General features: G+C 71.0%; 57 protein-coding genes (1 of these 57 only partly in view). 42 read left to right on the forward strand and 15 right to left on the reverse strand.

Translation table 11 applies throughout. The features are described from left to right. Positions 1-123 precede the first annotated feature (123 nt). Positions 124-1707 (reverse strand): alpha/beta fold hydrolase, encoded by a 1584-nt coding sequence (locus BJ969_RS07860; protein WP_221315740.1) that lies wholly within the window; start codon positions 1705-1707, stop codon positions 124-126. Between the two features lie 160 nt (positions 1708-1867). Between BJ969_RS07860 and BJ969_RS07865 the strand changes: the two genes are divergently transcribed. Together BJ969_RS07865 and BJ969_RS07870 are read left to right on the forward strand one after the other, a co-directional pair. Beyond that, positions 1868-3031: a histidine kinase gene (locus BJ969_RS07865; RefSeq protein ID WP_184478158.1), complete on the forward strand. Its 1164-nt coding sequence runs from the start codon at positions 1868-1870 to the stop codon at positions 3029-3031. Continuing rightward, positions 2995-3708, forward strand: a complete 714-nt coding sequence (locus BJ969_RS07870; RefSeq protein ID WP_184478159.1) for a response regulator transcription factor — start codon at positions 2995-2997, stop codon at positions 3706-3708. Before BJ969_RS07865 ends, BJ969_RS07870 begins: the two co-directional genes overlap by 37 nt. 33 nt (positions 3709-3741) lie before the next feature. Here the strand turns inward: BJ969_RS07870 and BJ969_RS07875 are convergent, their stop codons facing one another. Beyond that, positions 3742-3954 (reverse strand): hypothetical protein, encoded by a 213-nt coding sequence (locus tag BJ969_RS07875; RefSeq protein ID WP_184478160.1) that lies wholly within the window; start codon positions 3952-3954, stop codon positions 3742-3744. A gap of 146 nt (positions 3955-4100) precedes the next feature. Between BJ969_RS07875 and BJ969_RS07880 the strand changes: the two genes are divergently transcribed. Genes BJ969_RS07880 through BJ969_RS07895 form a run of 4 tightly spaced genes read left to right on the forward strand, consistent with a single transcriptional unit; the run spans position 4101 to position 5793 of the window. Then, positions 4101-5021: a helix-turn-helix domain-containing protein gene (locus BJ969_RS07880; protein WP_184478161.1), complete on the forward strand. Its 921-nt coding sequence runs from the start codon at positions 4101-4103 to the stop codon at positions 5019-5021. After that, positions 4996-5274 (forward strand): DUF397 domain-containing protein, encoded by a 279-nt coding sequence (locus BJ969_RS07885; RefSeq protein ID WP_184478162.1) that lies wholly within the window; start codon positions 4996-4998, stop codon positions 5272-5274. Before BJ969_RS07880 ends, BJ969_RS07885 begins: the two co-directional genes overlap by 26 nt. Before the next feature lie 32 nt (positions 5275-5306). Further along, positions 5307-5492 (forward strand): DUF397 domain-containing protein, encoded by a 186-nt coding sequence (locus BJ969_RS07890; protein WP_221316289.1) that lies wholly within the window; start codon positions 5307-5309, stop codon positions 5490-5492. 31 nt (positions 5493-5523) lie between these two features. After that, positions 5524-5793 carry a DUF397 domain-containing protein gene (locus tag BJ969_RS07895; RefSeq protein WP_184478164.1) on the forward strand — a complete coding sequence of 90 codons (270 nt, stop codon included), beginning with the start codon at positions 5524-5526 and terminating at the stop codon, positions 5791-5793. Positions 5794-5807: 14 nt separating this feature from the next. Here the strand turns inward: BJ969_RS07895 and BJ969_RS07900 are convergent, their stop codons facing one another. Further along, complete coding sequence (locus BJ969_RS07900) at positions 5808-6755, reverse strand: AraC family transcriptional regulator (protein ID WP_184478165.1); 948 nt, start codon at positions 6753-6755, stop codon at positions 5808-5810. A gap of 73 nt (positions 6756-6828) precedes the next feature. Between BJ969_RS07900 and BJ969_RS07905 the strand changes: the two genes are divergently transcribed. Further along, on the forward strand, positions 6829-7833 hold the full coding sequence (locus tag BJ969_RS07905; protein ID WP_184478166.1) for an SDR family NAD(P)-dependent oxidoreductase: 1005 nt from the start codon (positions 6829-6831) through the stop codon (positions 7831-7833). A gap of 77 nt (positions 7834-7910) precedes the next feature. Here the strand turns inward: BJ969_RS07905 and BJ969_RS07910 are convergent, their stop codons facing one another. Both BJ969_RS07910 and BJ969_RS07915 read right to left on the reverse strand, forming a co-directional pair. Then, positions 7911-8870: a TIGR03564 family F420-dependent LLM class oxidoreductase gene (locus tag BJ969_RS07910; RefSeq protein ID WP_343071295.1), complete on the reverse strand. Its 960-nt coding sequence runs from the start codon at positions 8868-8870 to the stop codon at positions 7911-7913. A 228-nt stretch (positions 8871-9098) separates the two neighbouring features. Next, complete coding sequence (locus BJ969_RS07915; RefSeq protein WP_184478167.1) at positions 9099-9839, reverse strand: SDR family oxidoreductase; 741 nt, start codon at positions 9837-9839, stop codon at positions 9099-9101. Between the two features lie 95 nt (positions 9840-9934). On the opposite strand from BJ969_RS07915, the gene BJ969_RS07920 reads away from it, so the two are divergent. Further along, on the forward strand, positions 9935-10495 hold the full coding sequence (locus BJ969_RS07920; RefSeq protein WP_184478168.1) for an SbtR family transcriptional regulator: 561 nt from the start codon (positions 9935-9937) through the stop codon (positions 10493-10495). 10 nt (positions 10496-10505) lie between these two features. Here BJ969_RS07920 and BJ969_RS07925 read toward each other — a convergent pair whose 3' ends face one another. Genes BJ969_RS07925 through BJ969_RS07935 form a run of 3 tightly spaced genes read right to left on the reverse strand, consistent with a single transcriptional unit; the run spans position 10506 to position 12847 of the window. Further along, complete coding sequence (locus BJ969_RS07925; RefSeq protein WP_184478169.1) at positions 10506-10838, reverse strand: hypothetical protein; 333 nt, start codon at positions 10836-10838, stop codon at positions 10506-10508. Next, the gene (locus tag BJ969_RS29790; RefSeq protein WP_246456715.1) at positions 10838-12550 is read right to left on the reverse strand and encodes an alpha/beta hydrolase; all 1713 of its coding nucleotides are present in this window, start codon (positions 12548-12550) and stop codon (positions 10838-10840) included. Before BJ969_RS29790 ends, BJ969_RS07925 begins: the two co-directional genes overlap by 1 nt. Positions 12551-12571: 21 nt before the next feature. Beyond that, positions 12572-12847: a hypothetical protein gene (locus BJ969_RS07935; protein WP_343071296.1), complete on the reverse strand. Its 276-nt coding sequence runs from the start codon at positions 12845-12847 to the stop codon at positions 12572-12574. A gap of 284 nt (positions 12848-13131) precedes the next feature. Here BJ969_RS07935 and BJ969_RS07940 point away from each other — a divergent pair, with 284 nt between their 5' ends. The 3 genes from BJ969_RS07940 to BJ969_RS07950 all read left to right on the forward strand — a co-directional run bounded on the left by BJ969_RS07940 (position 13132) and on the right by BJ969_RS07950 (position 15665). Then, complete coding sequence (locus BJ969_RS07940; RefSeq protein WP_184478170.1) at positions 13132-14322, forward strand: glycosyltransferase; 1191 nt, start codon at positions 13132-13134, stop codon at positions 14320-14322. A gap of 258 nt (positions 14323-14580) precedes the next feature. Beyond that, positions 14581-14805 (forward strand): hypothetical protein, encoded by a 225-nt coding sequence (locus BJ969_RS07945; RefSeq protein ID WP_184478171.1) that lies wholly within the window; start codon positions 14581-14583, stop codon positions 14803-14805. A 113-nt stretch (positions 14806-14918) separates the two neighbouring features. Further along, positions 14919-15665 carry an alpha/beta fold hydrolase gene (locus tag BJ969_RS07950; protein ID WP_184478172.1) on the forward strand — a complete coding sequence of 249 codons (747 nt, stop codon included), beginning with the start codon at positions 14919-14921 and terminating at the stop codon, positions 15663-15665. A 511-nt stretch (positions 15666-16176) separates the two neighbouring features. On the opposite strand, the gene BJ969_RS07955 is transcribed toward BJ969_RS07950, so the two are convergent. After that, positions 16177-16515, reverse strand: coding sequence for a hypothetical protein (locus tag BJ969_RS07955; protein WP_184478173.1), 339 nt, complete (start codon positions 16513-16515; stop codon positions 16177-16179). A 194-nt stretch (positions 16516-16709) separates the two neighbouring features. Between BJ969_RS07955 and BJ969_RS07960 the strand changes: the two genes are divergently transcribed. From BJ969_RS07960 to metK, 11 genes are all read left to right on the forward strand, one after another. Beyond that, positions 16710-18788 carry an NACHT domain-containing protein gene (locus BJ969_RS07960; RefSeq protein WP_184478174.1) on the forward strand — a complete coding sequence of 693 codons (2079 nt, stop codon included), beginning with the start codon at positions 16710-16712 and terminating at the stop codon, positions 18786-18788. A gap of 221 nt (positions 18789-19009) precedes the next feature. Continuing rightward, entirely contained in the window at positions 19010-20293 is a 1284-nt protein-coding gene (locus BJ969_RS07965) for an aromatic acid exporter family protein (RefSeq protein WP_184478175.1), read from the forward strand. Between the two features lie 751 nt (positions 20294-21044). Continuing rightward, positions 21045-22376 (forward strand): amino acid permease, encoded by a 1332-nt coding sequence (locus BJ969_RS07970; protein WP_184484994.1) that lies wholly within the window; start codon positions 21045-21047, stop codon positions 22374-22376. Between the two features lie 140 nt (positions 22377-22516). Beyond that, positions 22517-23572, forward strand: coding sequence for a serine/threonine-protein kinase (locus BJ969_RS07975; protein ID WP_184478176.1), 1056 nt, complete (start codon positions 22517-22519; stop codon positions 23570-23572). Next, positions 23569-24177, forward strand: a complete 609-nt coding sequence (locus tag BJ969_RS07980) for a hypothetical protein (protein ID WP_184478177.1) — start codon at positions 23569-23571, stop codon at positions 24175-24177. The genes BJ969_RS07975 and BJ969_RS07980 overlap by 4 nt, the downstream gene beginning before the upstream one ends. 189 nt (positions 24178-24366) lie before the next feature. Then, complete coding sequence (locus BJ969_RS07985; RefSeq protein ID WP_184478178.1) at positions 24367-24675, forward strand: hypothetical protein; 309 nt, start codon at positions 24367-24369, stop codon at positions 24673-24675. A 587-nt stretch (positions 24676-25262) separates the two neighbouring features. Then, positions 25263-25580, forward strand: a complete 318-nt coding sequence (mihF, locus tag BJ969_RS07990; protein ID WP_184484996.1) for an integration host factor, actinobacterial type — start codon at positions 25263-25265, stop codon at positions 25578-25580. Beyond that, a complete protein-coding gene (gmk, locus tag BJ969_RS07995) occupies positions 25577-26179 on the forward strand; it encodes a guanylate kinase (protein ID WP_184478179.1) in 603 nt (200 codons plus the stop codon). The genes mihF and gmk overlap by 4 nt, the downstream gene beginning before the upstream one ends. 106 nt (positions 26180-26285) lie before the next feature. Continuing rightward, positions 26286-26579, forward strand: a complete 294-nt coding sequence (gene rpoZ, locus BJ969_RS08000) for a DNA-directed RNA polymerase subunit omega (RefSeq protein ID WP_184478180.1) — start codon at positions 26286-26288, stop codon at positions 26577-26579. Between the two features lie 13 nt (positions 26580-26592). Continuing rightward, entirely contained in the window at positions 26593-27846 is a 1254-nt protein-coding gene (coaBC, locus tag BJ969_RS08005; RefSeq protein ID WP_184478181.1) for a bifunctional phosphopantothenoylcysteine decarboxylase/phosphopantothenate--cysteine ligase CoaBC, read from the forward strand. A 45-nt stretch (positions 27847-27891) separates the two neighbouring features. After that, the gene (metK, locus tag BJ969_RS08010) at positions 27892-29064 is read left to right on the forward strand and encodes a methionine adenosyltransferase (RefSeq protein WP_184484998.1); all 1173 of its coding nucleotides are present in this window, start codon (positions 27892-27894) and stop codon (positions 29062-29064) included. 121 nt (positions 29065-29185) lie between these two features. On the opposite strand, the gene BJ969_RS08015 is transcribed toward metK, so the two are convergent. Beyond that, a complete protein-coding gene (locus tag BJ969_RS08015) occupies positions 29186-29617 on the reverse strand; it encodes an NUDIX hydrolase (protein ID WP_184478182.1) in 432 nt (143 codons plus the stop codon). A 516-nt stretch (positions 29618-30133) separates the two neighbouring features. Here BJ969_RS08015 and hisG point away from each other — a divergent pair. After that, positions 30134-30994: an ATP phosphoribosyltransferase gene (hisG, locus tag BJ969_RS08020; RefSeq protein WP_184478183.1), complete on the forward strand. Its 861-nt coding sequence runs from the start codon at positions 30134-30136 to the stop codon at positions 30992-30994. A gap of 51 nt (positions 30995-31045) precedes the next feature. Here hisG and BJ969_RS08025 read toward each other — a convergent pair whose 3' ends face one another. After that, positions 31046-31504: a TrmH family RNA methyltransferase gene (locus tag BJ969_RS08025; protein ID WP_184478184.1), complete on the reverse strand. Its 459-nt coding sequence runs from the start codon at positions 31502-31504 to the stop codon at positions 31046-31048. A gap of 104 nt (positions 31505-31608) precedes the next feature. Here BJ969_RS08025 and BJ969_RS08030 point away from each other — a divergent pair, with 104 nt between their 5' ends. Then, positions 31609-33630: a primosomal protein N' gene (locus BJ969_RS08030; RefSeq protein ID WP_184478185.1), complete on the forward strand. Its 2022-nt coding sequence runs from the start codon at positions 31609-31611 to the stop codon at positions 33628-33630. Positions 33631-33960: 330 nt separating this feature from the next. Here BJ969_RS08030 and BJ969_RS08035 read toward each other — a convergent pair whose 3' ends face one another. Next, positions 33961-34992 carry a polysaccharide deacetylase family protein gene (locus BJ969_RS08035; protein WP_184478186.1) on the reverse strand — a complete coding sequence of 344 codons (1032 nt, stop codon included), beginning with the start codon at positions 34990-34992 and terminating at the stop codon, positions 33961-33963. Between the two features lie 154 nt (positions 34993-35146). Between BJ969_RS08035 and BJ969_RS08040 the strand changes: the two genes are divergently transcribed. From BJ969_RS08040 to BJ969_RS08075, 8 genes are all read left to right on the forward strand, one after another. Continuing rightward, positions 35147-36772 (forward strand): putative glycoside hydrolase, encoded by a 1626-nt coding sequence (locus BJ969_RS08040; RefSeq protein WP_343071297.1) that lies wholly within the window; start codon positions 35147-35149, stop codon positions 36770-36772. Positions 36773-37146: 374 nt separating this feature from the next. Next, the gene (locus BJ969_RS08045; RefSeq protein WP_184478187.1) at positions 37147-38529 is read left to right on the forward strand and encodes a TrkH family potassium uptake protein; all 1383 of its coding nucleotides are present in this window, start codon (positions 37147-37149) and stop codon (positions 38527-38529) included. A gap of 25 nt (positions 38530-38554) precedes the next feature. Then, a complete protein-coding gene (locus BJ969_RS08050) occupies positions 38555-39193 on the forward strand; it encodes an NAD-binding protein (protein WP_184478188.1) in 639 nt (212 codons plus the stop codon). Between the two features lie 298 nt (positions 39194-39491). Then, positions 39492-41279, forward strand: coding sequence for a gamma-glutamyltransferase (gene ggt, locus BJ969_RS08055; RefSeq protein WP_184478189.1), 1788 nt, complete (start codon positions 39492-39494; stop codon positions 41277-41279). A gap of 279 nt (positions 41280-41558) precedes the next feature. Beyond that, entirely contained in the window at positions 41559-42104 is a 546-nt protein-coding gene (gene def, locus BJ969_RS08060) for a peptide deformylase (protein WP_184478190.1), read from the forward strand. 2 nt (positions 42105-42106) lie between these two features. Continuing rightward, entirely contained in the window at positions 42107-43033 is a 927-nt protein-coding gene (gene fmt, locus BJ969_RS08065) for a methionyl-tRNA formyltransferase (protein ID WP_184478191.1), read from the forward strand. Continuing rightward, entirely contained in the window at positions 43030-44454 is a 1425-nt protein-coding gene (locus BJ969_RS08070; protein WP_184478192.1) for a transcription antitermination factor NusB, read from the forward strand. Before fmt ends, BJ969_RS08070 begins: the two co-directional genes overlap by 4 nt. Positions 44455-44750: 296 nt before the next feature. Further along, entirely contained in the window at positions 44751-45203 is a 453-nt protein-coding gene (locus tag BJ969_RS08075; protein ID WP_425503599.1) for a nucleoside deaminase, read from the forward strand. A gap of 3 nt (positions 45204-45206) precedes the next feature. On the opposite strand, the gene BJ969_RS08080 is transcribed toward BJ969_RS08075, so the two are convergent. Further along, a complete protein-coding gene (locus tag BJ969_RS08080) occupies positions 45207-45923 on the reverse strand; it encodes a zf-HC2 domain-containing protein (RefSeq protein WP_184478194.1) in 717 nt (238 codons plus the stop codon). Between the two features lie 64 nt (positions 45924-45987). Here BJ969_RS08080 and BJ969_RS08085 point away from each other — a divergent pair, with 64 nt between their 5' ends. The 9 genes from BJ969_RS08085 to BJ969_RS08125 all read left to right on the forward strand — a co-directional run bounded on the left by BJ969_RS08085 (position 45988) and on the right by BJ969_RS08125 (position 53712). Further along, entirely contained in the window at positions 45988-46548 is a 561-nt protein-coding gene (locus tag BJ969_RS08085) for a sigma-70 family RNA polymerase sigma factor (protein WP_184478195.1), read from the forward strand. A gap of 39 nt (positions 46549-46587) precedes the next feature. Next, the gene (locus tag BJ969_RS08090) at positions 46588-47001 is read left to right on the forward strand and encodes an OsmC family protein (protein ID WP_184478196.1); all 414 of its coding nucleotides are present in this window, start codon (positions 46588-46590) and stop codon (positions 46999-47001) included. A 112-nt stretch (positions 47002-47113) separates the two neighbouring features. Next, on the forward strand, positions 47114-48514 hold the full coding sequence (locus BJ969_RS08095) for an amino acid permease (protein WP_343071298.1): 1401 nt from the start codon (positions 47114-47116) through the stop codon (positions 48512-48514). Positions 48515-48848: 334 nt separating this feature from the next. Further along, a complete protein-coding gene (gene rpe, locus BJ969_RS08100) occupies positions 48849-49514 on the forward strand; it encodes a ribulose-phosphate 3-epimerase (protein ID WP_184485004.1) in 666 nt (221 codons plus the stop codon). Positions 49515-49552: 38 nt separating this feature from the next. Continuing rightward, positions 49553-50548: a bifunctional diaminohydroxyphosphoribosylaminopyrimidine deaminase/5-amino-6-(5-phosphoribosylamino)uracil reductase RibD gene (ribD, locus tag BJ969_RS08105; RefSeq protein WP_184485006.1), complete on the forward strand. Its 996-nt coding sequence runs from the start codon at positions 49553-49555 to the stop codon at positions 50546-50548. Between the two features lie 11 nt (positions 50549-50559). Continuing rightward, positions 50560-51171 carry a riboflavin synthase gene (locus BJ969_RS08110; protein ID WP_184478197.1) on the forward strand — a complete coding sequence of 204 codons (612 nt, stop codon included), beginning with the start codon at positions 50560-50562 and terminating at the stop codon, positions 51169-51171. A 143-nt stretch (positions 51172-51314) separates the two neighbouring features. After that, positions 51315-52604, forward strand: coding sequence for a bifunctional 3,4-dihydroxy-2-butanone-4-phosphate synthase/GTP cyclohydrolase II (locus BJ969_RS08115; protein WP_343071299.1), 1290 nt, complete (start codon positions 51315-51317; stop codon positions 52602-52604). Beyond that, positions 52601-53077: a 6,7-dimethyl-8-ribityllumazine synthase gene (ribH, locus tag BJ969_RS08120; RefSeq protein WP_184478199.1), complete on the forward strand. Its 477-nt coding sequence runs from the start codon at positions 52601-52603 to the stop codon at positions 53075-53077. Before BJ969_RS08115 ends, ribH begins: the two co-directional genes overlap by 4 nt. 89 nt (positions 53078-53166) lie before the next feature. After that, a complete protein-coding gene (locus BJ969_RS08125) occupies positions 53167-53712 on the forward strand; it encodes a PH domain-containing protein (protein WP_184478200.1) in 546 nt (181 codons plus the stop codon). 311 nt (positions 53713-54023) lie between these two features. Here BJ969_RS08125 and BJ969_RS08130 read toward each other — a convergent pair whose 3' ends face one another. Continuing rightward, the gene (locus BJ969_RS08130; RefSeq protein WP_184478201.1) at positions 54024-54284 is read right to left on the reverse strand and encodes a GlsB/YeaQ/YmgE family stress response membrane protein; all 261 of its coding nucleotides are present in this window, start codon (positions 54282-54284) and stop codon (positions 54024-54026) included. A 156-nt stretch (positions 54285-54440) separates the two neighbouring features. Beyond that, entirely contained in the window at positions 54441-55637 is a 1197-nt protein-coding gene (locus BJ969_RS08135; RefSeq protein ID WP_343071300.1) for an MFS transporter, read from the reverse strand. 278 nt (positions 55638-55915) lie between these two features. Between BJ969_RS08135 and BJ969_RS08140 the strand changes: the two genes are divergently transcribed. Next, on the forward strand, positions 55916-56402 hold the start of the coding sequence (locus BJ969_RS08140; RefSeq protein WP_343071301.1) for a beta/alpha barrel domain-containing protein. 536 nt of this gene lie beyond the right edge of the window; the window shows 487 of its 1023 coding nt (coding positions 1-487); it begins with the start codon at positions 55916-55918; the stop codon falls past the right edge of the window.

Here is a 56402-nt window from a genome sequence, read left to right on the forward strand (position 1 = left end):
GCGGCGGTCCGCCGGGGCGCGCGACCTGCCCGGCTTTCGACGGCATGACGGCGCGGGCAACGATCCGCCGGATCGTCGCCCGCTTCAGCCCGTCGTCACGCTGCCGGTGCGGAGCTCAACCGCTCATCCGGCGCACCGCGCGCCCTCGGGCGGCGTGCGCGAGGTCTCCAGGTAGTCGGCGACGATGCCGTCGACGCAGGCGTTGCCGCCGAGCAGGACGGTGCCGTGGCGGGCGACGTCGACGGTCAGCAGGCTGCTGCCGAGCGTCTCGGCCAGGTTCACCCCGCCCTCGTACGGCGTCAGCGGATCGCCCGTCGCCGCCACCGCCAGGGTCGGCGGCAGGCCTTCGATCCCTTCGGCGTAGGGGATTCCGAGGGTCGGCCGCACCGGCCAGTCCTCGCACCCGTCGTGGGCGTCGACCACCGGACGACCCGGGTCGGTGAAGGGCGCGGCCGCGTAGACGGCGCGCTTCAGCGCGGTCTCCTCGGCCGGGGTCCGGCGGTCCTCGTCGAGGCAGTTGATCGCGAGGTTCGCTTCGAGCGCGTTGCTGTACTTCCCGTCGGGTGCACGGCTGGAGGCGGCGTCGCGCATCGCGAGCAGCATGTCGCCCCTGCCGCTGGTGAGTTCCGTGAGGCCTTGCACCAGGACCGGGTAGGCGGCTTCGTCGGCGAGACCGGTGATCGTGGCGTCGATGGCGTCGTTGAACGTGAGCCGCCGGCCGTCGAGTGCCGGGACCGGAGCGTCCAGCAGGGGCCGCACGATGTTCTGGAAGTTCTCGGTCGCCCGCGCGGGGTCGGTGCCCAGCGGGCATGCCGGGCCGGTGGCGCAGAACGCGGCCAGCTCGTCGAAGCTCCGCTGAGTCACCGTCATCTGCGCCTCGAACCGGTCGAGGGTCTTCGCCGCCGGGTCGAGCGGCCCGTCGAGGACCAACGCGCGGACGTTCTCCGGGAACATCTCGGCGTAGACGGCGCCCAGCCGGGTGCCGTAGCTCTGCCCGAGCAGGTTCAGCTTCTCGTCGCCGAGCACCTCGCGGATGATGTCCAGGTCCTGCGCGGCGTCTCGGGTGCCGACGTGCTCCAGCACGTCGGAGCCGCCCGATCGCTCGGCGCACTGATCGGCCAGGTCACGAGCCTGCTGCTCGGTCCAGTCCACGGCGCCGAACCGCAACAGCATCGTCAGCGCGCCGTCTTCGCGTTCGGCGTCGGTGAAGCAGTCCAGCGCCGGGGTGGACGCACCCGTTCCGCGCGGGTCGAATCCGATCAGGTCGAACTTCTCGCCGATCGGGCTGGTGGTCAGCGGATCGGCCAGCATGGTCGCCGCGACGCTCATCCCGGACTGGCCGGGCCCGCCCGGGTTGTACTGCAGGGAGCCGATCCGCTCGCCGCGAGCCGGGATGCGCAGCATCGCGATCTGCGCGGTCGGCCCCTCCGGCCGGTCGTAGTCCAGCGGCACCTCGACGCGGGCGCACTCGAACCCGGGGTTCGCGAACGCCTCCCGATCTCCGTCGGTGGTGGCGTAGTCGGCGCACGGGCCCCACGCGGGTTCCTGGTCGTAGAAGCGCGCCAGCTTCTCCGGTGCCACGGCCGCCTGGGGCAGGGAGGGCAGGGGCGGCTTGGCGGGCAAGGGCGGGTGATCGCACCCGGTCGCCAGCAGCAGCAGCGGTAAGGCCACCGCCGCCAACGACGATCGGGTCACACGTGACAACACTTGCTTCTCCTCTGCTCCAGGCCGGGTTCGACGTGGACGGTAGGGCGGCCTGCCGCGGGCGCGGATCGGTCGACGGCATCGGATCGCCCGACCAAAGTCGGAGCGGAGGGAGCCATGAGGGGGAGGTGGTCACGCGCGGCCGGTACCTACGCTCGGCACGGTGGACGGCACAGCAGGAGATCGGCGGGGGGCGCTCCGGAACCGGATCGTCGATGGCGGGCTGGTCGTGCTCACGGCCCTGGTCGGGTTCCTCCCGGCGGTGAACTGGTGGGAGGCCCCGCCGACGATGCCGCTCTGGGCGCTGCACCTGGACTACGCGATCGGCGCGCTCGGGTGCCTCGCGCTGTGGTGGCGGCGCCGCTTCCCGCTGGTGCTCGCGATCGTCCTGGTCCTGCTGAGCACCGTCTCGCTGTTCGTCTCGGCGGCGTCGCTGGCCGCGCTGTTCACCGTGGCCGTGCACCGTTCGGCGCGGGCGACAGCCGTGCTGGCGGTGGGCAATCTGCTGTCGTTCGGGGCTTTCCTGCTGGTGCGTCCCGAACCGACGACGTCGCTGTCGATGCTGATCGCGCTCCAGGTCACGATCATCATCTGCGTGGCCGTGTCCGGTCTGCTCGTGCGCAGCAGGCGGCAGCTCATCGCGTCGTTGCGGGAGCGGGCCGCCGCGGCGGAGGTGGCGGCGCGGCTGCGGGCCGAGCGATCCCAGCACGAGGCGCGGGAGGCCCTCGCGCGGGAGATGCACGACGTGCTCGGTCATCGGTTGTCGCTGCTCAGCGTGCACGCGGGCGCGTTGACCTACCACCGCGGCGCGTCGGACGAGGAGATCGCGCGGGCTTCGGAGGTGGTGCGCGAGAACGCGCACCGCGCGCTGCAGGACCTGCGCGAGGTGATCGGCGTGCTGCGCGCCCCGGTGGGCGAGCTCCCGCTGCCGAACGTGGCGGACGTCGTCGAGCTGATCGACGAGAGCGAGCGCGCCGGAACCCCGGTCGATGTGCAGGACGCCTGCGGTGCGACGACCGGTGGCCTCCCGCTGCCCGCGACGGTGGGCCGCACGCTCTACCGGTTCGTCCAGGAAGGCCTGACCAACGCCCGCAAGCACGCGCCCGGTGCGCCCCTCGTCCTCCGGATCACCGGCGAACTCGGCGACCACGTGGCCGCCGAGCTCATCAACGAGCCGCCGCCCGCACCCTCCACGCGGCCCCTCGGTTCCGGGGAAGGGCTGCGGGGGCTGGGCGAGCGGGCCGCGCTCGTCGGCGGGCGGCTCGACCACGGCCCGACCGCGTCCGGCGGATGGCGGGTCGGGGTGTGGCTACCGTGTCCGGCGTGAGCGATTCCGAACCGCGCATCGACGTGCTGGTCGCCGACGACGATCCGATCGTCCGCTTCGGCCTGGTCATGATGCTGCGAGGCGCCCCCGACGTGCGGGTGGTCGCCGAAGCGGGCGACGGCGCCGAGGCGGTGGAGCTGGCGGATCGCCACGCGCCGGACGTCGTGCTGATGGACATCCGGATGCCCGGCACCGACGGGCTCGAAGCGACCGAGACGCTGCGCCGCCGCCGGCGGGCACCGCAGGTCGTCGTGCTCACCACGTTCGACGCCGACGCGCACGTGCTGCGCGCCCTGCGGGCCGGGGCGGCCGGTTTCCTGCTCAAGGACACCCCGCCGGACGAGCTCGTCCTCGCCATCCGGCAGGTCGCGCAGGGGCGTCCCGTGCTCTCCCCGGAGGTGACCCGCCGGCTCATCGATCGCGTAGCCGGGGGCGAGCAGGACACCCGTCGCGACGCGGCACGCCGCAAGCTCGCTCCGCTCGCGGACCGCGAACGGACCGTGGCGATCGAGATCGGCGCCGGGCGCTCCAACGCGGAGATCGCCGCCCGCAACCACATCGGCCTGGCGACGGTCAAGACCCACGTGTCGGCGATCCTGACCAAGCTCGACCTCAACAACCGCGTGCAGATCGCCCTGCTCGTGCACGACGCGGGTCTGGACTCGCCGCAGTCGTGACGCGGCGAACCCCGGAAGGAGGCCCGGCACCGGTCAACGCGAGCAGAGGGCTTCGACGATGGTCTCCGCGTCGGCCTGGAACGCCATGTCGAGGTAGTAGAGCTTGTCGGCGAGCTCGCCGAGCTGCTCCTTCATGGCCTTGATCTCCACATCGCCTTGGGTGATCGCGATGCTCTGGCACCCGAGCGCGATCGTGATGCCACCCGTTCTCGCCGTCGCCGGAATTTCCCAAGTGGTGTCGGACATTGCGCCTCCCAAAACTCGAATCCTGTTGGTGTGCAGACCTTCGAGAGTTCCCGCGGTGGCACGCAATGAGTCTTTCGAGTGATCATGCTGGCTTGCCACGCCGGCAACTGGTGAAGCTGTCCCCGAGATCGACAGAAGGGGACACCATGAGTGCGGGAAACGCCGTTCCAGTCCGAACTCGCCGCGTCGCGAGCCGAATCCGCCAGCTCCGGGAACGCAGCGGACTGGGGGCTCAGGAAGTGTCGCAGGCGCTCGGGATTTCGATGAGCAAGATCAGCCGGATGGAGTCCGGCCATCGCGGCCTCAACGCCGACGACGTCGCCGCCATGCTGGGACTTTACCGCGTGCCCACGGCGGAGCGGGCAGAGGTCCTGGAGCTGGTGCGCCACGGCGGCGACCGGAACTGGTGGAGCGTTCGGCCAGGTGATCCGGAATCGGTCGTCAGCGCGTGGGGCACGATCAGAAACTTCGAGTATGAAGCTACTTCGTTGAGCGTCTACCAGACGATGTTCGTGCCGGGGTTGCTTCAAACGCCTGATTATGTGGCAGCGGTCGCTGACGCGGTGGCCTCGTTGAATCCATCTGTTGATCTCGACGCGCTGCTGAAGCAACGGGTTGAACGGCAAACTCTGCTGCTCAGCTCACGTCAGTTCGAGTTCTTGATCGAAGAAGCGGTGTTGCAACGCCCAGTTGGCGGTGCGGAGGTGATGTATCACCAGCTCCGGCGAATCGCTGCTGTCGCGGCGCGTCCGAACGTGAACGTGCAGGTGCTGAAGGTCGGAGTCGGTGCACATGCAGGAATCGATGGGCAGTTCTCCCACTTGGAGTTCGCTGATCACGCCGACCTTGTGCTGTGCGAGAACATCGGATCCTCGTCATACGTCGAGGAGGCCAATATCGTTGCTGACGCGGCGGAGGTTCTGCGTCGGCTCCGGAAGACCGCGCTACCCACGGACGAGTCGGTCGAGCTGATCAGGTACACCGCCGATCAGTGGTACCAGCACGCTGCCGTTGGAGGAAGCCTTGAAACGGAACAACTTGATGGCTCTGCGCTGGAAAAAGAGTAGCTACAGCAGCGCAACGCGCACCTGCGTCGAGATCGCACGCTCCGATCGCGCCGTCGCTGCGCGGGATTCGAAGAATCCGGACGGCGGTGTCCTGCTGTTCGGTGCGGCATCATGGACATCGTTCCTGAATGGCATCCGCACGGGCCGATTCGGTGGCGGAGATTGTGCTCCGGTTCCGCAAGACCGCGCTATCCCCGGAGGAGTCGGTCGAGTTGGCCAGACACACCGCCGATCGGTGGTATCAGCATGGTGAGGTTGGAGGAAGCCTTGAAGCGGAACGACTTGATGGCTCTGCACTGGCGAAAGAGTAGTTACAGCAACGGAACGCGCACCTGCGTTGAGGTCGCGTGCGCCGATCGCGCTGTCGCTGCGCGGGATTCGAAGAGCCCGGATGGCGGTGTCCTGCTGTTCGGTGCCACCTCTTGGTCTTCGTTCCTGCACGGCGTTCGTGCCGGTCGCTTCGACGGCTGATCTCGGATCGAGCGACGGGCAGGAGAAGACGATGGCCGCACTGGATCCATCCACCCTCCGGTGGCGGAGGAGCAGCCGAAGCGCGAACTACACGAACTGCGTCGAGAGCGCCCATCTGGATTGGCGGAAGAGCAGCCGGAGTACGAACTACACGAACTGTGTTGAGGTCGCTCACACTGGTCACGCCGTCGCGGCCCGCAACTCGAAGGCTCCGGACGGCGGAGTGCTGCTGGTGAGCGCCGACTCCTGGTCCTCGTTCCTAGGCGGTGTTCGTGCTGGTCGCTTCGAGGTTCGATCCTGATGGCGAGCAGTGCGTCATGCGCGCTGCCGGTCGGTGCGGGCGCGGGGTTCGTCGCGGATCCGCTGTCGGTACCGCAGTGGTGATTCGCCCACTTCTCGTTTGAACGCGGTGCTGAAGGCGCTCTCCGAGGCGTAGCCCAGTTCGGTCGCCAGTGAGCCGACTCGGGTGTCGCCGTCGCGGAGGGCGCGTTGTGCCAGCAGGATCCGCCAGCGGTGCAGGTAGGTCAGCGGCGGCGTGCCCGCCGCGGTGCGGAAGCGTTCGGCGAAGGTCGTGCGCGACATCGCTGCGGCCTGCGCCAATTCCTCCAGGCCCCAAGGCTTTCCGGGGTCGGCGTGCATGAGGTCCAGCGCGGGGCGCAAGCGTTCGTCGGCCAGCGCCTTGAGCCAGCCGGGAGGGAGTTCGGTCTGGTCGACGTAGGCGCGCAGCACCTCCAGCAGCAGGAGTTGGCAGTGCTGCCGGACGGCGAACGCGGACCCCATCCGGTCCTGGCGCACCTCCTCGAACAGCCGGTAGATGCCGCCCCGGAGGTTCGTCGCCGACACGCCCGATCCGCGCACGTGCGCCAGCGGCGGAAGTGCTTGCAGCAGCAGTGCGTCCCCGGTCGGGTTGAGGTCGATGCGCCCGCCGATGAGCACGTCGTCGGTGCCGAAGTCGGCGCCGCTGAGGTGCGGGGAGGGGAAGCCTTCCTCGGGTGAGATCTCGCGGGGCGGCCCGTCGCCGGTGCCGCCTTCGGCGTGCAGCCAGGAGCGGTTGTTCAGGATGGCGACGTCGCCGGGTTGGAGCTCGATCGGCTCGTCGACGCCGTCGGTGCGCACCCGGGCGCGGCCGGAGACCATCGCGAAGAACTTCAGCGGGGTCTCGACGGCTCCGCTCGCCACCCACGGGCCCCGCGTCGCGAACCCGCCCGAGAGCAGACCGCGGACCTCGACGAGTTCGAAGATCTCGGACAGCTGATCGACCATGCCCGTACTCTCGCGCAAATAGTCCGGACCTTCAATGATTCACAGTACGAGCACGCGTGCTTAGCGTGGTCGTATGACGCACAAGCAGCACCCCATCGGAACTGGTTTCACCGCCGCATCGACGGCGGACGAGGTCCTCGACGGCATCGACCTGTCGGGCAAGAACATCATCGTCACCGGCGGCCACGTCGGGCTCGGTTTGGAAACGACCCGGGCGTTGAGCAAGGCCGGCGCCTCCATCACCGTGGGTTCGCGGAACCCGGAGCGGGCCGCTCCCGCGCTCGCCGGGATCGAGCGCGTCGAGGTCGACCGGCTGGACCTCCTCGACCCGGCGTCGATCGAGGCTTTCGCCGCCCGCTACCGGGACTCCGGCCGCCCGCTGCACGCCCTGCTCAACAACGCGGGAATCATGGGCGGGCCGCTGGTGCGGGACGCGCGCGGCTACGAATCGCAGTTCGCCACCAACCACCTCGGCCACTTCCAGCTGACCCTCGGTCTGCTGCCCGCGCTGCGCGCCGCTCGTGGCGCCCGCGTCGTCAACATGACCTCCGGCGGCCACCGGATCTCCGGCATCCGGTGGGACGACCCGCACTTCGCCACCGGGTACGAGCCGATGCTCGGCTACGGCCAGTCGAAGACGGCCAACGTCCTGTTCGCCGTCGAACTCGACCGGAGGTGGGCCGCCGACGGGATCCGGGGCTACGCCGTGCATCCCGGAGTCATCATCGGCACGGACCTGGGCCCGTCCCGGCCCGAGGACGGCGAGGCCGTGCCGGAGGACCAGCTGCGGGCGATGGGACTCATCGACGACGCCGGTCGGCCGATCATCGCCCCGGAACGCGGGCGGAAGACCCCGCAGCAGGGCGCGAGCACCAGCGCCTTCGCCGCGACCAGTCCGCTGCTCGCCGACCTCGGAGGTGTCTACCTGCTGGACAACGACATCTCCGCGCTGGACGTGCCGCGGCCGATCGACTTCGGAACCGACCAGGAGATCACGGCCGAGGTCGTGCCGCACGCGGTCGACCCCGAGTCCGCGCGGCGGCTCTGGGAGCTCAGCGAGCAGCTGCTCACGGCGTAGTCGCCGGGGCGGGGCCGCCGCCGGGCGGGACCGGGATCGGGCGACGTCACGGGCGTTCGCGACGTCCAGGAGCCGCCTCACCAGGTCGCTGCGTCGTCCTTCAGCGCTCCCAGGAGTCGCCAGGTCCGGCGGCGGTCCTCGTCGCCCGTGAGGTCGGTCTGGGTGAGGGTGATCGCGGTGGCCCCGGCTTCGGCGTAGGCGCGGATCCCGGCGGCGACGGTGTCCTCGTCCCCGGCCAGCAGCAGGTCGGCGGCCTCGTTCGCGCCGGACTGCTCGATCGCTCGCCGGTAGGACGGCACCGAGTCGTAGAAGCTCATCTGCCGCTGCGCGCGGGCACGTGCCGCGGCCACGTCGTCGGTGACGACGGCGGGGATCGCGGCGACGATCTGCGGGGCCGGCCGGTCCGCTCGTCGCGCGGCCTCGTTGATCTGCGGCGCGATGTGCTCGGCGATGGCCTTCGGCCCGGCGAGGAAGGGCAGCGTGCCGTCGGCGAGCTCGCCGGTGACGCGCAGCGCCTGCGGGCCCATCGCGGCGACGATCACCGTGATCCGCGTTTCCGCACCGGGCACCGCCGTCGGCAAGGACGGGCGAGAGACCAGCGTCTCGCCCTCGAACGGATCGTCGCGGCCGTCGAGCAACGGGCGCAGCGCGCTCAGGTACTCGCGCAAATGCCTGATCGGCGGCGGATACGGCACGCCGTAGGCGGGTTCCAGCATGTTCTTCGCGCCGAGCCCGATGCCGAGCCGGAAACGCCCGCCGGTCGCCGCCTGCGCCGTGGTCGCGGCGGAAGCCAGCAGCAGCGGATGCCGCGGATAGACGGGCACGATCGAAGGGCCGACGCGGAGTCCGGGCACCTCCCGGCCCACCGTGGCGCTCACCGCGATCGCGTCGTAGCTGAACATCTGGCCGAACCACACCGCGTCGGCACCGGCGCCCGCCGCTTCGGCCGCGAGCCGCACGGCTTCGTCGATCACGTTGTCCGCGCCGGCCGCGAAGGTGGACAGCGACACCCCGAGTTCCATGCTCGCAACCAACACGGCCCCACCGACCGTTATTCCGCCCCGGCGGCGGAATCCGCGCTCCTACTCCGGACGGGTCACGTCCAGGCCGTGGCGGGTGAGGCGGGTCGTGAGCAGGCGCGCGAGGTAGTGCGCGCGGAGCGCCGCGCGTACCTCGATCAGCCGCCGGGAGCGCGTGGAGCGGGGACCGCACCGGAACTCCGCGCTCGGGAGGCCCGTTCCACGCCGACGGGCCTCCCGCCCGGACTAGCCCTGCTTGGTGGGGCGGATGGTCAGGTCGCCGATCTCGACGTCGTCGGGTTGCTCGACGGCGAACGCGATGGCGCGGGCCACGGCGTCGGGGCTGATGCCGAGCTCCGCCATCGTCTGCTGCGCCTGCTGCCGCTGCTCGGGGTCCTGCACGTGGTCGACGAGTTCGGTGCGCACGAACCCCGGCGAGATGGAGGTGGTGCGCAGGACGCCGTCGGTGGATTCCTGGCGCAGCGCTTCCAGCACGGTGCGGACTGCGTTCTTGGTGCCCGCGTAGACGGCCTGCGACGGGACGATCTTCAGCCCGGACGTCGACACGGTGGTGACGAGATGTCCGCGGCCCTGCTCGCGGAACACCGGCAGCGCGGCGGCGATGCCGTGCAGCACGCCGCGCACGTTGACGTCGATCATCTGGTCCCAGTCGTCGACGTCGAGATCGGCCACCGGCGCGATCCGGGCGACTCCGGCGTTGGCCACCAGCACGTCGAGACGCCCGAACCGGTCCACGGCCAGCGCCACCAGCCGGTCGAGGTCGGCGCGGTCGGTGACGTCGACGTCGAGCGGTTCCGCCCGGCCGCCTTCGGCGCGGATGCGCGCCACGAGCGCGTCGAGCCGGTCGGTGCGCCGGGCGCCGAGCACGACCGCCGCGCCGCGGTTCGCCAACTCCAGGGCGGTCGCCGCGCCGATGCCGCTGCTGGCTCCGGTGATGGCGATGATCTTGCTGTCCAGTCCGCTCATCGGGACCACTCCTCTAAACTGACAACTGTCCGGTTATGGCGTCGACTGTACCGGACAGTTGTCCGTTTGTTCGCGGGGAAGGTCGAGGAGGCGCTGTGCCAGGTCGGGAACGCAGGTCGGACGCGGTCGCCAACCGCGACCGCATCGTCGAGGTCGCACGGGCCGAGCTGAGCGAGTCCAACGGCGCCGTCGCCGACCTGAAGCTGCACCGCGTCGCGAAAGCGGCCGGCGTCGGGCAGGGCACGCTCTACCGGCACTTCCCGACGCGCGAACACCTGCTCGCGGAGGTGTACCGGCACGAGCTGACCCAGCTCGTCGACGCGGTCGCGCCACTGCTGGCCGAACACGCCCCGCTGCGCGCGTTGACCGGCTGGCTGCAGCGGCTGATCGAGTACGTCCGGGTCAAACGCGGTGTCATGGCGGCGATCGAAGCCTCGGCGTGGCACGACCTGCACGCCGACCAGGGCCACCGGCTCGACGAAGCGCTCGAAGCGCTGCTCGACGCGGGCCGGGCCTCCGGCGAACTGCGCGCCGAGGTCGACGCGGCCGACGTCCTGCTCCTGCTGGGCGCGCTGGCGCGCATCCCCGAAGCGGAGTGGGACGCGCGGGCGCACACCGCCGTGACCGTCATCGTCGACGGCCTCCGCCCCCGCTGACCGGTGGTCCTCAGGAAGAACCGATCGCGTAAGCGATCAGCGAGACGAGCAGCATGACCCCGGTCAGCGCGGCCAGCGTCCAGAGCACGCCGCGCAGCCATCCGGCGGCGGCCAGCAGCACCACGGCGAGCCCGAGCGACCACGGAACGAGCCACAACGCGAAGAACATCCCGATGAGCTGGTGGTTCGTCGCTCCCGGCCCGGTGTCGCCGGAGCCGGAGCCCGTCAGCGAAGCCCCGAGGTAGGGGAACCAGCCGGCCAGGCTGAACGCCATCATGAGACCGCCCGCGACGAGGCCCGCGATCCGCAGCGGTTTGAGCTCGACGCCGTTCGCGGTCGGCATCACGGTGCTCCTGTTCGTCCGCCGACGGTGCCCGTCATGATCCGAGCCATGCTCTCACGCGAAGGCGCCTCGTCCCAGTAATCGCTGTGGCCGCTGCTCGGCTCGGTCGGCATGATCCGCCCGCCGAAGCTCGGATCGGCCGGATCCACGCCGTACCGGGTGTGATCGGTGCCGCCGAACACGGTCGGCCCCCAATCGAGGGGGTTGGTCGACGGCGTCCAGTCGATGAGGTCGTGGTCCGATTTGGCGACCCACACGTGCTCGCCGGGAACTCCGAGCTCGCTCGCGGAGTCCACGCCTACCCCGGGACTGCCGAGGAAGACGACTTCGTCCGCATGAGCTCCGCCGTGCGCGGCGGCTTCACCCGCCACGACGGATCCGTAGCTGTGGCCGACCAGAGTGTTGTGCGAGGGCGTTTCTCCTTCGTGGGTGGCTCGGAGCCCTTCCTGGAACGTCGACAGGTCCCGGTGGGCGTTCTCCGCGTACCCACCCGAACCGGCATGGGGCAGCAGGTGATTCGGAGATTCGTAGTTCACCCAGGTGATCGCGGCGTTCTTGCCGTCCGAGAGCTCGTTCGCCCGAGCGAGGACCTTGTCGTTCTGCGCGACGTAGTCGCTGGCGTCGCCGAGGTCGCTGAAGGTTCCCGGGACGAGCGTCATGGTGTTGTCCGCGTGGTCCGGGTTGCCGTGCGCGATGATGGTCTGCCCGCGCTGGGCGGCCGTCGAATCGATGCCGAGCAGGTAGTGATCGCTGGCCGCCGCGGAAGCGCCGAGCCTGCCTTGCAGGGCGTCGAGCCCGCGGAGCGCTTCGGTGAGTTGCTTGATCTCCTTGCCCTTCGACGTGTCGCTGCGCCCGTGTCGTTCGAAGTCCGCGTGGATCCGGTTGCCGAGCACGTCGAGCTCGGCGGAGATCGCACGTCGCTGCGCACCGAGGATCGAACGGTTGGCCTGGTCCCGCGCCGCGACGGGCACCCCGTCGGTGTTGCCGACCAGCTGCGGGAACCGATCCGCCAGGTCGGCTCGTTGCGGGCCGGTCAGCGAGCCCCACAGTCCCCGGACGGCGGCGGGCCCGGTCGTCGCGGCTCTCTCGAAAGCACCCCTGGTCGCCTCCGCCGCGCGATCGTCCATCACGGCAGCGGACCCGGCCAAAGCCGCGGCGGGCGGCCAGGTCGCCGCTGCCGCCACTCGCGCCCACACCTCGGCCCGGCCGATGTTCCGCAGGCCATGGGCGTTGCTCCGGAGTGCGGCGATGAGGCGCTCATGAGCGACCTTCTCCCACGTCCTGGCTTGGGCGACGGTCTCCCGGGCCTCGTGGAACGCGCGTTGCTGGCGGCGCTGCTCGGCAGGCGGTAGCGGCATCGGGCCCGGTTCGAGGATGAGCGCGCTTCCCAGCATTCGGAGCCCGCCGCCGATCGCGACCTCCACGGCCTGCGCCATTCGCGCCTGGACCGTCGTCAACTCGTCCGCGAAAGCGGTCAGCGCCGAGGACAACCCGTCGAACAGGGCCGTGAGAGCGTCCGCGTCCTGACCGGTAGCGGTGGATTTCGAGCGGAAGGCATCTCCTGCCGTTCCCTCCCACACCGATTCCGAACCGGTAAGAGCGTGCTGCCAGCCGGAAGCGATGTCATCGACGCCTCGTGCCAATCGGCTGACCGCTTCGGCCGTTGTTCGGACTGAGCCGGGGTTGCCGGCGACGAACGTGTTCAGCGGCATGCTTGTTGCACCCCCAGGTGTTCAGCGCGGACTGATCTGGTGGAACTGGTCCGCGTTGTTCGCGTCGATGTCGGTGTAGGTCGCTTTTCCGGTGTGCAAGTCGTCGACCGTGCGCGACGTGTCCTCGGCGAGACCTGCGGCCGCACGTATGAGTTCGCCCAAGGTCGTGTGCACCGCCGGGCCTGATGGCCCGGCGTCCGCTTCCGGGGCGGTAGCGGAGTCTGCGAGCGCGGTCGTGGAGCGTTCGAGGTCCTGTGCCAGTGCACCGAGTGCTTCTGGTTCCACACGGATGTTCACGAGAATCCTCCCATGATCAATGCGCGTTGACCGGAGGAAACTGTATCGAATCGATTGGTGGGATGAAGGCGTAGAACTACGCGTCACACGGACGGCCGAAGATCGATTTTGAAAAGTGGTAATTGTGTCCGGGTGAAGATCTTCCTGCATATTCCAGTTCGAATGGCGGGAGGTGAATTCGATTAATCGAGTGCCTTCGCATTCGGTGGCCGAGTAGTGTGCGGAACTCGCTCGCAGGGATGGATGAACGCGCCGGGGAGTCGACGCCGGGAGGGGGGGCTCGGATGCGGGTGTTGCTGGCGACCATCGGGTCGCGGGGTGAGGTGCAGCCGGTGGTGGCGCTGGCGCTGCGGCTGCGGGCGCTCGGGCACGACGCCCGGGTGAGCGTGCCGCCGGATTTCCGAGACCGGATCGAGGAGCTGGGGATGCCGGTCGTCGACCTCGGGCCGCGGATGCGGGCGGCGGAGTCCTGGGACCTGTCGTCGCCCGACGGCAAGCGGCGCGCGGCGCGGGAAGCGGTGGCCGCGCAGTTCGGCACGCTCCGGGACGCCGCTCGGGGCTGCGACGTCCTGGTGGGGTGCGGGGCCGTGATGGTGGCCGCGCGTTCGGTGACGCAACTGCTGGGGATCGGCCACGTGCACGCGCACTTCTGCCCCGCCACCTTGCCGTCGCCGCACCACGCGCCGGCGCCGTGGCCCGGCTGGCCGCAGGACGAGGTCGGAGATCACCGCGACGCGTGGGCCGCCGACGCTCAGCGCTGGGAGGACACCTGGGGCGCCGCGCTCAACGCGCACCGCGTCGACGCCGGATTGGCTCCGGTCGAGGACGTGCGGGGCCACGTCCTGACGGATCGGCCTTGGCTGGCCGCCGATCCGGTGCTGGGGCCGTGGCCCGAACCCGGCGACCTCGGCGTGGTCCAGACGGGCGCTTGGCTCCTGCCCGGTGGCGGGCCGCTCCCCGTCGCGGTCGAGTCCTTTTTGGACGATGGTGCGCCGCCCGTCTACTTCGGACTGGGCAGCATGCCCGCTCCCGGTGGTGACGTAGGGCGGGTGGTGCTCGCGGCCGCGCGGGAGGCCGGACGCCGGGTGATCGTGTCGCGGGGATGGGCGGAACTCGACCTCGATCGCGGCGGCGACCTCCTGGTGGTCGGCGAGGTCGACCACCGGGTGTTGTTCCCGCGGGTCGCCGCCGTCGTGCACCACGGCGGGGCGGGCACGACCACCACCGCCGCGCGGGCCGGCGTGCCGCAGGTCCTGCTTCCCCAGGTCTACGACCAGCACTACTGGGCCGGGCGCGTCGAGGACCTCGGCATCGGGGCCGCGCACCCTGCGGGGATGCCGACTCCCGCGTCGCTGCTCGACGCGCTCGAACGCGCCTCGCGACCGGGCGTGCGAGCCCGCGCCCGTGCCGTCGCCGCCGAGGTGCGCACCGACGGCGCCCGGGTCGCGGCGGAGCGGTTGGTGGGCGGGAGCTGACGCCGCGTCCGGGGCGGACGAACGGGCACGCTGCGCGGTCGTTCGGGTAGTTCGCCGCCGCGCCTGGATCTCCCGCTGGTGTCCGGGATTCCTCGCGGTCGGCCCTTGGTAAGGGGAACCCCGCCGGAAATCGGCCGCCGCTTGCGTTTCCGGTGGGCACGGCCGTGGTTGCGCCATGTTCGAGGAGCACCGATGACGGTGCGGACGACGAGGCACCGGGTCGGACGATCCGGTGCGGTGATCGGAAGAAGGACGTCGATGAAGAAGTTCGCGACCGGCGCGCTGCTCGGTTTCGGGATGCTGGTGGCCACTGCCACGCCCGCCGCGGCCGTCGGCTGGTACTACACGGGTTACTGGTACCCCTCGGCCGCCGCGTGCGAGCAGGGCTACCAGGACCTCGTGAACAACCCCGGCGGCGCCGACCTACCGCACGAGTGCCGGCACACCGGCGTCGGCGTGTACGAGCTCTGGCGCGTCGGCTGACACTGCGGTGACCGCATGATTCGGCGAGGCCTCCGCCGCGAGGCTTCGCCGAACGCCATGGCCTCGAACAGCACCGTCAAGTGCTGATCCCAGCGAAACGTGAGGAGCGGTCCGTGCGCACCACATCCGGCATCGGATTCGACGTGTCCGGGCAGGGACCGCCGCTCGTCCTGCACCCGGGCATGTACCAGCTCGGTGAGCACTGGACCCGGTCCGGTTACACCTCGCGCCTGACAGACGGCCACACGGTGATCACCGTGGACCCGCTGGGAGTGGGATCCGGTGCCGCGCCACGGGATCCGGCCGCGTACTCGCTCGCGCGCCGGGCCGAGAGCGTGACCGCCGTGCTCGACGAGGTCGGCGCGGACGAAGCGGCGTTCTGGGGCTACTCGCTGGGTGCGCTGACCGGGTACGCGGTCGCGCTGCACGCGCCGGAACGGCTCACCTGCCTCGTCGCCGGAGCGTTCGACCCCATCGGCGGGTTCCGCACCGCGATGGAGCCGATGCTCGCAGACCTCGGGCTACCGGCCGACGTCGACCCGTATCCCGTCGTGGAGAGCGCCGCCGCGGCCAGCCCCGTGGTCGCCGCCGTGCTCGACGGGAGTGACCGGGTGGCGCTGCGCGCGAACTTCGACGCGTTCTCCGCGGAGCCGGGGGTGCACGCGGAACTCGCCGATTCGGACGTCCCGATGCTCATGCACGCGGGAGACGCCGACCCTTGGCACGACCCGATGCGGAACTTCGCCGCACGAACCGGAACGCCGTTCTTCACCGTCCCCGATGCGGACCACGTGGGCTGCTGGAGGAGACCGGACGACGTGCTCGCCCGCGTTCTCCCGTTCTTGGCGGACCAGGCTTGAAGCGGCTCCACGCGGCGGGGCGATAGCCGAATCCGGACGTCCCGTCCGAGGCGGACCGGTGGGGCGCCGATACCTGGAAGACAGGGCGGACGCGGCCGCGTGGTGGATCCACACGACCCCACCGCGCGCCGTGCGTGGAGGGTGGCCAGCGCATCGCGCGCCGGGTCGCCGAGCCGATGTCCACAGTGGCCTGATGGGTCGGCGGTCCTCGCGAGGAGCGCCACCGCGAGCCTCCGCCTGCCATCGCCGAGCGCCCGACGCACCGCCGTCGAGTTGAGAATTGATTTCGGTGGGGGCCGAGAATTGCGCTGGAGCGGGTCCGATGGCGACGCACCTCACCTCGGCATCCGGCGAGAGGCACGCAACGGTCCTTTCGGGTGATCAGAGTGGTGTGCCGCGGTGGAAATCCGGCAGCCGGGACACCGTGGCGTCGTTCCCGGACGGCGTCCGTGACGGCCGCTTCGGCAAGTGATCTCCTCGATCCGAAGTGCGCTCCGCCGCTTTCCGGCGGTCATTCCGCGCCCGGCTCCAACCCGAGGGTGAGTTGTCCGCCGTCGAGGGCGACCAGCGGCGTGAACGCGTCTTGATCGCCCGCCAAGCAGCGGGCGCAGTCGACGGGTGACGTGACGGCCTCCGCGTGCCCGGCCACGGCAGGAGTGTCCAGGGGCTGATGGCAGGCGGGGCCGGGGAGCTTCAGACCGCCGATCCAGTCCTGGAACTCGACCCGGTGCACCCGTCGTTCGCGTCCGGGCTGGCGGAGGTTGCGGTTGCGGAACCGCCCGCACTCGTGCTCGGACAATCCGCGCAACGCCAGTGAGGTCGGGTCGGTGAGACGCTCGATCGCTGACACGACTTCCAGAGTTCTGATCAGCGCGAACGCCGCATACCGCAGAAGCGGTGACCCGGTACCGGCGAACGGGTGGGATCGGGAGGTCCTTTCAGCGGATGGCGGATGATTTGGAAACCGAACAGGGCTATTCGCTGGCACTTCGTTGGCAACATTCCCAGGGATGATGACGGCGTGGCTGAGGCACACTGCCCGGGATGGCCGGTAATGAGACGTACAACAGCAATGAGTACAACGGGTCTGGTTCCGGGCCCGTCTTCCAGGCCAACGCGGTGCACGGCGACGTGGTGGTGCTGCCGCGATCAGGAGCGTTGTTGAGCGCGAACGAGGAGCAGATCTCCTGGGCGCGGCAGCTCGCTCAAGAAGTGCGGGCATCGAGCGCACGAGAAGTGCGGCGGCGCGGAGCCGGAGATTCCCGCGCGTTGCCGGTGCGATGGCGTGCCGCTCCCGATGAACTGATCGATCATTGGGAAAACATTCACGAATCGACGACGACCTCCACGGCCCTTCCTCTTTCCGGTCATTTTACGGCGGTCCGGCAGACCTACGAGATCGTGCGGTCCAAACGCCTGGTGATCCTCGGTCAGGCCGGGGCAGGTAAGACCACGCTCGCGCACCGCCTCGTCCTCGACCTGCTCGCGGCCGCCGCGAGTGCGGGTCCGGTGCCGGTGCTGTTCAGCCTGAGCGGCTGGAAACCCGTCACCACGCCGCTACCGGATTGGCTGGCCGATCGGCTCGCTCGGGACTTTCCCTTCCTGAACGCGCCAGGATCTTCCGCCGGTGCGAACGCGGCGAGTGAACTCGTCGACCGAAACCTGATCCTGCCGGTGCTCGACGGATTCGACGAGATCCCCGAGCGCAACCGCCCACAAGCGATCGATGAGATCACCGAAGCCGATGGCCCGCTCGTGCTCACCAGCCGTACCGTGGAGTACGCGGCGGCCACGCGCGCGGCCAACGTCGTCGGCAGGGCGGCCGCCATCGAACTCGAAGATCTCGACCTGGACGAAACCAGGCAATATTTGATCCTCGGTACCAACAAATCTCGTTCCGTTGAATGGGACGCGGTGTTCGAGCATCTGAACGAAGCGCCCTCGAGCCCTGTCGGCAAGAACCTCATTCCGCCCTTGACCGCGCCCTTGATGGTCATGCTCGCGCGGGTCATCTACGGTGCAAGTCCCGATCGTCGTCCAGGTGAGCTTCTGGACGCTCAGAAGTTTCCGACGCGTAGGAGCGTGGAGAACCACCTTCTTCGCGCCTATCTCGACGTTTCGTACGGGGCCCGTCGCGGTTCGCGTCCGCAGTGGAGTCCTGGTCAAGTCCGCAAATGGATGGGGAATATCGCTGCGCAGCTATCTCGCCGCGACGCGCATGACCTTGTCTGGTGGGATCTGGCAGGCATGATCCGGCCATGCACCCGCGTCTTCGTCACGGCTGGTTCTTACGGGATGGTGTACTCGATTTCCTATTGGATCACGGAAGCCATCGAGCACCAGATCGCGCCCGATGCCGTTGGCGGGATCACGTACGAACTCGCCGGTCGGCAGCTGTCGTCCTTGGCCGGCGCGGTACTTTTCGGGGTCGCGGGCGGTCTGGCGCTGGGAGTCGTCGTCGAAACGGGGTTTCGGCGCGGGCGTACCGGCCCGGAACCTGAGCGCCTGCGACTGACGCTGCGCCGAGGGGACAAGGTGAGACCGCTCGCGTCGTCCCGGCTCACGAAGCTGTCGTCCTCCTTCGTCAAAGGAGTCGCATTCGGGATCATGTTCGGAGTCGTTTTCGTGGTTTCCGCGCAGGCTGCGAGTGGTGCGGGGCCGCTGGCTCTGAAACTCGTTTCCGACATCGGTCTTGTGGTCGGCTTGGCAGGTGGTCTTGGAAACCTGGCCATGTCCTTCGCCAGCGATAATCATCATTCTCAGGCGGCGAGTCCGTGGGCGTTGCTGCGGACCGATCGCCGGGTGACGCTCTTTCGGGTGTTCGTCGTCGGGGGCATCGTCGCGGCCGTGTTCACCGTCGGGGTGTCGATCTCGGCTGGTCTCCTGCTCGGGCTGCTCACCGGTGCGGCAACGCTCGCGCTGTCCGCGTGGGGTCATTGGCTGTTGTTCGCGCGGTTCTGGCTCCCGCTGACCGGCCGTTTGCCCTGGCGGCCGAGGCGTTTCCTCGAAGACGCGTACGACCGGGGGGTCCTGCGACAGGCGGGAGCGGTCTACCAGTTCCGCCACGCCCACCTTCGCGACCACCTCGCGCGCCGTCGTCCTTCCCAGCGCTGGACCACGTGATCCGGACGAGGTGACGTCGTGCTGGGCGAGCGGCGAGGAGCTCGCCCCGGATTTCGCCGGGGCCGCTGCTACCGCCGGGTCGTGCTGATCGGTCGGGTTGCCGTTCGCGGCAGCGGAAACCCGCTCGGACACGAGATCACCGGGGGATGCCCGCCGAGGTGCGCCGGACGATTCGAGAGGGCGGGCCCGGCCGCCTGCCCTGCGGATGTTCGGATGGCGAGGTGAACGGATCTCAGACGAACCGGAAGAGCACCGACGATGTCGGTGGCCATCGGGACGGGGGCCACCTGCGCAAGGGGTGGCAGCGGCTCAGGAGCCTGGTGCGCCGGGGGATCGGGCATGCGGGACCGGACCGGGACGCGATGCTGCTCATCGTCAAGAGCGTCATCGCCGCCACCGCCGGCTGGCTCATCGCGAACAACCTGCTGGGCGCGCCCTCGGCCACGTTCGCGCCGTTCACCGCGCTGCTGATGGTGCAGGCGACGATCTCGCAATCGCTGGACCAGTCCGCCCGGTACGCGGGGGCGATGGTCGTGGGCGTCGTGCTGGCGGGGCTGGTCACTCCGTTGCTGGGCGCGGCCACGTTGACGTTCGCACTGCTCATGCTCGTCGCGTTGGTGCTGGGGCGGTGGCGCAGGCTCGGCGCGCAAGGGCCGCAGGTCGGCGTCGCGGCGTTGTTCGCGTACTCCTCGTTCACCCAGTCCGGCAACTCGTTGTCGAGCTTCGTGCAGCTGGGCAGCATCGCGGGGCTGGTGCTGCTCGGGTGCGTGCTCGGGGTCCTGACGAACCTGCTGGTCGTGCCGCCGATGCGCTACCGCAGCGCGGAATACGGCATCGAATCGGTCGCACACACCTTGTGCGACTTGACCACCGACGTCTCCGACGGGCTGCGCGAAGGCGTGCCCTCCGCCGAAGACGCGGCGGAATGGCGCCACCGCGCCGACCAGCTTCCGGAGATCGTCACGCAGGCCCGCTCATCGGTGGAGCACGCGGCCGAGACGACCCGGTTCAACCCGCGACGGCTCCTGTTCAGCCAAAAGCCGTCGTTCGACGGTCACCGCAGCAGCGTCAACGCGCTGGAACGCGCCGTCGAGCAACTGCGCTCGGCCATGCGCGGCCTGACCTACGCGGCCGAGGCCGACGATCCGCAAGAACAGCAGCACGAGTTCGCGCGGGACTTCGGTGCACTGCTGCGCGAAGTGGCCGGTGCCGCGCGGGCCGCGGGCGACGTGCACGGCAACGACAACCACGACGAGCTCGACCGGCTCGGCGAGGCGACCGAGAACGCCCGGGAGCGCTACCGCGCGCTCGTCGCGCGGACCGAAGATCGGCAGCTCGACCGTCCGGACCAGTGGCCCGTCTACGGAGCGTTGCAGACCGACGCGCAGCGCCTGGTCGAGGAGTTCGTCCAGGCGTACGACAACCTCGCCGAACTGATGCGGGGGACCGGTTCGCCCACCGGTGGCGAGGGGGCGACGGCTGAAGGCGGCCCGGCCGGCCGGTGACGGGCACGCCGGGGCGGTCGCCCGCCTTGTTCCGCCGCCGGTTCCCGACCGTGGGCCTTGGCGGACGTCCGGCGCGTAGGTCCGCGCGCCGCTAGGCCCTATCGAGAACGTCCCGCCGCGCCGCCGCCGAGTTAAGAATTGATTTCGGTGCGCGCCGAGAATTGCGCCTGAGCGGATCGAATCGATGTCCGGTATTCGACTCCCGCCGGATTCAACACCGCGCCGGCGAGGTTGACTCCGGGTGAACGGCTCGGGTACCCAGTGTTCCGGGAAATCCCTCACCGGACGAGGTTCGGGCCTGTGCCCTGCGGGTTCGACTGCGAGTTCGTGACCTAGGGAAACATGCGCGGACTGCGACTTTCATTACACTTTCACCCCGGAAATACTGCTCAATTCGGGTGATGCGCTGTGGATCTTGACAACGCAGCGTGTGCGCTTCACCATTCCGTCCCAAGCATCGGAACGGGTTGTGCGCGCCGCTGAAACGTGGTCGCCCGGCCCGGTGCGCCCCGAGAAAGACCCCTCCGCGCCGGCGACTCCGCGCATCGAGGCGAACCCCCGAGCGTCCGGACCGACGACCCTGAGGCGTCGCGAGCAACCACGCGGACCGACCGCGTGGACGAGCAGAACGGAAATTCCGGGCACCGTGAGCCAAGAAACCCTCCAGACCGGCGGCGACTCGGGCGGGCAGCCGCCCGTCGACGCCGGGGACGCCGGCTACAGCAAATCGCTGAAAGCACGGCACATCAACATGATCGCCATCGGTGGCGCGATCGGCACCGGGCTCTTCCTCGGTGCGGGCGGCCGGCTCGTGCAGGCCGGGCCCGCCCTCGCCATCGCCTACGCGGTGTGCGGGCTGTTCGCGTTCTTCGTGGTGCGCTCGCTCGGTGAGCTCATCCTCTACCGCCCCTCCTCCGGCGCTTTCGTGTCCTACGCGCGGGAGTTCATGGGCGAGAAGGGGGCCTACACCGCGGGCTGGATGCACTTCCTGAACTGGTCCACCACCGGCATCGCCGACATCACCGCGATCGCGCTCTACGCGCACTTCTGGGCGATGTTCTCGCCGATCCCGCAGTGGGTCCTGGCGCTGATCGCCCTGGCGATCGTGCTCGCGCTGAACATGGTCTCGGTGCGGCTGTTCGGCGAGATGGAGTTCTGGTTCGCCATCGTCAAGGTCGGCGCGCTGGTCGTGTTCATGCTCGTCGGCATCTACCTGATCGTGACCGGCCACGCCATCGACGGCCACCAGGCCGGGTTCTCGATCATCTCCGACAACGGCGGCATCTTCCCGGCCGGGATCGTGCCGGTCGTGCTGATCATGCAGGGCGTCGTGTTCGCCTACGCTTCGGTCGAACTCGTCGGCGTCGCCGCGGGTGAGACCGAGAACCCCGAGAAGATCATGCCGAAGGCGATCAACTCGATCATGTGGCGGATCGGGATCTTCTACGTCGGTTCCGTGGCGCTGCTGACCATGCTGATGCCGTGGAGCTCCTACAAGGACGGCGAGAGCCCGTTCGTCACCGTGCTGGCCAACCTCGGCGTTCCCTACGCCGGTGACGTGATGAACCTCGTGGTGCTGACCGCGGCCATGTCCAGCCTCAACTCCGGGCTGTACTCCACCGGCCGCATCCTGCGCTCCATGTCGCTGGCCGGATCGGCGCCGAAGTTCACCGGCGCGATGAACAAGAGCCAGGTGCCCTACGGCGGCATCCTGCTCACCGCCGCGGTCTGCGTCGTCGGCGTCGGGCTCAACGCGGTCGTGCCGGAGCAGGCGTTCGAGATCGTGCTGAACTTCGCCTCGATCGGCATCCTCGCGACCTGGGCGATCATCGTGCTCAGCCACCTGCTGTTCGTGCGCAAGGCCAACCGCGGCGAGGTCACGCGGCCGAGCTACCGGCTGCCGTTCTCCCCGTACATCGAGTACGTCACGCTGGCCTTCCTGGCTTCCGTCGTGGTGCTGATGGGCTTCGACGAGATCGGGCAGATCACCCTGATGGCGTTGCCGCTGATCCTCATCGCGCTGGTCATCGGCTGGTTCTGCGTCCGCGGGCGCATCGACATGTCCGCGATGGAACGCGAGTAGTTCCGAGCGAGGTCAGCGGGCCGTCCGACCGGCAGGTCGGGCGGCCCGTCGCCGTTTCGCGACGCTGGAGTGATCCACCGGGGCCCCGCTTCGGTTAGGGTTCCCGGCGGTTGATCGAAGTGGACCGTTCGGAGGCCCGGATGACGGACGCGGCACCGCCGCTGCTGGCCGGTCGGTACCGGCTCGGCAGGCGCTTGGGGCGCGGTGGGATGTCCGAGGTGTACCGCGCGGTGGACACCCGGCTGCAACGACCGGTCGCGGTCAAGGTGTTCCGCTCCAACGCCGACGAGTCCTCCCGCCGCCGCTTCGAGGACGAAGCCCGGCTGCTGGCCCGGTTGAGCCATCCCGGCCTGGTCACCGTGCACGACTTCGGCGCGGAGTCCGGCGACGGCGAGCCCTTCCTGGTGATGCAGCTCGTCGAGGGCCGCACCCTCACCAACGTCATCGAATCGGGCACCGTCGAGCCCGAAGACGTCCTCGAACTCGGCAGGCGGATCGCCGTGGTGCTCGCGTACGTGCACGAGAACGGCATCGTGCACCGGGACGTGAAGCCGTCCAACGTGCTGATCACCGACGACGAGCAGGTCTTCCTCGCCGACTTCGGCATCTCCCGGCTCGCGGACGCGGTGGGCCGGATGACCGACTCCGGCATCATCATGGGTTCCGCGCACTACATGGCGCCCGAGCAGGTCCGCGACGAGGAGATCGGCTACCCCGCCGACCTGTACTCGCTGGCCCTGGTGCTGCTGGAGTGCCTCACCGGCCGGGCCGAGTACGACGGCACCAAGGCCGAGGCCGCGGTGGCGCGCCTGACCCGCAAGCCGCGCATCCCCGAGTCGTTGCCCGAGCCGCTCGCCGGGACGCTGCGCGCGATGACCGCCGACGACCCCGACGACCGGCCGTCGGCGGCCCGCTGCGTGCGGCTGCTGTCCGGGGAGATCAGCCCGCCCGCGGCGAAGCCGGAGGTCGACCCGACGCTGCCCGTGGAGGCGGCCGGTGAGGAACCCGCCCGCCGCCGGAGGTGGTGGCCGTGGCTCGGGGTGCCGATCGCGGCGGCGGTCCTCGGCGCGGTGTTCCTGCTGCTGCCGGTGGAGAGCGCGCCGGACCTGCCGATGCCGCCGCCCGTCACCGGGCCGCCCGGGGTGGACCGGCTGCCCGCGGACCTGGCGAACCTGACCGAGCTGGTGGACGAATGAGAACACCACTGTGGACCGTTCTGGCCGCGCTGCTGCTCAGTTCGTGCAGCGGTGCCCCGCGAACGCTCGTCGAACCGGACGTGCGCGCCGCGCTGAAGGCGGCCGTGTCCGAAGTGGACAGCGCGGCGCGGCGGCACGACCGGGTGGCGTCGGAGTTCGCGCTCGCGGAGCTGACCAGGGGCATCGCCGAGGCCCAGGCCCGCGGCAGGTTGGACCCCGCCTACGCCCGCAGCCTGCTGACGGCCGCCGACCGCGTGGCCGAGGACGTCGCGACCCTCCCGCTGCCCGCACCGCCGCCGCCCGTGGTCGTCACCGTGCCCGGGGAACCGCCGGCGCCGGGGCAGGTGGTCACGGCGCCCGGTACGACGGTCAAGGCGCCGCCGGACGCGACGTTGCCGCCGGGGCAGGCCAAGAAGCAGACCGAGGCGCCGCAGCAGCCGGTGCCGAACTCGCCGGGAAGTCCTCCGGCGAACGAGCAGAACGGCCAGAGCGGGGACAACGTCGGCACCGACCAGTCGCAGAACGGCCAGGGGAACGCGAACGGCCGGGGGACCTCGGGCGACCAGGGCGACTCGGACGGTCAGGGCGACTCGGACGGTCAGTGAAGCAGCGGCCGGAAACGCCCTTCTCCCGCGCCGGGCCACTGCCCGCGAAGTGGATCTTCACTGGGAAAGCCCTGGGTTGTCGTGCTACGAAACCTTGTCGGCTCCGGCCCTCGTTGCGCTAACGTCGGGCGCACTGGGATGGAGCTGCCGGCGGCGCGATGGTGCCCCGGCGACAGCGAGGAGCGGTCGGTGCACGACGACATGGGGGCGTGGCGGGTACGAGGCCCACGAGATCCGCACAGCGGCGAACCGAGGTCCTGCGTCGAGGCCGTGTGGGCGGAGGTCATCCGGGCCGCGACGGCCGCGGCGGACCCGATCATCCCCGAGCAGGCCGGTTGTTCCCCGTTCTGCTTGGACGTGCCGGAAGACGGCGCCGCGGCTCATCTCGACGGCGCGGGCGAGGAGTGCTGGGCCGGTTCCATCAAAGGAGATCCGGGCTTCTTCGACGGCGATCTCTGGGGAGTCGCGCTGCCCGCGGCGGGCGAGCGCGAACACTGACGGGCGCCCGGAGCGCGGTGCGCGCGCTCCGGTCGACGCGCCGGGTGGGGGCTCATCGCGGTGCGTCCTCCGAGGCGGTGCGGTGCTGGCGGGGAGCGGGCCGCTCGCGCGGCGACCTGCGCGGGAACGCGCCCGACCATGATCATTTCATTGCCGTCCGAGCGGGCTCGGGCCGGGCCCGGCTGCGGCGCCGTTCGAGGGGTCGAGTACGAATTCCGGGCGGGATCGGTGAAAAAAGCCCGGCAAGATCGGGGGGAAGTCGGATTCGATCTTGATCGACTTCCCGTCGCCGTGGTATCGGTCTCCCTGTGACCTGCGAGGACGCACCCAGCGTCGCTCAACCGCCCGGAAATCGGACAGATCGGAAGAGTTTTCTCCCAGGTTAGTGCACTTCAGCGCCATTGTTGGTAGTAGTTGCAGCGACCCGAGTGTTCGTGCACCCCTTGTACGAACCGTCCGAAGGGTCAGGCGGCGGGATCTTCCCCGAAACGCCCGCTCGACAAGCCGGACCCGCGTGGAACCCGGTGGGCGGGAGTCGGTACCGTCGCCGCACCGATCAAGAGAAACCCCACATCACGGAGGACATGGTGGCCCTTCCCCAGCTGACCGAGGAGCAGCGGGCAGCAGCTTTGGAAAAGGCGGCTGCCGCCCGTCGCGCCCGAGCCGAGCTCAAAGAGCGCCTCAAGCGCGGTGGAACCAGCCTGGCAGAGGTCCTGGACACCGCCGACAACGACGAGGTCTTGGGCAAGATGAAGGTGTCCGCGCTGCTTGAGGCCCTTCCCGGCGTGGGCAAGGTCCGCGCACAGCAGATCATGGAGCGGCTGGAGATCGCTAACAGCCGCCGGCTCCGCGGGCTGGGTGAGCGTCAGCGCAAGGCGCTGCTCACCGAGTTCGCCGCCGAGTGATCGACACCCGTACCGGTGTCGAGCCGGGGTCGGTCCGTCAGGACGGGCCCCGGCTCACCGTCGTTTCCGGGCCTTCCGGCGTCGGGAAGTCCAGCGTGCTGAACGAGCTGCGCGAGCAGGCACCGGAGATCTACTTCAGCGTTTCGGTGACCACCAGGCGCCCCCGCGCGGGCGAGGTGGACGGCGCGCACTACCACTTCGTCGGCGTCGCCGAGTTCGAGCGGATGGTCGCCGCGGGCGAACTCCTCGAGCACGCGCGGTACGCGGGCAACTACTACGGCACGCCCCGCGGGCCCGTCGAGCACGCGCTCGCCGCCGGCCGCGACGCCGTGCTGGAGATCGAACTGCAGGGCGCCCGGCAGGTGCGCGAGTCGATGCCCGAGGCGCGGCTCGTGATGCTGCTGCCGCCGTCCTGGGAGGAGCTCGTGCAGCGGCTCACCGGGCGCGGCACCGAAGATCCCGAGGTCGTCGAGGCCCGCTTGCAGACCGCGCGGGAAGAGCTCGCCGCCGAACCGGAGTTCGACGACACCGTGGTCAACGCCGATGTGCGGTCCGCGACCAGCGAATTGATACGATTGGTGACCGGTCGCCGGGTCTGAGCCCGTGCTCGGATGCCGGACCGGCGCCAGCCGTCGGCCGAGCCGAGTCGCCGCGGTCCACGCGCCGGCGCCCACCGCATTCTTCGTTCAGAGCAGGAGCCACCACGTGACCACGCCCAACGCGCTCGCCGCCCTCAACACCCGGTCCTCGCTGACCTCGCCGGAGGGCATCACCAACCCGCCGATCGACGACCTGCTGGAGCAGGTCAGCTCGAAGTACGCGCTGGCGATCTACGCGGCCAAGCGCGCCCGGCAGATCAACGACTACTACGCCCAGCTCGGCGAAGGCCTGCTGGAGTACGTCGGACCGCTGGTGGAGCCGGGCCCGCGGGAGAAGCCGCTGTCCATCGCGCTGCGCGAGATCCACTCCGGCGTTCTCGAGCACACCGAAGGCGAGTGAGCCGGAACTCCCCGTGACACAGCAACCTTCCGGGCGTCGCCCGCGGGTCGTGCTGGGCGTCAGCGGCGGCATCGCGGCATACAAGGCCTGCGACGTGCTGCGCCGGCTGACCGAATCCGGTCATGACGTGCGGGTGGTGCCCACCGAGTCGGCGTTGAACTTCGTCGGTTCCGCCACCTTCGAGGCGTTGTCCGGGCATCCGGTGCGCACCGGGGTGTTCACCGACGTCGACCAGGTGCAGCACGTGCGGCTCGGTCAGGAGGCCGAGCTCGTCGTGGTCGCGCCGGCCACCGCGGACCTGCTCGCGCGCGCCGCGCACGGCCAAGCCGACGACCTGCTCACCTCGACGCTGCTCACCGCGAGGTGCCCGGTGCTGATGGTGCCCGCGATGCACACCGAGATGTGGGAGCACCCGGCGACGCGGCAGAACGTGGCGACCTTGCGCTCCAGGGGAGTGGTCGTCGCGGAACCGGCCAGCGGCAGGCTCACCGGCAAGGACACCGGCAAGGGCCGGTTGCCGGACCCGGTGGAGATCGTCGACCTGGGCCGGTTGCTGCTGTCCTCGGCGTCCGCGCTGCCCCGGGACCTGGAAGGCCGCCGGGTGGTGATCTCGGCGGGAGGCACCCGGGAGCCGCTGGATCCGGTGCGGTACCTGGGGAATCGCTCGTCCGGTCGGCAGGGCTACGCGTTGGCGCGGGTCGCCGCGCACCGCGGTGCCGAGGTCGTGCTGATCTCCGCGCACACGGCGGACCTGGTGGAACCCGCCGGAGTGCGCGTGGTGCACGTGGGCACCGCCGAGCAGCTGCGGGAATCGGTGCTGGCCGAGTCGCAGGGGGCCGACGCGGTCGTGATGGCCGCGGCGGTCGCCGACTTCCGGCCCGTCGACCTCGCCCAGCACAAGATCAAGAAGGTGGACGCGGACCCGGCGCCGGTGAAGCTGACCCGGAACCCGGACATCCTCGCCGAGCTCGTCGAGCGGCGCCGCGACGGCGAGCTCGACACCGGTCTGATCGTCGGTTTCGCCGCCGAGACCGGGGACCCGGACACCCCGGTGCTCGACCACGGCCGCCGCAAGCTCGACCGCAAGGGCTGCGACCTGCTGGTGGTGAACACCGTCGGCGACGGCAAGGCCTTCGAGATGGAGGACAACGCGGGCTGGCTGCTGTCCACCGACGGCACCGAGACCCCGCTGCCGCACGGCGCGAAGTCCCTGCTCTCGGCGCGGCTGTGGGATGCTGTGACCCGGCGGCTCGGCGAGCGGAGCTGAGTCCGGGCCGCACCCGTTCTCCCAGGGGGTGGGATCGTGCGGCGGCTGTTCACCAGCGAATCGGTGACCGAGGGGCACCCGGACAAGATCTGCGACGCGCTCAGCGACGCGGTGCTGGACGCGCTGCTCGCGCAGGACCCGCTGTCCCGCGTCGCCGTGGAGGCGATGGTCACCACCGGGCAGGTGCACATCGCGGGCGAGGTCACCAGCGAGGCCTACGTCGACATCCCCGCGCTCGTGCGGGAACGCGTGCTGGAGATCGGGTACGACTCCTCCGCGAAGGGGTTCGACGGGAACTCCTGCGGCGTGAACGTCGCCATCGGAGCGCAATCGCCCGACATCGCGCGCGGCGTGGACCGCGGCTACGAATCCCGCGTCGAAGGGCTCGACGACGAGGTCGCGCGGCAGGGCGCCGGAGATCAGGGGCTGATGTTCGGCTACGCCTGCGCCGACACCCCGGAACGCATGCCGCTGCCGATCGCGCTGGCCCACCGGCTCGCCCGGCGGTTGGCGCGGGTGCGCAAGGACGGGTTGCTGCCGCACCTGCGCCCGGACGGCAAGACGCAGGTGACCGTCGAGTACGCCGGGGATCGGCCGGTGGCGCTGGACACCGTGGTCGTGTCCGCCCAGCACGCGGCCGACGTCGACCCGGCCCGGCTCGACGCCGAGGTGCGCGAACTGGTCGTCGCCCCGGAGGTCGCCGGGCTGGAGCTGGACGAGTCGGGGATGCGGGTGCTGGTGAACCCGACGGGGCGGTTCGTGGTGGGCGGGCCGATGGGCGATGCCGGGCTCACCGGGCGGAAGATCATGGTGGACACCTACGGCGGCATGGCCCGCCACGGCGGCGGTGCCTTCTCCGGCAAGGATCCGTCCAAAGTCGACCGATCAGCGGCGTACGCGCTGCGGTGGATCGCGGGCAACGTCGTGGCCGCGGGGCTCGCGGAGCGCGTCGAGGTGCAGGTGGCCTACGCCATCGGCGCCGCGGCCCCGGTCGGGTTGTCGGTGGCGACCTTCGGCACCGAAACCGTTGCGCCGCAACGGATCCAGGACGCCGTCGGTGCCGTGTTCGACCTGCGGCCCGCCGCGATCATCCGCGATCTCGGCCTGCTGCGGCCGATCTACGCGCCGACCGCGGCCTACGGGCACTTCGGGCGCACCGACCTCGACCTGCCCTGGGAACGCGCGGACCGGACCGCTGCGCTGCGCGCCGCGGTCTGATCACCGCCTGTCTTTGATCTTGCCTTCCCGGGTGAGCGGGGTCGGTGGTCGTTGTCTTGTCCGGAGCCGCTGGGGTTCCGCTACCCGACCCACTGCTCGAGCCGAGATCAACGGCAGGCGGTCAGCTCCAGCCGTGGATCGAGAACGGGACTCCGGTGCGCAGCGCCCGGATGCCCAGCGCCGCGTACCCGATCATCGGTTCGGGCAGCGCGTCCACCGGGAACCAGTCGAGGCCGTGGCACTTGGCGGGCTCGCGGTTCGACGGCTCCCCGTCCCAGCGGGCGGCGCGGAAGAACAGCCCGAACCGCGGCTCCTGTCCGGAGCCGGTGATGTGCACGGTGTGCACGTGCGCGAGGTCCGCCGGGTCGATCCGCACCCCGACCTCCTCCCACGCCTCGCGGGCGGCGGCGGAGAGCACGTCCTCGCCCGCGTCGACCTTGCCCGCGGGCAGGTGCCAGCAGCCGTCGAAGGCGTCGCCCCGGCGCTTGCTGAGCAGGACCTGGTCCTCGCGCACCAGCAGGACGTGGGCGTCGACGAGATGTCGATCAGGCATGCGCGGAAATCCTCACCCTCGGCCGGAGACGGGGCCGAAGCCTACTGCCTGCCTTTGATCTTGTCTTTCCAGGTGAGTGGCGTTGTCGGTCGTTGTCTTGTCAGCGGCGGAGCCGCTGAGCAGTGATCAGCCTGAGCAAGAAGACCACCGGCGGGTTCTCAGCGGCTTCCTCGCGAGGACAGCGATTTCGCTGTGTATGGACATACATGAGAAATCGATCCCGCAGCGAGGAAGCCGCTGAGGTTCCGCAACCTGACCCACTGCTCAAGCCAAGATCAAAGACGAGCGTCCTCCGCCGCCCGGCACGTGAGCACGGACATGCTCCCGGACCGCGCGGCGCCTCGGTGTGCCACCATTCTGGACGTGCGAAATCCGGCCGGAGCGAGGAGGACGAAGTCGATGTGCGGTGGTCAGCGCCATAGCGGGTTCCGCCCGCAGCGTGCAGCGGGTGGAACGCCCCGCCGCCCCGCCTGAACCGGGGCCGTCCCGTCCACTGAACTCGGCAAAGGAACCACCATGCTTCGGGTCGCCGTGCCCAACAAGGGATCGCTGAGCGCTCCCGCCATCCAGCTGCTCTCGGACGCCGGCTACCGCGTGCACCGCGAGCACAAGGCCCTGTTCGCCATCGACACGGCCAACGACGTGCAGTTCGTCTTCCTCCGGCCCACCGACATCGCCCGCACCGTCGGCAGCGGCGTGCTCGACGTCGGCATCACCGGCCAGGACCTGCTGCAGGCCGCGGGCACCGACGTGAGCACGCAGGAACTGCTGCCGCTGGACTTCGGGGTGTCGCGGTTCTACTTCGCCGCCCCCACCGGGCGCGTCGGCGCGCTCACCGAGCTCGACGGCAAGCGCATCGCCACCTCGTTCGCGCCGCTGGTGACGGCCGCGGCGGTCGACCTGGGCATCGAGGTGGACGTCATCGAGCTCGACGGGGCGGTGGAGACCGCCGTCGAGCTCGGGCTCGCCGACGCCATCGCCGACGTCGTGGAGACCGGGGCGTCGCTGCGCGAAGCCGGGCTGCAGACCATCGGGGAGCCGATCCTGCGCTCCGAGGCGGTGCTGGTGCGCGGCGCCCGCGAGCTGCCGGAGGACAGCGAGCAGGCGGTGGAGGTGCTGATCCAGCGGCTGCGTGGCGTCCTGATCGCCCGGCAGTACGTGATGATGGACTACAACTGCCCCACCGCGTCCCTCGAGGACGTCCGCAAGATCACGCCCGGCATGGAGGCACCGACGGTGTCCCCGCTCGACGAGAAGGGCTGGGTGGCGGTTCGCGTGATGGTGCCGCGCCACCAAGCCCAGTCGATCATGGACCGGCTGTGGGCGGAGGGCGCGCGCGCCATCCTCGTCACCCCGCTGGAAGCCTGCCGGCTGTAGGACGACCGGCTGCACCTCCCGCACCCGGTCCCGCCGGGCGCGGGAGGCGCCCTACATCGCGTAGCCCTGCTGGCGCCACGCCTCGTAGACGGCGACGGCCGCGGAGTTCGCGAGGTTCATCGACCGGATGCCCGGCAGCATCGGAATCCGGACCTGGTCGGTGATGTGCTCCGAGGCGAGCACCTCCGCGGGCAGGCCGGTGGCCTCCGGGCCGAACAGCAGCGCGTCACCGGGCCGGTAGGAGATCTGCTCCAGCGAGGTCGTGGCGCCGGTGGTGAAGGCGAACACGCGCGGCGGCGCCACCTCGCGCAGCATCGAGTCCCAGTCCTCGTGCACCCGCAGCGCGGCGCGGTCGTGGTAGTCCAGGCCCGCTCGGCGCAGCCGCGCGTCCTCCACGCTGAACCCCAACGGCCGCACCAGGTGCAGCACGCACCCGGAACCGGCGGCCATCCGGATCGCGTTGCCCGTGTTGCCGGGGATCTCGGGGTGGTAGAAGACGACGTCGAACACGCGGGGTCCTTTCACGAATGCTGCCCGACGCATCGTAGTGACCGGCTCGCTCGGCGCGGACCGGGTGCGCGGTGCGGTCGGCGGGCTCTGGTAGAGAAGTGGGCATGGCGGCGGGCGGGTCCAAGACGACGAAGAACACGGAGCGCACGGCCGCTCCGTCGCTGCCGGTCGCCAGCGTCCTGGTGGAGGTGTCGTTGCCCGCGCACCTGGACCGGGCCTTCGACTACCTGATCCCGGACCGGTTGCACGACGCGGCGGTCGCGGGCTGCCGGGTGCGGGTGCGGTTCCGCGGCAAGCTCGTCGACGGATATCTGCTGGAGCGCAAGGAGAACTCGGACTTCGCCGGGACCCTGCAGTGGGTGGACCGGGTGATCTCCTCGGAGGTGGTGCTGCCGCCGCGGCTGCTGGAGCTGTGCCGTTCGGTGGCCGCGCGCTACGGCGGCATGCTCGCCGACGTGGTGCGGCTGGCCGTGCCGCCGCGGCACGCCCGCGCGGAGAAGCAGACCGCCGAGCCCGCGCCGGCGCCGGCGAAACCGGAAGCCGAGGCGTGGTCGCGCTACCAGCACGGCGCGGCGCTGCTGGAGGCGGTGCACGCGGGCAAACCGGCCCGCGCGGTGTGGCAGGCGCTGCCGGGGGAGCAGTGGACCGAACGCCTCGCGGAGGCCGCCGCGACCGCCGCCGCGGCGGGCCGGGGCGCGCTGATCGTAGTGCCCGACCACCGGGACGTGACGCGGTTGCAGGCCGCGTGCGCGCGGTTGCTGGGTGACGACGGGGTCGTGGCGCTCACGTCGGAACTCGGGCCGGGTGAGCGCTACAAGCGGTGGCTGGCGGTGCTGCGCGGCACGGCGCGGGTGGTGCTGGGGACCAGGGCCGCGATGTTCGCCCCGGTGCACGACCTCGGGCTCGCGGTGGTGTGGGACGACGGCGACTCCATGCACAGCTACCCGCAGATGCCCTACCCGCACGCGCGCGACGTGCTCACCCACCGCGCGCACTCCGCCGGTGCCGCGCTGCTCGTGGCCGGGTTCGCGCGCACCGCGGAGGCGGCGCTGCTGGTCGAGACCGGGTGGGCGCAGCAGGTCGTGGCGCTGCGCGATCAGGTCCGGGCCGCCGCGCCGCACGTGGTCGCGATCGGTGCCGACGACACCCAGCTGGCCCGCGACCCGGCGGCCCGCGCGGCTCGGCTGCCGTCGGTGGCGTTCGAGGCGGCCCGCGCGGCGCTGAGCAAGGACGCCCCGGTGCTGGTGCAGGTCCCGCGCCGGGGTTACGTGCCCGCGCTGGCCTGCGGGGATTGCCGGGAGCAGGCTCGTTGCCGCCGGTGCGCGGGACCGCTGGGGCTGCCCGGCGGCACCGAGGACGGCGCCCCGAAGCCCGCCGCGTGCCGGTGGTGCGGGGCGGCGGAGGCCGCGTTCCGCTGCGGTTCCTGCGGGTCGCGGCGGCTGCGGGCGATCGCGATCGGCGCGGGGCGCACCGCGGAGGAGCTGGGCCGGGCGTTCAGCAACGTCACGGTGCGCACCTCCGGCGGCAAGGAGATCTTGTCGAGCGTCCCGGCGAAACCGGCGCTGATCGTGTGCACGCCCGGCGCGGAACCCGTCGTCGAAGGCGGCTACGGCGCGGCGCTGCTGCTGGACGGGCGCACCCTGCTGTCGCGGCCGGAGCTGCGGGCCACCGAGGAGACGTTGCGGTTGTGGCTGGCGGCGGCGGCGATGGTGCGGCCCGCGCGGGACGGCGGGCGGGTCGTGGTGATGGCCGATTCCACGTTGCAGCCGGTGCAGGCGCTGGTGCGCTGGGACCCGGCGTGGCACGCCCAGATCGAACTGGCCGGGCGCGCGGAGCTGGGCTTCCCGCCCGCGATGCGGGTAGCGGCGGTCGACGGCTCGCCGGACGCGGTGAACGACCTGCTGGACTGCCTGGAATTGCCGAGCACCGGCGAGATCCTGGGCCCGGTCCCGCTCGGCGAGGTCGACGAGGACGGCAATTCCGAGCAGGAACGCGCCCTGGTCCGCGTCTCCCGAGCCGAAGGCCGCGAGCTCGCGGCAGCGATGCACGCGGCCCAGGCGATCCGAGCCTCCCGCCGCCCGAAGGAAACCATCAAGATCAGAGTCGACCCACTGGAACTCCTCTAACCCCTCACCACGGCGAGCGCAGCTATCCGCTGGGCAGCCCCCAGCGGCTTCCCCACCACGGAACCCCGTTCCCAGCCATGCCCGAAGGCACCCTCGCGGCCGAGGTCGTGCAGTGGGCGGCGAAGCCACGCCTGCCTTGCGGCGTAGCCGTGCCTGTATGTGCGAAGCACATAGCCCACGTCGAAAAGCTGACCACCGGCGGGTTCTCAGCTGTCTTCTCGCGAGGACAGCTTTTTCCCTCGTGGCGGAGCCACTTGGGAAAAAGATCCCGCAGCGAGAAGACAGCTGAGGTTCCGCCACCCGACCACCAAAGCAAACCGAGCCGTGGAGTCAGTACAAGTAGAGACCAGGAACGCCGGGGGCGGGCTCGGGGTCGGTGGAGCGCGGCGCGGAGACGCGGTCCGGGTCACCGTCGGACGTGTAGCGGGATTCCGGGTCGGCGGCGAGTTTGTCGAGCCACTGGGTGGATCCGTATTCGGCTTCTTCGCCGGTGGCGGCCTGCGAGCGGATGCGCGGGATGTTCTCGCGGTCGAAGTCCGCGTCGAACGGGGACGGGGCCGGGTTGGAGCCGACGAGGAACACGCTGTCGTGGTGGTAGGTGATCCCGTCGGCGCTGCCGTCGGCGGCGAGCGCTTCGTCGTCGGGGTGCATGCCCAGCGGTAGCGCCAGCGAGCGCACCGGCACGTCGGGCAGCGCCTCGTTGATGACCCGCTGCATGGAGGCGATCTCCTGCTGCGCTTCGGCGGAGCCGACTTGGCCGAGGTTGGGGTGGTCGAGCGTGTGGTTGCCGACTTCGAAGCCGTGCTCGTGCAGCCAGGGCAGCGTGACGCGGCCGCCGGGGTCTTCGAAGGGCGGGTTGAAGACGAAGAAGGTCGCGGTGGCGCGGAACTCCGGGTGCGCGGCGGCGGTGTCGAGCATGATGCGCACCGCGGTGTCCGGTGCGGGTTGCCCGGTTTCGTCCACTGTGAACTGACCGGTGGAGCCGTCGTCGAAGGTGAGTACGACGGGGTGCCTGCCCGCCGGGATGTCGATGCGGCCGTCGGCGAATTCGCTGGCGGTGATCGGCGTGTAGCCCTCGGCGTGGAGCCGTTCCAGTTCGGCGCGGAAGTCCTGCGGTGTGCGGTCGTAGACGCTGCTCGGGTCGGTGGTGATCCGGTGGTACATGAGCACCGGGACGTCGCCGAGTTCGTTGGCGTGAACCGATTCCGGAGCGGGCGGTGGCGGCGGCGGGGGTGGCGGCGGTGGTGCCGCGGCGACGTCGGGAGCTTCTGGGGCGGGGGCTTGTGCGCTACATGCGGCGCCGGACAGGGCGAGCAGCGCCACCGCCGTCACGGCGCAGGTGCGCTCGATCACGCTCAACATCGGTTCGCACGTTAGTGGAGTCAGTGCCCGATGTGGATACTCCAAGTGACTTGTTGATCTGTTGGTTATTACCTGGAAGGGTGGCGCGAACATTCGACCGGCAACGTAACGTGATTAGTTGTCCGGATTCGCCGACGTCGGGGAGGCGAAAGCTGTGACCGATCCTGCGCCCGAAGGGCCATCAGGAACCACGAAGACCAGCCGTGGCAACGGGTTCGGCGGTGTCCCGCAGTGGGCCGTCGTGGCCGTGGCCACCATCGTGCTGCTGATCGCGGGGTACTTCGTGCTCCGCATGTTGTCCACAGAGGACGTTCGAGTCGACGGATTGCCGTCGCACCCGGTGCGTTCCGAGGCGACCTCGGATGGATCCATTCAGATCCGCTCCGAAACCACTGCATCGACGCAGATCCTGCTCGACGGACGTCCCGTTCCCACATCGGAGCAAGGCGGCGCGCTCGCCGTGCACGCTCCGTCGACGTCCGACGGCACCCACGTGCTGGAGGTCGTCACTCCACGAGCGGTGTCCTGGCTCGGTTCCTCCAGCACCACGCAAGAGTTCACAGTGGACAGCGCGGCGCCGGAGCTCCAGGTCGAGGACTCGCTGCGGCCGAACGAGCTCGGTGAACCGGTGACCGTGCACGGCAAGGCCACCGGTGCCGACGAAGTGACCGTGGCGGGCAAAGCGGTCAAGCCGGGCCCGGACGGCGCGTTCTCCGCGGTCGTGGACAAGCCGGAACGCGAAGTGCAGGTCGTGGCCACCGACCTCGCGGGCAATCGCGCCGAGCGCACGATGACCGTGCACATCAAGCACCCGGGCATGCGCGCCGTGCACATGACCGGGCTCGCCTGGACCAGCGACACCCTGCGCGAACCGGTGCTGGAGATGGCCAGGCAAGGCCGGATCGACACCGTCGAACTCGACATCAAGGACGAGAGCGGCGAAATCCCCTACGGCTCGGCGGTGCCCGAGGCGAACCGGATCGGGGCGGTGAAGAACTACTACGACGCCCGCGAAGCCATCGACCAGCTGCACGGCATGGGCGTGCGGGTGGTCGGCCGCCTCGTGGCGTTCAAGGACCCGGTGCTGGGCGAGGCGTCCTGGCGCGAAGGGCACCCGGAACGGGTCGTGCAGACCTCCGGCGGACAACCGTGGAGCAGCGGGTACGGCGACTTCGCGTTCACGAACTTCGCCGACCCGGCGGTGCAGAAGTACAACATCGACATCGCCGCCGAAGCCGCCTCGCTGGGCTTCGACGACATCCTCTACGACTACGTGCGCAGGCCCGACGGCGGCATCGAGAAGATGCGCTTCCCCGGGCTCACCACCACGCCGGAGACGGGCATCGCGAACTTCCTGCGCGAATCGCAGACCGCGGTGCGCTCCCAGGGCGCGCTGCTGGGAGCTTCGGTGTTCGGCATCGCGGTGGACCGGCCCACGCAGATCGCGCAGGACATCCCGCAGATGGCGAAGTACGTGGATTACATCGCGCCGATGGTCTACCCCTCGCACTGGGGGCCGGGCGAATTCGGCGTGGCCGATCCGAACACCGCGCCCTACGACATCGTGCGGCGGTCCCTGGACAAGTTCGCCCAGGCCGTCGCCGGGACCGACGTGCAGATCATTCCGTGGCTGCAGGACTTCAGCCTCGGCGCCAGCTACGGACCCGCGGAGGTCGGTGCCCAGATCGACGCCGCCCGCGACGGCGGCATGCCGTCGTACCTGCTGTGGGCCCCGAACTGCCGCTACCACGGAGAAGCCCTCGTACCGCAGAAGCCGTAGTGGTTCGTCCGCCTCGGTCTGCGTAGGGGTCGGGTGGCGGAACCTCAGCGTTCTTCTCGCTGCGGGATCTTTTTCCCGAGTGGCTCCGCCACGAGGGAAAAAGCTGTCCTCGCGAGAAGAACGCTGAGAACCCGCGGGTGGTCGATCTGCGTGTCGGGTCGCTGCTCAGCGGCTTCGCCGCTGACAAGATTCGGACGGAAGGACCGGTCCTCGGCCGGTTCGGCGGGCGCCGCGGGCTCAGGGCTCGCGGCGCTCGTGTGCGTGCGGTCACCGCCGGTCGGGTTCGGAGTTGGTGGCCGGGGGCGCTCGGGGTAGGTTCTCGCGCTTGTGACCAGGAAGGCGTGCGCGCGGCCCGCTCGGAGGACGCGATGCGGATGACCGCGCGGGACCAGGTGCGGACCGCGTGGACGGCGCTGCGGCGCACCGACCGCTCCCGCACGCGGCACCCCGCTCGGCTGGTCGTGGCCGGATTCGGCGGCGTGATGCTGCTCGGCACCGTCCTGCTGATGCTGCCGGTGGCAGGCGAGAGCGGTGCGGCGACCTCGTGGAACCTGGCGCTGTTCACCGCCACCTCGGCGGTGTGCGTGACCGGGCTGGTCGTCGTCGACACCCACGCGCACTGGTCGGCGTTCGGCGAAGGCGTCGTGCTCGGCCTCATCCAGGTCGGCGGGTTCGGCATCATGACCCTGGCCTCGCTGCTGGGACTGCTGGTCACCCGCCGGCTGGGCCTGCGGATGCAGCGCAGCGCGCAGGCCGAGACCAAGAGCTTCGGGCTCGGCGAGGTGCGCAGGGTCCTCGTCGGCGTGGTGGTGCTGAGCCTCGTCGTCGAAGCGCTCACCGCCCTGGCGCTGACCGCGAGATTCGCCGCGCACTACGGCGAGCCGCTGGGGCGCGCGCTCTACCTGGGCGTGTTCCACGCCGTGTCCGCGTTCAACAACGCGGGGTTCGCGCTGTTCTCGGACAGCCTGATGCGCTACGCGACGGACCCGTGGGTGTGCCTGCCGATCGTGGCGGCGTTCGTGCTCGGCGGACTCGGATTCCCAGTGCTGTTCGAAATCCTGCGCCACGCGCGCGGCCGGGCGCGGCGCTGGACGCTGCACACCCGCATCACCCTCAGCACGTACGGCGCGCTCGCCGTGCTCGGCACGATCGCGGTCACCGCCATCGAATGGGACAACCCGGGCACGCTCGGCCGGTTCGGGTTCGGCGGCAAGCTGCTCGCCGGGTTCTTCCAAGGCATGTCGCCGCGCACCGCGGGGTTCAACAGCGTCGACACCGGCGAACTGCACGGGGCCACGCTGCTGATCACCAACGTGCTCATGTTCATCGGCGGCGGCAGCGCGGGCACCGCGGGCGGGATCAAGGTGACCACCTTCGCGCTGCTGGCGTTCGTGATGCTCGCCGAGATCCGCGGTGAGCCGAACGTGCACATCGCCGACCGCAAGCTCCCGCGCGAGGTGCACCGGCAGGCGCTGACGGTGGTCCTGGGCGGCGTCGGCCTGATCTTCACCGCCACCCTCGCGCTGCTGGTGCTCACCCCGTTCTCCCTGGACGCGGTCCTGTTCGAGTCGGTCTCCGCGTTCGGCACCGGGCTCTCGACCGGCATCACCGATGAGCTGCCGGTCGCAGGGCAGCTCATCCTGGTCGTGGTGATGTTCACCGGCCGCGTCGGGCCCGTCACCCTCGCTTCCGCGCTCGCGCTGCGCGAGCGGCTGCGCCGCTACGACCTCCCGGAGGAACGACCCATTGTCGGCTAGGAAACCCCGCCCCAACGCCTCGCGCGTGGTCGTCATCGGCCTCGGCCGGTTCGGCGGCTCGCTGGCGATGGAACTCATCGAACGCGGCACCGACGTGCTGGCGCTGGACAACCGCCCCGACGTCGTGCAGCGGTACTCCGACTCGGTCACGCACGCCGCCGTCGCCGACAGCACCGACCCGGAGGTGCTGCGCCAGCTCGACGTGCCCGAGTTCGACCGCGCCGTCGTGGCCATCGGGGACGACCTGGAGGCCAGCATCCTGACGACCTCGCTGCTGGCGGAGTTCGAGGTCGGCCACATCTGGGCGAAGGCCGTCAGCCGCCAGCACGGGCGCATCCTCGAACGGGTCGGCGCGCACCACGTGGTGCTGCCCGAGCACGACATGGGCGAGCGGGTCGCGCACCTGGTCACCGGCCGGATGCTGGACTACATCGAGTTCGAGGACGACTACGCGATGGTCAAGACGCGGGCGCCCGCGATGGCCGCCGGGCACGCGCTGGGGGAGAGCAGGCTGCGCAGCAAGTACGGGGTCACCGTCGTCGCGATCAAGCGCCCCGGCGAGGACTTCACCTACGCCACCCAGGACACGCGGCTGCACGAGGGCGACATCCTCATCGTGTCCGGTCGCTCCCGCGACGTGGAGCGCTTCGCCGACCTCACCTGACCCCCAGCCCCCGAGAGGCCACCACTGCAATTTCGCGAGGAATTGACTACCCCCCGGTGTGTCGGACACCCCTGTGGATAACTGTTTCTGCTGGTCAAAGAGGGTGTGACGGTTTCGGGGTGCGGGGTTTCTCCCGTACGGGTGATTCAATTTCTCGCGAAATCGCGGAAATCGTCCACAACGTGACATTGCGGGGCCGGGCACTGATGATCTCGGTCCGCCAACGATGGGCCGATCGTGTTGTTCCGAGGGCCGGCGCTCGGCACAGTAGCGGGCACGCGGCGATCGGAGGCACACGATGGTGGGAGCAAGGCCCGTTCGGATCACGCTCGCGGCGGTGACCTCGTGCGCGCTGATCACGCCGATGGCCCAAGCGCAGCCGCAGCCGCCGAAGAGCGCCGAAGCCGTCGGCTACGGGGGCGCGGTCTCCAGCGTCGACCCGGACGCCACCCGCGCGGGCATCGAGGTGCTGCGCCGCGGCGGAACGGCCGCCGACGCCGCCGTCGCGGTCGCCGCTGCGCTCGGCGTCACCGAGCCCTACTCCGCGGGAGTCGGGGGCGGCGGCTACTTCGTGCACTACGACGCCGAAACCGGCGAGGTCTCCACCATCGACGGGCGGGAGACCGCCCCGGCCGCCGCGCACCCGGAGATGTTCCTGGAGGACGGCGAGCCCATCCCCGGCGCGGAGGCGATCACCAGCGGGCTCGGCGTCGGAGTCCCCGGCACCCCCGCGACCTGGCAGGAGGCGCTGCGCAAGTGGGGGCGCCAGGACCTCGGCGAGGTGCTGCGCCCCGCCGAACGGCTGGCCCGCGACGGGTTCGTCGTCGACGACACCTTCCGCGAGCAGACCGCCGACAACCAGGAGCGCTTCGCCGCGTTCCCCGCCACCCGCGACCTGTTCCTGCCCGGCGGGCAGCCCCCGGCCACGGGAACCGTGTTCCGCAACCCCGACCTCGCCGAGACCTACCGGACCTTCGCGGACGAGGGGCTCGACCCGCTGTACCGGGGTGAGATCGGCGCGGACGTCGTCGAGGCCGTGCGCAACCCGCCGGTCGACCCGGCCGCAGGCCGCACCGTGCGCCCCGGCGGCATGACCGAGGCCGACCTGCGCGACTACCGCACGGCCGAGCCCGATCCCACGCACGTCGAGTACCGGGGCCTGGACGTGTACGGGATGGCGCCGTCGTCCTCCGGCGGCACCACCGTCGGCGAAGCGCTCAACATCCTGGAGGGCACCGACCTCGGCGACCTGGACCAGGCGCAGTACCTGCACCGGTTCCTGGAGGCGAGCAAGATCGGCTTCGCCGACCGCAACCGCTGGGTCGGCGACCCCGCGTTCGGCGACGTGCCCACCGAGGAGCTCACCGGCCAGGAGTTCGCCGACTCCCGCGCCTGCCTGATCACGCCGGACGCGGTGCTGCCCACCCCGGTCGCGGCGGGCGACCCGCGCCACCCCGCGCCGTGCGCGCCGCAGGCGCCCGCGCGCGGCGGCGAGCCCTACGAGGGGCCGAACACCACGCACCTCACCGTCGCCGACGCCGACGGTGACGTCGTGTCCTACACGCTGACGATCGAGCAGACCGGCGGCAGCGGCATCACCGTGCCAGGCCGCGGATTCCTGCTCAACAACGAGCTCACCGACTTCTCGTTCGAACCCACCACTCCCGGCGAGCCCGACCCGAACCTGCCCGGCCCCGGAAAGCGGCCGCGCAGCTCGATCAGCCCGACGATCGTGCTCCAGGACGGGCGACCGCTGCTCGCGGCGGGCAGCCCCGGCGGAGCCACGATCATCACCACCGTGCTCCAGGTGCTCACCGGCAGGCTGGACCGCGGACTGCCCCTCGTGGACGCCATCGCGGAACCCCGCGCTTCGCAGCGCAACTCCGCGGCCACCGAGGCCGAACCGGGATTCCTCGCGCGACCCGAGGCCGACAAGCTGCGCGCACTGGGCCACGAGTTCACCCCGAGCGAGGAGATCGGCGCCGCCACGGGCGTGGAACGGCTCCCCGACGGCCGCTGGATCGCCGCAGCCGAGAAGCACCGCCGCGGCGGCGGCTCAGCAGCAGTGGTCGCCCCGGCGCCCTGACACCAGCAGCCCCAGTGGTTCCAGGGCGCCCGTGTCCCGTCAGCGGCGAAGCCGCTGAGCAGCGACCACCAAAGCAGAACGACCACCCGCGGGTTCTCAGTTGCTTCCTCGCGAGGACGGCTTTTTCCCTCGTGGCGGAGCCACTTGGGAAAAAGATCCCGCAGCGAGGAAGCAATTGAGGTTCCGCCACCCAACCCACCAAGAAGGGCTCCACGGCCCCAAGCACAAGACGACTAGACTCGGCAGGTCAGTTCGTCGAGCCCGACCTGGGAGCCCCGCGTGACCGTCCAGCCCGTCCGACTCTTCGGCGATCCCGTCCTGCGGACGCGCGCCGACGAGGTCGTGGACTTCGACAAGGAACTGCACACCCTGGTCCGCGACCTGTGGGACACGATGCACGAGCAGGGCGGTGCCGGGCTGGCCGCGCCGCAGCTGGGCGTGGGGCTGCGCGTGTTCACCTACCGCTGCGACGGGTTCGAAGGCCACCTGATCAACCCGGGCTGGGAGGTCGTCGGCGAGCAGATGCAGGACGGCCCCGAGGGCTGCCTGTCCATCCCCGGCATGACCTGGGACTGCCTGCGCCACCAGCACGTCGTGGCGCGCGGCTGGAACATGCACGGCGACCCCGTCGAGGTCGAGGGCACCGACCTGCTGGCGCGGTGCATCCAGCACGAGACCGACCACTTGGACGGCGTGCTGTTCGTGGACCGGCTCGACGCCGAGACCCGCAAGTCCGCGCTGCGCGAGATCCGCCACGCCGACTGGTTCGACGGCCAGGTCCCCGTGGTGAAGGAAAGCCCGCACCCGTTGTTCGGGAAGCGCTGATCATGCGGCTCGTCTTCGCCGGGACCCCGGCGCCCGCCGTGCCTTCGTTGCAGGCCCTCATCGACTCCGAGCGCCACGAGGTCGCGGCCGTGATCACCCGGCCGGACGCGCGCGCCGGACGCGGCCGCAAGGTGCTGCGCTCACCGGTCGGCGAGCTCGCCGACGAGCACGGCATCGAAGTCCTCACGCCGCCGCGCGCCACGGACCCGGATTTCCTGGCACGGCTGGAGGAAATCGCCCCGGACTGCTGCCCGGTGGTGGCCTACGGGGCGCTGCTGCGGCAGCGGGCGCTCGACGTCCCCCGGCACGGATGGGTCAACCTGCACTTCTCGCTGCTGCCGGCGTGGCGCGGCGCGGCGCCGGTGCAGTCCGCGATCCGGCACGGCGACGAGATCACCGGTGCCGCCACGTTCCACCTGGTGCCGGAGCTCGACGCCGGTCCCGTTTACGGCGTGGTCACCGAGGACGTGCGCGACACCGACACCTCGGGCGACCTGCTGGACCGGCTGGCGATCTCCGGTGCGAAGCTGCTGGCCGCGACGCTCGACGGCATCGAGGACGGCACGGTGCGGGCGCAACCGCAGCCCGCCGAGGGCGTCAGCTACGCGCCGAAGGTCACCTCGGAGGACGCCAAGGCGGACTTCGCCGCGCCCGCGCTCGCCGTGGACCGGCTGATCCGTTCGGTGACGCCGGATCCCGGCTCGTGGGCGTGGTTCCGGGACGAGCGGTTCAAGCTCGGGCCGGTGACGCGCACCGAGGAGACCGGCCTCGCTCCCGGCGAGATCAGCGTGCAGCGCCGCCGGGTGCTCGTCGGCACCGCGACCGAAGCGGTCGCGCTGGGCGAAGTGCAGGCGCAGGGCAAGAAACGCATGGCGGCCACGGACTGGGCGCGCGGAACCCGCATCGAGCAAGGAGAACGTCTGCAGTGAACGACCACCGTCCCCGCCGCCCGTCCCGGCCCCGCGGCAGCCGCCCGCCGCAGCGCGGCAAGACCCCCGCCCGGCCGCCCGAGCAGGACCCGGCGCGGATGGCGGCGCTGGAAACGCTGCGCGCGGTCCGCGAGCGCGACGCCTACGCGAACCTGACGCTGCCGGGCCTGCTGCGCAAGCGCAAGCTCGACGGCAGGGACGCGGGGCTGGCCACCGAGCTCGCCTACGGCACCTGCCGCGCCACCGGTCTGCTCGACGCGGTCATCGCGGACTGCAGCGGCCGTGACGTGTCCGAAGTGGACCCGGTGACGCTGGACGTGCTGCGAATGGGCGTCTACCAGTTGCTGCGCACCAGGATTCCGGACCACGCCGCCGTGGCGTCCACAGTGGACATCGTGCGCGGCGAGGCGGGGTCGAAGCTCGCCGGGTTCGCCAACGCCGTCATGCGCCGCGCCAGCGAGCGCGACGAGCAGGAGTGGATCGACCGGCTCGCGCCCGCCCGCGACACCGACCCCGTCGGCCACCTCGCGCTGCGCCACGCGCACCCGCGCTGGGTGGCGCAGGCGTTCGCCGACGCGCTCGGCGACACCGGCGACGGCCTCGCCGCCGCGCTCGCCGCCGACGACGCCCGGCCCGCCGTGCACCTCGCCGCCCGGCCCGGCGAGATCAGCAACGAGGAGCTCGCCGCCATCACCGGCGGTGACGAAGCGCCGTACTCGCCCTACGGCGTGCACCTGGAGGCGGGCGCCGGCGACCCCGGCGACCTGGAACCGGTGCGCGAAGGCTTCGCCGCCGTGCAGGACGAGGGCAGCCAGCTCGCCGCCCTCGCCGTCACCAAGCCCGAGGTGACCGGCTCCGACACCCGCTGGCTCGACCTGTGCGCGGGCCCCGGCGGCAAGGCCGGGCTGCTCGGCGCGCTGATCACCCTCGACGGCGGCACGCTCGACGCGGTCGAGCAGTCCGAGCACCGCGCGGAGCTCATCCGCAAGGTCACCCGCGACCTCGCCGTCACCGTGCACGTCGCCGACGGGCGCGAATCCGGCCTCGAACCCGGCTACGACCGGGTGCTCGTCGACGCGCCGTGCACCGGGCTCGGCGCGCTGCGGCGCCGTCCGGAGGCCCGCTGGCGGCGGCAGCCCTCGGACGTGGCGGAACTGGCGAAGTTGCAGCGCTCGCTGCTGCTGTCGGCCGTGGGGCTCGCCCGCTCCGGTGGTGTCGTGGCCTACGTCGTGTGCTCGCCGCACCTGTCGGAGACCGACGGCGTCATCTCCGACGTGGTGCGCCGCAGCGGTGCGGAACTGCTCGACGCGCGCGAGGCGTTCCCCGGCGTCCCCGACCTCGGCGACGGCCCCACCGTCCAGCTCTGGCCGCACCTGCACGGCACGGACGCGATGTTCTGCGCCCTGCTCCGAGTCCCCTGACCCGAGGACGATTCCCCGCTCCGTGGACGACTCCCGCAATTTCTCGCGAAATTGAACACCCCGGGTGACGTGTGACCCCCACCCCGGCGGCCCTCCACCCCGGAACGTGATCACGTCCACGGTCGTGGGCGCGTTCGCCCTGGTGCCCTCCGATTTCTCGCGGCGGGTGAAAATCCGAAGCAGGGGTCGCGCACGGAGCGTCACTTCGGGTTGGGGCGGTGTCGTCGGGATCAGGGTTGGGGCGGGAGTTCGGTGACCTCTCGCGCCGGGGTGAGGTCGGAGGGGGAGCGGACGTGGTGGAGCGGGAGCACCGGCGGTGGCTGGAGGTCGCCGCGGCGGAGGCGCGGGCGGGTGCCGCCGAAGGCGGCATCCCCATCGGGGCCGCGCTCATCGGAGCGGACGGCTCCGTGCTCGGGCGGGGGCGGAACCGGCGGGTCCAGGACGACGACCCGTCGGTGCACGCGGAGACCGCCGCGTTCCGCGCCGCGGGCAGGCAGCGCGGTTACGCGGACACCACGATGGTCACCACCCTGTCGCCCTGCTGGTACTGCAGCGGACTCGTGCGGCAGTTCGGCATCGGCACCGTCGTGATCGGCGAGGCCCGCAACTTCCACGGCGGGCACGACTGGCTCGCCGAGCACGGCGTGCGGATCGTGCTGCTCGACGACCCCGAGTGCGCCCGGTCGATGGCGGAGTTCATCGCCCAGCACCCGCGCCTGTGGCACGAGGACATCGGCGAACAGGACTGACCCTCACGCCGCCCGGCGGTACGCCGTGGGGCGCAGGTGCGGCGGCGCCTGGTCGGCGGCGAGCTCCGGAGCCGAACCGTCGCCCGCCGAGCCCGAGCCGCCGTCGTGACCCGCGTCCGCCGGGGCCGGGCCGCCACCGCCGCGCCGGTGCACCGCGAACAACAGGCCCAGGCCGACCAGCAGCAGGGCGTGCGAAGCGACGCGTTCCACGGTCGCGGCGCCGACGACCAGGTCGTGCACCGAGAAACCGGCGAGCGCGGCCACGAACGCGCTCAGCACCGGCAGCACGCCGGCGGCGGTGCGGTCCCGCCACGACGCCCACAGCAGCCCGACGCCCAGCGCGAGGTTCCACGCGGTGCTCTCGTTGAACAGGTGCTCGGTCATGCCGCCGTGCCCCGCGTGCCCGTGCAGCCCGACGAGTCCCACCATCTGGGCCAGCGCGAGCAGGATCTGAACGGTGGCGGTGAGCGCCAGCGCACCGCGCAGCACGCCGCGCACCCGGTCCCGGCGCGGCACCCGCGCCAGCACCGCGCCCGCGAGGTCCGGAGTGGGTGCGACCAGCCGAACCCGCAGGTGGCGCGTCAGCTCGCCCGCCTCCGCCTGGAACGCCCGGCAGGCCGCGCACGTCTCCAGGTGGGCGTCGACCTCGGCTTCGGGGAACTCCGGCGGCTCCCCGTCCAGCACGGCCGACACCGAGTTCCGGCAACTTTCACAGTTCACGGTCAGATTGTCGGCCGAGCAGGGGGAGGAGTTCCCGGCGGGGTTTCGACTACTCTCAGGCCCCGTGACGCACTCGGAGGCCGAAGACACTCGTGTGACCGAGCTCGCGCTGGCCGCCGGGAAAGGTGATCGACGCGCCCTGGAGGAGTTCGTCCGGGCCACCCAGCGCGACGTGTGGCGGTTCCTCGCCCACCTCGCCGGAGTGCCCGCCGCCGACGACCTGGCCCAGGAGACGTACCTGCGCGCGGTGCGGGCGGTGCGCACGTTCCGCGGCACCGCCACCGCGCGGACCTGGCTGCTGTCCATCGCGCGCCGCGTCGTCGTCGACCAGATCCGCTCCGAACGCGCCCGGCCGCGCACCGTCGCCGCCGACTGGGTGCGAGCCGCGGAGAGCGGTGGCCGCGCGGGCCGCGGCTTCGAAGAGCTCGTCGAGGTGAACGTGCTGCTCGACGCGCTCACCCCGGATCGGCGGGAAGCCCTCGTGCTCACCCAGGTCCTCGGCCTGTCCTACCAGGAGGCCGCGGAGGTCAGCGGCTGCGAGCTGGGCACGGTCCGCTCCCGCGTGGCCCGCGCTCGGGAGGACCTCCTCGCCCGCAGCCGCGGCCAGGACACCGGCACCGGCTGAGATGCGCCCGGCGCCGCACACCGAGCGAGAGGGAAGAACATGGCTGGTACTCCGGTAGAGGTGCACCGCACCGGCGAGCACGCCTTCACGGCCACCAACGGCCGCGGTGGCGAGGTGGCGATCGGCCGCGACGGCGCCCCCGGCTCGTTCACGCCGGGCGAGCTGCTGCTGGCGGCGATCGCCGGGTGCTCCGCGGTCACCAGCGAGAACCTCCTGGTGCGCCGCGCCGGGCAGGACGCCGACATCGCGGTGCACGCCGACCGGGACAAGACGGCCGAGGACCCGAACAAGTTCTCCGAGGTGACGGTGCGGTTCGACGTGGATCTCGGCGGCGTCGACGGGGCCGATCGGGCGAAGCTGCTCGACGCGGTGGAACGCGCCATCGAGCGGTACTGCACCGTGAGCCGCTCCGTCGCGGAGAGCACCCCGATCACCCTCGAACTGCCCCGCTGATCCCGATCACCGCTCGATCCGGGCGGATGCGGACGAGACTGTCGCAAATCTCCTGATACCGGCGTCGTATTGTGCTGTGCGCGCGAACGCGCGCACAGCGAGGAGGCGTCGAGTGGATCAGGCGGGCGGAACCGGGCCGGACGGCTCACCGAGCGGTGGCGGGCTGCGGCGCGACCTCAGCGGCCGTCAGGTCGGCATGATCGCGATCGGCGGAGCGATCGGCACCGGGCTGTTCCTCGGCTCCGGGCTCGCCATCAACATCGCGGGACCAGCCGTGATCATCGCCTACGCGGTGGCCGCGTTCGCCGCGCTCGCGCTGGCCTACGCGCTCGCCGAGATGGTCGTGGTGCACCCGGACGCGGGCGGCTTCGGGCCCATCGCGCAGCGCTACCTCGGCGGGCTCGCCGGGTTCGTGCAGCGCTGGATCTACTGGGCCGCGCAGGTCGTCAACATCGGCAGCGAGGTCGTCGCCGCCGGGCTCTACGTGCAGTTCTGGTACCCGCAGCTGCCGCTGTGGCTGCCCGTCGTCGTGTTCTCCGTGGTGATGCTGGCGATCAACGCCTCGGCGGTGAAGTACTTCGGCGAGTTCGAGTACTGGTTCGCGCTGATCAAGGTCGTCACGATCGTCGTGTTCGTGCTGCTGGGCATCACCTACATCGTGTTCGGCCTGCCCGGCCGCCCCGCCACGGGCGTGGGCGCGCTGACCGAGCACGACGGCTTCCTGCCCAACGGCATCGGCGCGGTGTGGCTGGCGCTGACCGTGGTCACCTTCTCCTACCTCGGCACCGAGGCCGTCGCCGTCACCGCCTCCGAATCCCGGAACCCGCGCCGCGACGTGCCGCGCGCCGCGCGGAACATGGTGCTGCGCCTGGGCTTGTTCTACGTGCTCGGCATGCTGGTGGTCGTCTCGATCCTGCCGTGGAACCAGGTCTCCACCGAGGAGGACGTGACGGAGAGCCCGTTCGTGGCCCTGTTCGCCACCGCGGGAATCCCGGCCGCCGCAGGGATCATGAACTTCGTCGTGCTCACGGCCGCGCTGTCGGCGATGAACACGAACCTTTACGTCACCGCGCGGATGACGTACTCGCTGGCCGTCGACGGCTACGCGCCGAAGTGGTTCGCGGGGCTGAGCCCCAACGGGGCGCCCCGCCGGGCGCTGCTGCTGTCGGCCGGTGGGCTGGTGCTGGCGGCGGGCATCTCGGTGTTCGCGGAGTCCACGGCGTTCCCGCTGCTGCTCGGCTTGGCGCTGTTCGGCGCGCTGATCACCTGGTTGATCATCTTCGCGAGCCACCTCGCGTTCCGGCGCCACCGCGCCGCGCACGACCTGCCCGCCTCGCCGGTGCGGTTGCCGGGGGCGCCGGTGACGACGCTGCTGGCGATGCTGTTCGTGGCGGCCGTGCTGCTCACGACCCCGTTCACCGAGCAGTTCAACACCGCGTGGAAGGCCGGTGTGCCGTTCCTGCTGGTGCTGTGCCTGGCCTACTACCTGCTGCGCCGCCGCGCCGCCGGCTAGTCCTTTCAGAATGACCTGCGTAGTGGGTCGTTCAGCGGAACCTCAGCGGTTTCCTCGCTGCGGGATCTTTTTCCCGAGTGGCTCCGCCACGAGGGAAAAAGCTGTCCTCGCGAGGAAACCGCTGAGAACCCGCCGGTGGTCGGCTTGCTCAAGCTGGTCACTGCTCAGCGGCTTCGCCGCTGACAGGACGACGATCAAAAGATCATTCTGAACGGGCCCCTGAGGGGGCGGGCTGTGCCGCGGTCGGAACGTCGGAGGTCGCGGCGGCTCCGGCGGGTGGTGGGCCGCGGGCGCGGGCGTGAGATTTACACTCCCGCATGTGTCGAACCAGCCGATGATCGCGCCCTCCATCCTGTCCGCGGACTTCGCCCGCCTCGCCACCGAGCTCGACGCCGTCAAGGGCGCCGACTGGGTGCACGTGGACGTGATGGACGCGCACTTCGTGCCGAACCTGACCTTGGGGCTCCCGGTGGTGGAGTCGCTGCTCAAGGCCACGGACATCCCGCTGGACTGCCACCTCATGATCGAGGACCCGGACCGCTGGGCGATCGGCTACGCCGAGGCCGGTGCGCACAACGTCACCGTGCACGCCGAAGCCGCGCACGACCCGATCAAGGTGGCCAAGGACCTGCGCGCCGCCGGCGCCAAGGCGGGCCTGTCGATCAAGCCGGGCACGCCGTTCGACCAGTACGTCGAGGTGCTCAAGCACTACGACACGCTGCTGGTGATGTCGGTGGAGCCCGGTTTCGGCGGCCAGAAGTTCATCACCGAGGTGCTGGAGAAGGCCCGCGCCGCGCGGAACCTGGTGGACACCGGACACCTGAACCTCATCGTGGAGATCGACGGCGGCATCAACACCGCCACCATCGAGCAGGCCGCCGAAGCCGGCGTCGACTGCTTCGTGGCGGGCTCCGCGGTCTACGGGGCCGAGGACCCGGCGCGCGCCATCGAGGCGCTGCGCTCCCAGGCCGCCCCGAACTTCGCCCACGCCCGGCAGTGACCGGACCGGGCTCCGCGCCGGATCCGGCGCGCACCGCGATGCTCACCGCGCTCGCCGCGAGCGAGCGGGTGCGCGGCACGACGAGCCCGAACCCGCCGGTGGGGTGCGTGGTGCTCGACGCGGCGGGCGACGTCGCCGGAACGGGCGCCACCCAGCCGCCGGGCGGCCCGCACGCCGAGGTGATGGCGCTGGCCGCGGCGGGGGAGCGGGCTCGCGGCGGCACCGCCGTGGTGACCCTCGAACCCTGCACGCACACCGGCCGCACCCCGCCGTGCACTTCGGCGCTGCTCGCCGCCGGGGTGGCCCGCGTGGTGCACGCGGTGTCCGACCCCAACCCGAAGGCCGCGGGCGGCGCGGAAGTCCTGCGCGCGGCCGGGATCCAGGTCGAGTCGGGGCTGCTCGGCGAGCAGGTCGCGCGCGGCCCGCTGCGGGCGTGGCTGCACTTCGCGCGGACCGGTCGTCCGCACGTGACCTGGAAGTACGCCGCCAGCCTGGACGGCCGCTCGGCCGCCGCCGACGGCAGCAGCAAGTGGATCAGCTCCGCCACCTCCCGCGCCGAGGTGCACGAACTGCGCGGCCGGGTCGACGCGATCGTCGCCGGGACCGGCACCGTGCTCGCCGACGACCCGCAGCTCACCGCGCGGGAGGCCGACGGCGGCCCGCGCCCGCGCCAGCCGCTGCGCGTCGTCGTCGGCGACCGCCCCGTCCCGGACGGCGCGCGGGTGCTCGACGACTCGGCGGCCACGATCACGCTGCCCGGCGGGGACCCGGTCGCGGTGCTCGACGAGCTCGCGCGGCGCGGCGTGGTGGACGTGCTGCTGGAAGGCGGCCCGACGCTGGCGGGGGCGTTCGTCGCCGCCGAGCGCGTCGACCGGGTGCTGGCCTACCTCGCGCCCGCGCTGCTGGGCTCGGGACCGGCCGCGCTCGGCGACGCCGGGGTGGCGAGCGTCTCGCAGGCATGGTGGTGGGACATCGAAGAGACCACGATGAGCGGACCGGACGTGCGCGTCAGCGCCGTGCCGGCTCGCCGCTGAGGAGGAGACCCATGTTCACCGGGATCGTCGAGGAGCTCGGCACGGTCGTGTCCGTCGAGGACACCGGCGACGGTGTGCGGCTGACCGTGGACGGCCCGCTGGTGACCTCCGACGCGAAGCACGGGGATTCGATCGCGGTGAACGGCGTGTGCCTGACCGTGGTGGAGTCCGGCGGCGGCCGGTTCACCGTGGACGTCGTCCAGGAAACGGTGCGCCGCAGCGCGATCAGGAACGTCGCCGCCGGGGACCGGGTGAACCTGGAGCGCGCGATGGCGCTCGGCGACCGGCTCGGCGGGCACATCGTGCAGGGCCACGTCGACGGCACCGCGGTGCTGCGCGGCTCGGACGACGACCTCACTCGCTTCGAGCTGCCCGCGGAGCTGTCGCACTACCTGGTGGAGAAGGGTTCGATCACGGTCGACGGGATCTCGCTGACCGTGGTCGAGGCGGGACGCACCGAGTTCAGCGTCGCCCTGATTCCCACGACTCGGGAACTCACCACCTTGGGGGTGCGCCGACCGGGTGAAGAGGTCAACATCGAGGTGGACGTGCTGGCCAAGCACCTGGAACGGCTCGCCGCCGCGCAGCTCGATCAGTTCCGCGCCGGAGCATCCGGGTCCTGACCCACGGCGATCCCGCCCGAGCGGACCACCAGCATCCGGGAGGCGGGAGGACAATGACGGTGCCGGGCACGTTCCCGGCAGGCCGAACCGAGGGCCGGCGTTCCAGTCGCGCCGCCGCCCCAGAGCGAGAGAGACCGGACACGGTGAGCAACAGGTTCGACGACATCGAGCGCGCCCTGGCCGACATTGCGGCGGGCCGCCCGGTGATCGTGGTCGATGACGAGGATCGCGAGAACGAAGGCGATCTGATCTTCGCCGCCGAGAAGGCGACGCCGGAACTCGTGGCGTTCATGGTGCGCTACACCTCCGGGTACCTCTGCGTCGGCATGACCGGCGAGGACTGCGACCGGCTCGACCTACCGCCGATGTACCACTCGAACCAGGACCGCAAGGGCACCGCCTACACGGTCGCGGTGGACGCGGCGGAAGGCGTCAGCACCGGCATCTCCGCCAGCGACCGCGCGCGCACCCTGCAGGTGCTGGCCGCGGGCGAGTCGCGGTCCGAGGACCTGCACCGGCCCGGCCACGTGGTGCCGCTGCGCGCCCGCGAAGGCGGGGTGCTGCGCAGGCCCGGCCACACCGAGGCGAGCGTCGACCTGTCCCGGCTCGCCGGACTGCGGCCGGTGGGCGCGCTGTGCGAGATCGTCAGCCAGAAGTCCGAGGGCGACATGGCCCGCCGCGACGAGCTGGAGGTCTTCGCCGACGAGCACGACCTGCGGCTGATCACGATCGCCGACCTCATCGCCTACCGCAGGCGGTTCGAGAAGCAGGTGGAGCGCGTCGCCGAGGCCCGCATCCCCACCGCGCACGGCACCTTCCGCACCTTCGGCTACGACAGCACGCTCGACGGCATCGAGCACTTGGCGCTGGTCTACGGCGAGATCGGCGACGGCGAGGACGTGCTGGTGCGGGTGCACTCGGAATGCCTCACCGGTGACGTGCTCGGCTCGCTGCGCTGCGACTGCGGGCCGCAGCTGGCGGCGGCGATGGAGAAGGTCGCCGAAGAGGGCCGCGGCATCGTGCTCTACATGCGCGGGCACGAGGGCCGGGGCATCGGCCTGATCCACAAGCTGCAGGCCTACCAGCTGCAGGACGACGGCGCCGACACCGTGGACGCCAACGTCGCGCTGGGCATGCCGGTGGACAGCCGCGACTACGGCCAGGGCGCGCAGATCCTCTGCGACCTCGGCGTGAAGTCGATGCGGTTGCTCACGAACAACCCGGAGAAGCGGATCGGGCTGGAGGGCTACGGGCTCAAGGTCGTGGGCCGGGAGTCGCTGCCGATCCGCCCGAACCCGGAGAACCTGCGCTACCTGCGCACCAAGCGGGATCGAATGGGGCACGAGTTGAACCACCTCGACGACGGCGAGGACTCGTCCATCACGGGCGAGGGCGACGAGACGGGCTTCGGCAGGCCCGGAGTCACCGCATGAGCGGCGAGGGCAGGCCCCGCGTCGAGGTGCCGCGCGCGGACGGGCTGAAGCTGGCCATCGCGGGCATCCGCTGGCACGAGTCGCTCATCGACCGGATGCTCGAGCGGGCACTGGCCGCCGCCGAGGAGGCCGGGATCACCGATCCGACCGTAGTGCGGGTGCCTGGATCCATCGAACTGCCCGTGGTGTGCCAGGAGCTGGCGCGCGGGCACGACGCGGTGGTGGCGCTGGGCGTGGTGATCCGCGGCGGGACCCCGCACTTCGAGTACGTGTGCGACTCCGTCACCAGCGGGTTGACCCGGGTGGCCCTGGACGAGTCGACGGCCGTGGGCAACGGCCTGCTCACCTGCGACACCGATCAGCAGGCCAGGGACCGCGCCGGATTCCCCGAGTCGGTCGAGGACAAGGGCTTCGAGGCGACCGCGGCGGCCCTGGAGACGGCCCTGGTGCTGCGCGACCTGCGCTCGCGCTGACGCCGCCTCCGGCCGGTCGGGCGCCCTCGCCGCGCCCCAGTGGTGAGGGCTGCCGACGGCTCCTCGACGAGGACGGGCAAACTGGACACATGCAGTCAGGCGAGGCGCGCGAGGAACCGGCCGGTGCGCAACCGGCGGACGCGGCGGACACAGCGGCAGGAAGCGTGGCGACGGTGGACGAACGGCGCGGGGGAGCCCACACCTTGACGGTGCGGCCGGTCAAGATCCGCCGGGTGGCGATCCCGGTGGCGATCGTGCTGGTGGTGGTGTTCGCCGTGGTCGCGGTGCTGCTGCGCAACACCCCGACGGGCGTGTACTTCCGGATCTCCGACCAGGTGGCGATGGCGGGGCTCGGCGTGCTGCTGGCCTGCGGCGCCCTGCTGCTGACCCGGCCGCGGCTGCGCGCCGACCTGGACGGGATCGAAGTGCGCAACATCATCAACACCCAGCACTACTCGTGGGACGAGGTGCAGTCGATCAGCTTCCCCGACGGCGCGGCCTGGGCGCGGCTGGAGCTGCCCCAGGACGAGTACGCCTCGGTCATGGCCGTCCAGTCCACCGACGGCGCCCACGCCGTCCAGGCCATGCGAGACCTGAGGGACCTGCGCCGAGCGGTCGACGCCCACCGGGAATAGAGCTTGCATGTGAACTCGGCCTGCGTAGGGGGTCGGGTGGCGGAACCTCATCGGTTTCCTCGCTGCGGGATCTTTTTTCCAAGTGGCTCCGCCACGAGGAAAAAAGCTGTCCTCGCGAGGAAACCGATGAGAACCCGCGGGTGGTCTTCTTGCTCGGGCTGGTCGCTGCTCAGCGGCTTCGCCGCTGACAGGACACAGGACACGGACCAGAACCTTTGCTCGCCTTGAACGACTAGGGCAGGTTCGGGTCCGAGTACGAAACGGTGCCCGGAAGCCGAGGCTTCCGGGCACCGTCGTGTCGGGTTCTGGGGTCAGGACCTCGACTTGTTGAAGACCAGGCGGTAGGCGATCAGCAGGATGAGCGAGCCGATCACGGCCCACACGAAGCTCATCAGGCTGAAGTCGTTCACGCCCGCGCCGCCGAACTTGCTGCTCAACCAGCCGCCGAGCAGGCCGCCGACGATGCCGATGAGGATCGTGACGATGATTCCGCCCGGGTCCTTGCCGGGCAGGATGAACTTCGCGATCGCGCCCGCGATCAGGCCGAAGATGATCCAGCTGAGGATGCCCACAGCGTCTCCTTCCGATTAGCGCGCCGAACTCCGGCGCGCTCAGCACAACGCACGCCCATCGGACTACCCGCGGCGGCGTCGATCAACCATGATCCCGCCGGTCGCGTTCATCCGATCAAGCGTCCAGGAGGGTACGCCGTTACCCCGAGTGCGCGATCACGCCCGTCCGGACGCGGATTCTGCGGCGGGCCGCGGGCGCACCGCGTTCGCCGCGACCGCGACCAGCAGCGCCAGCGCGGCCGGCACCGCCAGCCCCACCGACAGGCCGAAGCCCTGCGCGAGCAGGCCGATGAACACCGGGCCCGCGAGCAGCCCGCCGTAGGACAACGTGCTGACCTGCGCCAAGTCCCGTCCGCTGCGGGCCGGGTCGCGGTGTCCGGCGGCGCTGAAGATCTGCGGCACGATGCACGAGAGCCCGACGCCGAACAGCGCGAACCCGGCCAGCGCCGCCACCGGGTGGTGCAGCAGCAGCGCCACGCCGAGCCCGGTGCCCGCGATCACGCCGCAGCACCGGACCAGCAGCACCGGCCCGAACCGCCGCACCAGGCCGTCGCCGAGGAACCGGAACAGGCCCATCGTGGCGGAGAACACGGCGTAGCCCAGCGCCGCGAACGCGAGGCTCGAACCGAGCTCGTCGTGCAGGTACACCGAGGACCAGTCGGCCATCGATCCCTCGCCGACGGAGCAGAAGAACCCGAGCACGCCGAGGAACACGATCGCCATCGGGATGCCGCGGGCGCGCGCGCCGGACTCGGCGGGCGGAGTCGGCTCGGGCGGCAGCAGCGCGGGCCGCGCGACCAGGGACAGCGCCACCAGGCCCGCCCCGGTCAGCGCGAAGTGCGCGGCGGGGCTGAGGCCGAGCTGGGCCGCCAGCGCGCCCGACCCGGCGCCGAGCAGGCCGCCGAGGCTGAACGTGGCGTGGAAGGTGCTCATGATCGGCCGCCGGTAGCGCTGCTCGACGCGCACCGCGTGCGAGTTCATCGCCACGTCGATCGTGCCGTGCGCGGCGCCGAACACCATCAGGCCCGCGACCAGCGTCGGGAGACTTCCCGCGAGTCCCGGCGTCACCCCGGACAGGGCGACCAGTATCCCGGCGGGCGGCATCACGCGGGCACTGCCGAAGCGGTCGGTGAGGTGCCCGCAGACCTGCATGGCCAGCACCGAACCGGCGGCGACCGCGAACAGCGCCAGCGTCACCCCGGCGTCATCGAGGCCCAGGTCGCGCTTGATGGTGGGGATGCGCGCCGTCCAGGACGCCAGTGCGAAGCCGCTCACCACGAAGTACGCGGTCACCGCCCAGCGCGCGCGCCGCATGGTCGCGTCCGGCTCGACCGGTGTCGTCGTCTCGGGCACCCGTTGTCCTCTCCTGTCCGCCTGGTGGCCCTCGCCGGGGATTCCCGCCCCGCCGCCCATCCCACACGGCGCCACGACCGGGCCGGGAACGCGGGGGGAGGTCGAGTCGTCCGCTTGTTCGAGTCCAACTGATCACCGCGGCACCGCGCCTGTGAAGGGGACGAACGGGTGAGGGACAATGGGGTCGGCATCGAGCGCCGGAGATCCCGGCACGCGCACCGAGACCGGCGGGCACCGGAAGGCGGCGGTGCGGCCGGGCGGCGATGGAGGAGGAGACCGTGAGCGTGGCCCAGGAGCGAAATCTTCGGCTGGTGCGGGACGAACCCCGCGCGCCCGCCGTCCGGCTCGGTGACGTCCACCTGCGCAACCGGCTGGTCACCTCGTCCAGCCTGCTGGGCTACGGCGTCGCCAACGCGAGCCTGGTGCCCTACGGCATGAGCCCGATCTCGAAGTTCGTGCCGCTGGAGCGGTTCGGCGCGATCACCACCCGCACCGTCACCGTCGAGCCGCGCGAAGGCCACTTCACCACCCAGGACGTGTGGCCGCTGCACGAGCTCCCCGCGCTGCTCAAGCGCTACGGCCAGGCGCTGCGGCAGGTCGACGGCGGCTGGTTGAACGCGTTCGGCTGGTGCAACGTCGGTATCGACGCCTACCTGCGCGACTACTACCCGCGCACCCGCGGCCAGAACACGATCATCTCGGTGGGCGGGTTCTCCCCCGAGGAGTTCGTCACGCTCGTCGAGAAGGTCAACAAGGCGGTGCCCG

Origin of the sequence: Saccharopolyspora gloriosae (assembly GCF_014203325.1) — a bacterium.
GTDB classification, from domain to species: domain Bacteria; phylum Actinomycetota; class Actinomycetes; order Mycobacteriales; family Pseudonocardiaceae; genus Saccharopolyspora_C; species Saccharopolyspora_C gloriosae.

Excerpts from the sequence above, each read along its gene's own strand:
- BJ969_RS07870 (WP_184478159.1), top strand. The coding sequence starts at position 2,995 with ATGGCGGGTCGGGGTGTGGCTACCGTGTCCGGCGTGAGCGATTCCGAA.
- BJ969_RS07875 (WP_184478160.1), bottom strand. The coding sequence starts at position 3,954 with ATGTCCGACACCACTTGGGAAATTCCGGCGACGGCGAGAACGGGTGGC.
- BJ969_RS07880 (WP_184478161.1), top strand. The coding sequence starts at position 4,101 with ATGAGTGCGGGAAACGCCGTTCCAGTCCGAACTCGCCGCGTCGCGAGC.
- BJ969_RS07885 (WP_184478162.1), top strand. The coding sequence starts at position 4,996 with ATGGCTCTGCGCTGGAAAAAGAGTAGCTACAGCAGCGCAACGCGCACC.
- BJ969_RS07890 (WP_221316289.1), top strand. The coding sequence starts at position 5,307 with ATGGCTCTGCACTGGCGAAAGAGTAGTTACAGCAACGGAACGCGCACC.
- BJ969_RS07895 (WP_184478164.1), top strand. The coding sequence starts at position 5,524 with ATGGCCGCACTGGATCCATCCACCCTCCGGTGGCGGAGGAGCAGCCGA.
- BJ969_RS07900 (WP_184478165.1), bottom strand. The coding sequence starts at position 6,755 with ATGGTCGATCAGCTGTCCGAGATCTTCGAACTCGTCGAGGTCCGCGGT.
- BJ969_RS07905 (WP_184478166.1), top strand. The coding sequence starts at position 6,829 with ATGACGCACAAGCAGCACCCCATCGGAACTGGTTTCACCGCCGCATCG.
- BJ969_RS07915 (WP_184478167.1), bottom strand. The coding sequence starts at position 9,839 with ATGAGCGGACTGGACAGCAAGATCATCGCCATCACCGGAGCCAGCAGC.
- BJ969_RS07925 (WP_184478169.1), bottom strand. The coding sequence starts at position 10,838 with ATGCCGACCGCGAACGGCGTCGAGCTCAAACCGCTGCGGATCGCGGGC.
- BJ969_RS29790 (WP_246456715.1), bottom strand. The coding sequence starts at position 12,550 with ATGCCGCTGAACACGTTCGTCGCCGGCAACCCCGGCTCAGTCCGAACA.
- BJ969_RS07940 (WP_184478170.1), top strand. The coding sequence starts at position 13,132 with ATGCGGGTGTTGCTGGCGACCATCGGGTCGCGGGGTGAGGTGCAGCCG.
- BJ969_RS07945 (WP_184478171.1), top strand. The coding sequence starts at position 14,581 with ATGAAGAAGTTCGCGACCGGCGCGCTGCTCGGTTTCGGGATGCTGGTG.
- BJ969_RS07960 (WP_184478174.1), top strand. The coding sequence starts at position 16,710 with ATGGCCGGTAATGAGACGTACAACAGCAATGAGTACAACGGGTCTGGT.
- BJ969_RS07970 (WP_184484994.1), top strand. The coding sequence starts at position 21,045 with ATGATCGCCATCGGTGGCGCGATCGGCACCGGGCTCTTCCTCGGTGCG.
- BJ969_RS07975 (WP_184478176.1), top strand. The coding sequence starts at position 22,517 with ATGACGGACGCGGCACCGCCGCTGCTGGCCGGTCGGTACCGGCTCGGC.
- BJ969_RS07980 (WP_184478177.1), top strand. The coding sequence starts at position 23,569 with ATGAGAACACCACTGTGGACCGTTCTGGCCGCGCTGCTGCTCAGTTCG.
- BJ969_RS08015 (WP_184478182.1), bottom strand. The coding sequence starts at position 29,617 with ATGCCTGATCGACATCTCGTCGACGCCCACGTCCTGCTGGTGCGCGAG.
- hisG (WP_184478183.1), top strand. The coding sequence starts at position 30,134 with ATGCTTCGGGTCGCCGTGCCCAACAAGGGATCGCTGAGCGCTCCCGCC.
- BJ969_RS08030 (WP_184478185.1), top strand. The coding sequence starts at position 31,609 with ATGGCGGCGGGCGGGTCCAAGACGACGAAGAACACGGAGCGCACGGCC.
- BJ969_RS08035 (WP_184478186.1), bottom strand. The coding sequence starts at position 34,992 with ATGTTGAGCGTGATCGAGCGCACCTGCGCCGTGACGGCGGTGGCGCTG.
- BJ969_RS08045 (WP_184478187.1), top strand. The coding sequence starts at position 37,147 with ATGACCGCGCGGGACCAGGTGCGGACCGCGTGGACGGCGCTGCGGCGC.
- ggt (WP_184478189.1), top strand. The coding sequence starts at position 39,492 with ATGGTGGGAGCAAGGCCCGTTCGGATCACGCTCGCGGCGGTGACCTCG.
- fmt (WP_184478191.1), top strand. The coding sequence starts at position 42,107 with ATGCGGCTCGTCTTCGCCGGGACCCCGGCGCCCGCCGTGCCTTCGTTG.
- BJ969_RS08090 (WP_184478196.1), top strand. The coding sequence starts at position 46,588 with ATGGCTGGTACTCCGGTAGAGGTGCACCGCACCGGCGAGCACGCCTTC.
- rpe (WP_184485004.1), top strand. The coding sequence starts at position 48,849 with ATGATCGCGCCCTCCATCCTGTCCGCGGACTTCGCCCGCCTCGCCACC.
- ribD (WP_184485006.1), top strand. The coding sequence starts at position 49,553 with ATGCTCACCGCGCTCGCCGCGAGCGAGCGGGTGCGCGGCACGACGAGC.
- BJ969_RS08110 (WP_184478197.1), top strand. The coding sequence starts at position 50,560 with ATGTTCACCGGGATCGTCGAGGAGCTCGGCACGGTCGTGTCCGTCGAG.
- ribH (WP_184478199.1), top strand. The coding sequence starts at position 52,601 with ATGAGCGGCGAGGGCAGGCCCCGCGTCGAGGTGCCGCGCGCGGACGGG.
- BJ969_RS08125 (WP_184478200.1), top strand. The coding sequence starts at position 53,167 with ATGCAGTCAGGCGAGGCGCGCGAGGAACCGGCCGGTGCGCAACCGGCG.